Genomic DNA, 57,671 nt, shown 5'->3' with positions numbered 1-57,671 from the left:
CTATTAGAATCACAATTTGATAGGCAAATTGAAATGTCATATTCTTCTTTATGCTATCTGATTTCAATTTTTACCCCCTATTTAATTTTACCATATTACATGCTTATCCTTTAAGTGTTTACTAGCAAGTAAAGAACTATACTTACTTTAAATATTTTATTTCTTATTTATACGTATGTGTTTTCGTATGCTTATCAAATCGAAGTCTTGGATTAAAATTGCGATTTTTTCCTAAAATAGTAACCAAATCCTCTGCGTTTTCTTTCCATAGAACATATGGAAAGCTAATCTGATCACGCATAGAAAAAGTAACTATTTGCTTCCACCATTCATTCATGATATGTACACATTTATCATTATGATGTTGTCTGGCAATAATTGTGCATTCAAACATACCTCTATGTTTTGGGTAGCCTTCTTTCCTGTAATGTGAAATTTGTGATTTAATTACCTCGTTTTGTACTCTATTGTAATATACAAGAAAATTTGCCTCTGTATAAATACAATCATGAACCGGATTATCGAACATTCCGATTGGATTCTCCCTTAATCTATCAATAAATGGATATAAATCAGCTATAATTATTGTTGCTCCGTCAACCCAAATAGAATAGTCATAATCCTTGAAGAATAAGTTTGGAAAGATTTTTACAAATTTAGATAGATGATACGAATCCATTCCTTTCATCTCTTCAATATGATCATAATCAAGTTTTTTCCAAACGCTCTCACTAGGCACTTTACAATCCGTAAAAATATAATAATCACAACTAGGCGCAATGTATTCAGGCTCTTTTAGTGTATCATACTCCCCAAAAATAGCGGTATACACAGCTATTCTTTTGTCTCCACAATCTGAATTACAGCAATAATTAATTTCTGATAAATCATTAGTATCATATGTAATCTTTTTGTCGAAGATTTTTTCTTTATGAAGTCTACAGTCAATCTTAAATAAAGCTCTTTTAAGCCCTGTCTTTCTGATTGTTGTAACTATTTCCTTGACAGCTTTTCTGACTATCTGCCCCTTTGTATAAACATCCGGATGTTGAAATTCATAATCGATTCTTTTCTTATTCTCAATCATCTTCTGAATGCTTTCCTGACTTTCCTTGTACATACCTTTACTCTCCTTTTATTACTTCTGGTTTCGTTGCTTTTTTATATATGAAGCGTTCAATAATCATAGGCCAAGTAATAAAAGCCAAGATAGTTAACATATTTGTGAATGAAAGCATTAGAATCGTTCCATAAAAATAAAGATAGAGAACTTCAAATCTTAGCTGGCTATCATTATTAAATTTTTTATATAATGATTGTGAAAATGCTCCAAATATAAATGACAGCAAAATAATACCAATGTATCCACCATCACAATAGAACTGATAAAAACATGTTGTAAACGAGTTAAAACGTGTCCCAGGTGCAACATTTAAAACTACATACTTCATTCCATTCACAATCTCAGTTGCTTCTTGGTATGGAGCCACCGGAGTAATTCCAATAAGCTTTAGCACACCAAAAATCGGCACAAAGAGACCTCTGAACGTTGTAAATCCATATGTATAACCAAAAGAGTATTCCTCTATACATGCTCCTAAATATTGAACACATCCCGCATAATAGTTATAGAATGTGCCAAGGAAAGATGTTTCTTGACCAATGGTACCTGATCGGCTATTGGATACAAATATAAACATTAGAAGTATTGCAATCAAAAAAAACGGTATCCACTTTGCTATCTTTTTTAATCGTCTACGATTCTTTTCACTAAGAAAACCCGTTTTATCTTGATAAAGCATGAATGCTACAAGAATAAAAACAAAAAAAGAAATTAGATATGTTCTCCTAGAATCTAATAGGACTCTCATCATACATAGCGAAGTAGCAATCAACAAGTATTTTTTTTCGAATGTCCTAAAAAACTGAAGTATAGATGTTGGTACTAATAAGTATAAAATCGGATATCCAATAAACTGCATTAGCACCTCTTGTATACTTGATTGAGCTAACTCCTCAGATGCATCTCCAGCTGATCCTGCAAGCGTAACATAAACATCTCCAATTGAATTTCCCTGCAATAAATACAAACCAATTGTCACGAAACGCGGGATAATAATTAGCAAACAAAGAGCTAACATAAAATAATATGCTCTCTTATTAAATTCATAAAAATTTCCAACGCATTTTTTTCGAAAAACAAATGTTTTCTTTTCCATAAAAACTGATCCCAAAGCATAAAATAATACACCGCAAATGATAATTAAATATGCGCTATCGGGAGCTGCATAGAAATTGAACAAACGAATACTACTAAGAAATGTAATCAAAAAGTAGAGAAAAGAAAAACTCACCACTGGATGATATATTTTTCTATGTCTTACGTACGAAAACAGACATATTCCAAGGCATAAGATAGAGCAAACATATCCCATTTTATTTCCTCCTTTTTTATAATCTATTACATATAATACGAATTCTTCTTGATGCTTCCTTCCAGATATGCCCTGAGCTAATATAGCCAGTGAAAAGCAATTTAAATCTATACTTCAGATTTATTCTATAGTCAGCAATTGTTTTCAACATTTCTTTATCGCTTTCGTTTAGGCGATTTTCATAATTGTTAATCATCTCGCGCGCTATTGCCTCATAGTCACCATCCATGTCAAATAAGTGCTTAAATCTATTTAATTTATTCCAATACATAGAAACACCTTTTTTTATACTTCCACTTTGATTGTTACCATGTTGCCGATAAAGAATATAAGCATTTTCATCATAAATTATGTTTCCAAGAAAAGTAGCAAGCACCGCAATCCAAGCATCGTGAGGAATTCTATGATTCAAATTTGTTCTAACATATTCCTTCAATAATTTTTCATTAAATACGCAAGTACAACCTAAGACACATATTTCTGATAATATTTGTTTTTTTGTATTAAGGACATAATTTTTATCAAATCTATCATATAAATAGTTCAAATTGTTATCGGACACTTTCAAATTAGAATAATATAAAATTGGAAGTAACTCATCTTTATTTGATTCTTCTATTTTTTTTATGGCAGAAAGCAATTTTTGGGGCAACCATTCATCATCTTGATCTGCAAAACAATAATAGTCATATCTCTTTTTATTTTCTAAAACATATGCTGAACAAACTCTAAAGCTCTCAATTACTCCAACATTAATTCCTTTTATAAGATGCACATTATTACACTTTTGGCAATACTGCTCTACTATAGAAACTGTTCTATCATTTGATCCATCATCGCGTACAAATATATCGACAGTAACATCTGACTGATTTATAATTGTATCCAATTGATGAGAAATATACTTTTCTCCATTATAAGAAGATATTATCACGCAACAATTCTTCATCTTACTCCCTACTTATCAGTTACAAATTTAATTCCAATACTCGAAAGAAATTTTTTTAATTTTTTTCTCGATTTACTTGGAACCATCCCTTCAATCATACTTATTACTATTAATTTACATTGATCCCTTAATCCAAGCTTATCACGGTTTGAAAAAAATATTTCTGGGTTATTATGTTCTAAGGATTTCAATGCAAGTCTGTCCCATTTTCCCTTAACAATTGCCGGTATAATATGAAAAATATTTTTCACAACTACAAAGTGGTCAGGAAACACCCCATTATCCATAGAAGATGCTGCAATTTCTAAATATTTTTTTTCAAATTCAAAATCTGTTGTACCTATTAGTTCAGTTTCTACAAATATTCGAGTCGCAATAAAAGCCACAAACGTATGCGCATAAACATCTTTCTTCCTAATATTCCTAATATTGTTAGGATAATGATTATTAGAATCTTTTTTCATTGGAATAATTTTACAATAGTTTGCCTCTTTTTCTTTTATCTCATTCAACAAAGCAAACACTTGATCATTGCATACTCTTGAAGAAATAAACGCATCCCCTAAAAAACACATATAATAATCTGCCTCGTGTTCCTTCATAACGGCTTTAATACAGTCTGTCAACTTTTCATTAGTATCCACATATATTGTATCAATTCCTTGGATACATCTATTTTCACCAATAACTGCTCCAACAACTTTGAAAGGACAATCTGGCCAATTTTTATGTAATAGCGATACAAAATTATCGCAAATGTCAACATAGGAACTGTGTGTCATTAATACAATTACACATTCCATATAATTCACTTCTCACTTTCTTTTATATGATATAAAATATAACTTCCCTGATTCTAGTTTTAAGTACATCCTCAATATATGATAAACGCTATAAATAAATACGTTCAATTGAAACACATAAATAAAATTGAGTGCATGGAATATTATATTAAACTAAATCACGTATGAAAGTTGCTGGTACGCCTCCATACAATGCATTATCCTTATCCAGATTTCCCTTTACTACTGATCCAGCTGCAACAATACATCCTTTTGCAACACTTGCACCTGGAAGAATTATTACATTTGCAGCTATCCATGTCCCATCACCGATTCTTACTGAATTATAAACATGTTTTCTATGCTGATTTTTGCATTCGACTTGATAATGCATAGTATCTAATCCCTCAGTTAGTATTGTAGTTCCATAACTTAAAGTTACATTGTTGCCTATAGAAACGCCCCCCTTAGCTTGAATAAAAACTCTTTCGTTAATCGATACGTGCTTTCCTATTACCAATTTATCAGGAATTTGAATAACCGGAATTCCATTTATTTGAGCATCCATTTTCCACAAATATGGATGAAAGAATAACCATAACAAACGTTTAATTTTATATATTACTTTATATAGAATACTACTAATCCTTGATGTCTTCATATTCATTCCTCAGTTTTATTATCTAAAATTATTATACACCCATTGAATTAGCTTAGTAGGAGCTAACGCTATTGTATACTGCGTTACAGCTACAAACAAATAATCTTTAAGCCTACAATACTTATTTTTATAAAAATCTTCCCAGACCTTCACCATCAGTCTAATGTTTTTAATGTCCTTACGTCTCTGATAAGTATCATTGCCAAATCTGAAATATACAAGTGGTTCTGGAAGATTAGCTCCTTGTAATCCATTATTCAATGATCTAACCCACAACTCAACATCTTGGTTCGTTCTCATCTCACTGTAATTTCCAACAGACATTATTTTCTCCTTATCTAGCATTACCGTGGAATGATTAAATGGATTTCGACGTTTTGAGAATGACATAATGCTCGGCATATCTGTCGGAACTTCTTTTTCTCTAATTATATTGCTAATATCACCATCAAACTCAGTCACATACGTGCCTAAAATAGATGTTTCTGGATGTATTTCATAATACTTGAGTTCCTTCTCGCATCTATCCGGATACGCAATATCGTCATTATCCATTCGTGCAACCAGTCTATTTATACAAAGTGGAAGACCTTGTCTTAAAGCAGCTCCAAGCCCGATGTTCTTTTCTAGCCTTACAACATGAAAGAACTCCTTGTTATCAGTTTCATATTTATCTATAAGCGCGTCGAGTTCATCTGTCAGAGATCCATCACACACTAGTACAAAATCATTTGTTACAACAGTTTGTTCCAACATACTATCTATGCCTTGTTTCACAAAACTTGGATTATCTTTTTTATAGACTGTCATTAAGACACTATAGTTCTCCATCATAACTCCCTCTTAGTAAATCGGTGTTACCCAATCTTTAAATTCTTCTGATTTCCCCCTAACCGCATCAAGATATGCCAAATGCAAATCCTTCGTAATTACACCTGTATCTTCGGTTCCGATAATATATTTATCGATGCTTAATACAGGTGTTATTTCCATTGCAGACCCGCAAAGAAATGCTTCATCACATGTATAAAGTTCAGTTCTGTCGATTGTTCTCTCCACAACCTTATAGCCTTTATCCTTTGCAAGCAGAATAACAGTATCTCTGGTAATACTCTCAAGAACACTATCCGTGAGCATCGGTGTAATAACTGCGCCATCTTTAATTATAAAGAAGCAAGAGCCAGGACCTTCTGCAACTTTTCCAGCCTCGTTCAGGAAAAGGCAGGTGTCATAACCATTTCGAAGCGCTTCTCTCTGTCCTACACGGCTGTTAATATAGTTAGCTCCACACTTAATTCGCGGAGAAAGGTTTTCATCGCTAATTCTTCTCCATGAAGTAACACAAACATTCAGACCTTTTTTATTGTATTCAGTACTTGTTCTTCCTCTCGAAATCGGAGCAACAAACATTTCTACTGGTCCTTCAGAACCCCAAGACCCGAAACCATCAACAAACAGTGTCTGACGTACAGAGAGATTTTCATCGTATTCATTTGCTTTGATAACATCTATTAATGCCTTTTTGAAATCTTCCTTTGTATACTTACAATCAAGCTGAATAAGCTTTGCAGACCGAATAAGACGATTATAGTGATCTTCTAGTCTAAAGGCATAAAGCTGTTTTTCCTCATCATTCCAATAGCAAGGAATACCCTCAAAAACATTTAATCCAAATTGAGATGTTGGTGCTAGAATGTTAACTTTAGCATCATTCACATTCAGTATTTTACCCTTAAACCAAATTCTTCTATTTGCTACATCGTATTTCATTCTCTATTCTCCTTCGATATGAATCGTATTAATCAGCCAAATGAGCCAGTCTAATAATTTCTGCTTCTTCTGCTTTTGCAGCTTCCTCATCATTTAATGATTCATCGACTTTGTTTTCATAAATCTTTTCTTTCTTGAATGCTTTAAAGAGAGACATAAGACCTACTTTGATATCAATTAGAAAACCATATTTTCTAAATAAATCAACATATTCATTATCATATGTAACCTTTTTATCCCATGAAATGTCGTTTCTGCCTTTAATCTGCGCCCAGCCAGTTAGTCCTGCCTTAACCTCAAAGCGCTTTCTATATTTTTTATTTAGTGTTTCAAAATCGCCCAGTTCATATGTAACACAAGGTCTCGGACCAACTACTGACATATCGCCTTTAAAAATATTGAAAAGTTGTGGCAGCTCATCAAGACTACTGTCCCGAAGCATTCTTCCCACTTTGGTTACTCTTGGATCATTTTCATAATTGAATAATCCAGCTCCCATTTTTTCGGCATTTACGACCATTGAACGGAACTTATACATTTGAAATACCCTTCCTTCCTTGGTTCTTCTTTCTTGTTTAAATAATATAGGACCTTCTGAATCTTTTTTTATAGCAATTGAGATCCCAATCCAAAATGGTGTAAGAAGAACAATTAATATACCGGAAGACACAATATCAAATGCTCTTTTTATTCCTAGACTTATCTTTTCCATAGTCATCCTCCAACTTTAAAAATTAAATGTGTGGAAAATATCATCAAATGTTTCTCCACGCTTAATTAGCTCAACACCTTCTCCAGTCTCTATATTCATATTGCAAATATCTACAACTGGAAAATTCGGAAGAATAAATGGTGGTTTCATTACTAATGAATAAGATCCACAATTATTGATTATTATTACATCGCCAGCGGCAAGTTCTCCGCAGTAGTCCTTATTCAAAACATCCCCTTCAATACAAGTAAACCCAACCATATCTAGGTTTTCATATTGTTTTCCTTCATTCATATGGATTACCTCCATTGGAGGATTTATACCTGCCATACTGATATTTTTCTGACTACCAAGAACTGTAGCAATATACTTACCTCTGACATTCTTTATTGTCTTAACACTCCCAACAAATTTCATACAATCACCTACTAATGCAGAACCAGGTTCGATTACAAGTTCAGGCTTAATCTCTTTATCATTAAAGTATTCTGCGAATACTGCTGCAGCCACTTCGGCATATGCTTGATAGTCTGGAATATCTGCTGTGAATTGTGCTTTTAATGATTCTGGCATCTTACCAAACAAACCACCACCAATGTCAATTCTCTCAGGAATCACTCCAAATTGATCTAAGACATTAATCATTCCCTTTGCTCTTGCTGGCCAATACTCAATTTGTCTCTTAGCAAAATGACAGTGAAAGTTGATGAAATGAAGATTTTTTGATGTAGTTACAATTTCAAGTGCTCGCTTAAAATCATCACCAGTGATATCAAAACCAAACCTTGATACAACACCATCATGTACATCATAGTTACAACGAATGCCTACATTCAGTATAGTTTCCACTGAATTAGCAAAATCTCTAATCTCTTTAGTTTCATCGATTGAATCGCTATTTACAGTTCCCCCGGCAACAAGGAATTCTCTCATCTTCTCTGAATCTTTAATAGGCCCATTCCAAATAATACGCTTCGGCTCAACTCCACACTTTAAAGCGAGCTCCATCTCCATTTCAGAAACAACCTCTGCGTATCCCCCAAGCTCATTAACAATTTTACAGAACTTCGGAGTGTAATTCGTTTTATATGAATAAGCAATATTGAAATTCGGATAAATAGCAGAAAATATATTTTTCAGCTCTGTAAAATTATTTTTAAATTGCTCTGAATCCAATAAGTAAAAAGCCTCACCATACTGACTTCTCAATCTACTAATCACTTTAGAATTAATCTGCATTTCTTTTCCTCCGAATTATTTCAACAATTTTAGCTACTTCCTGCTGAACCACTATTCTATTTTTTTCATAGCTCTCAATATTTTCTGCCACTACTCCTTCGTAGTCACGTAGTTCCTTCATATTCTCCGTGAATACATGTTCAACCTCTTTAATATCAGTAATAATTGCATTGTCGCAGAAACTTCTGCTCAAAATTGCTCTTGTGGAACCCAATCGATAGTGTTCCATGATAACTTTTTTAGAAGGTAATAAACCTTCTCCTAGTCTTGCTATTCCCCCAAATCCATACGGTAAGCCAGCACCAGCTATTTTCTTAGTTAACTTCTCTACCGTGCCGTTCGCCAATAATTCAAACATAAATGTCAGACCATATGACAAATGGAGATCATTTAGCCCAATATGTATTTCATCCACACCATCATTTTTCAATACCTCATCTAAACACTCCACGGCTTCCTTTGTTTCGAGTAGTAATGTTGTTTTACACCGACCCCCAACAGAATTAATGAAGTTTGTCACTTCAGCAGCAGATTTCCACATCGGGAGCATGATAATATCTGCTCCTGCACTAACAACCTGATCAATCTCTTGGACAGAATTATCGTTCCAAGGATTAACTCTCACAAGCATTTCCGATTTAGTCAGGATGGGCTTTATTTTTTTGATGTCATCTACAGTATGCTGCGACTTTACTGTGTTCATGCCCTTTTGGCGTTCTTCTTTTCCGAATGTTTCCAAATCTATCCAGATTCGGTCTACACCACTCTTTTGTGCAATTTGTGCAACTTCAGGGCTATTTGTTATATACATCAAGATCAAACTCATTCCTTTTACTTCTCCTTTTACTTAATTTCTCAAAATCATAGAAAGCTTCTTTCTTTAAGTGCACATTAAAAATTCCAGTGCTCCTTCCTATTAATCTTTACGCATCAGTCAGATTGTCATCTAACTATTTTTATTATCAAGCATAGTAACCAGCAATATTCCGGTAGAATTGGCATAAATCAGAACTGTCAATATCACCATAAGTATTTCTTACTCTGTCATACTACCCATCACTTCGTTTTGGAGGCACTTTTCTTTATAACAGACACTAGAGCTTTTTATCTCTGATTATTCTTCCGGTTAAAAAATAATCATCAAAACTAAAAAAACGCTCTACAGCTAATAACTTGCTCTGTACAAAATACAGAGCTAATGTGCAAGCAAAAGAAGCTATGCACGCTGACAGTCCAACCGCATACTTCACTTCATCCTTTTCCTTTGCGATCTTTTCTAACTCATTTATGCTTTCCCCCACTGTACTTCATTCAGTTGATTTCGTAAGCCACCGTGACTTACCTAAGTTCATCTCCATGTATGAGAGAGGAAACGACTAAGCCACCAAACTTTTGCAGATAACAGTTTTTACTTGTTGTCCCTTTTATATAATTATTAATAATTTTTATTTAAAAACTATTCTAACTTTTATGCAAATATTTATATGCTCATGAAGAATAAAAAATGACCATTAGCCCTCCGTGATAGCATTTACACCGAGCCAGGTCAATTTGTTAATTTCCTCCATCCAGTTTTCCACTCTATATTGTGTGTCAATTTAGCGTACTCAAGAAGTTATCTTAGCCACTTTTATTCTCGAACCAAATGTACAATCCATAAAAAAATTTATAATCGGGGCATAACCCAGACTCTCGTACCCCGTATAAATTCAAGATTTTTCTTGATTGTGCCTGCTAATCTCTTCTGAATTGATCTCTTGTATAAACTTTTCCAATCACATCATCCAGACAAGGATCATAACGGTTCGCAAGGATGCAGGAACTTTTGGTTTTAAAATCCTCTAAATCATTGATTACAATGGAACCAAAGAAAGTTTCTCCATCTTTAAGAACCGGTTCATAAATTATTACAGTGGCGCCTTTTGCCTTAATACGCTTCATGATTCCCTGAATAGAACTCTGGCGAAAATTGTCTGAGTTACTTTTCATGGTCAGGCGATAAATGCCCACAATGACTTCTTTCTCTTTACCTCTGTTCCAATTGTCATTCGCTTCATAGGCTCCGGCGATCTCTAAAACCCGGTCTGCTATAAAATCTTTCCGGGTTCGATTGCTTTCTACAATTGCAGAGATCATGTTCTGCGGTACATCCTGATAGTTTGCGAGAAGCTGCTTTGTGTCTTTCGGCAGACAATAGCCACCGTATCCGAAAGATGGATTGTTATAATGTGTGCCAATTCGCGGGTCCAGGCAAATACCTTCAATAATCTTTTTGGTATCTAATCCCTTCATTTCTGCGTAGGTATCAAGCTCATTGAAATAGGAGACCCGTAAAGCCAGATAGGTATTGGCAAAGAGTTTGACTGCTTCCGCTTCCGTAAATCCCATGAATAATACATCAATATTATCTTTTATCGCACCTTCTGCTAACAGTTGGGCAAAGGACTCGGCTTTTTCTTTACTCTCATGATCGCAGCCTACAATAATGCGTGATGGGTAAAGATTATCGTATAGTGCCTTTGATTCCCTGAGGAACTCTGGGCTAAAGATGATATTTTTAGTTCTGTATTTATCTCGGATGCTTTCTGTATAACCAACAGGAATAGTGGACTTAATGACCATCATTGCCTCAGGGTTCACGCTCAAAACCATTTCAATCACTGCTTCGACAGCAGAAGTATCAAAAAAGTTCTTTTTGCTGTCATAATTCGTCGGAGCCGCAATCACCACAATTTCAGCATTTTTATAGGCGTTTTCTCCATCCAGTGTTGCTGTCAGATTAAGCTTTTCTTCTTTTAAAAATTTTTCAATATATTCATCATGAATTGGGCTTATGCCCGCATTAATCTGATCTACCTTTTCGGGAATAATATCTACGGCCGTAACTTCATTATGTTGTGCCAGCAGTGTGGCAATTGAGAGCCCTACATACCCTGTTCCAGCAACCGCAATTTTCTTTTTCATATTCTATCTGTTCCTTTTATTTCTTTGTTTGTTCGTCATACTTTATAAAAGACTTTGTACCATTCTGCGAATCTTCTCAGACCAGTACGCAAATCGGTATTCGGTTTGAATTCAAAAGTGCTCTCTAATTCACTCGTATCCGCGTATGTAACTGTCACATCACCGGGCTGCATTGCCACGAGCTCTTTATGATTTTCAAAGTTATAATCATCTGGTAATACTTCTGCTTTCACCAATTCTTCGGACAAAATTTGTACAAAATCTAAAAGATTTTCGGGTTTTGAATTTCCGATATTATAGACAGCATACGGCGGAATTGGCAGGCCATCTTCACCTGTCTTTTTGTCTGGCGCACCCTGAATCACTCTTTTTACACCTTCGACGATATCATCTATATATGTAAAATCCCTCAGGCAATTTCCATAGTTGAAGATCTTGATGGTTTCTCCTGCTCTCAGTTTATTTGTGAAGCTGAAATAAGCCATATCCGGTCTGCCGGCGGGGCCGTAAACGGTAAAAAACCGAAGTCCTGTAGACGGAATGTTATAGAGCTTTGAATATGCATGTGCCATCAACTCATTGGATTTCTTTGTTGCAGCATACAGAGAAACCGGATTATCTACCTTATCTTCAGTACTATAAGGGACTTTTTTATTTACACCATAAACGGATGAAGATGAAGCATAAACCAGATGTTCCACTGGATAGTGACGGCATGCCTCAAGAATGTTATAAAATCCAATCAGGTTACTCTCGATATATACATCTGGATTTGTAATGCTGTAGCGTACGCCCGCTTGGGCGGCAAGGTTTACCACAATTTCTGGTTTGTATTTTTCAAACAGATTAACAATTAGTTCCTTATCCGCAATATTTCCTCTTACAAAAGTCCAGCTGCCGCCTAATGCCTCAATCTGTTCCAATCGCCACGCTTTTATACTCACATCATAGTAATCATTCATATTGTCAATGCCGATAATGGATACAGACGGAACTGTACGAAGCAGCTCTATCACTAAATTTGAGCCGATAAAACCCGCAGCGCCTGTGATCAATATTGTTTTATGATCTAGATCAATGTAATTCATAGTTTTAACTCCCTATTTTTTAATCTTAGTTAAATCTATATTTTTATTTAAAACTCGTAGCACTCTTGACCAGACTGTGATCCTTTTATCCTTACTCTCTAGACATTACACATCGTTAGACAAGCGGTATTTATGTTAGAAAAGTAAAGATAGGTGGTGCTATACCCGTACTTTTGGCCCTATAGACGAAAAGCACACCTATGAATTTCTCCATAGGATTTGAGTGTATACTTAAATTCTGTTATATATTATCATTCATCTAAATTTATGTTTGAGCTACTTCTTTATAAAATGTCTGGTAAAAACTTTTTCCGATATTTCGGGCCGTGTTCAGTGCCGTGCTGCCACAGTGTTTATTGGGGCATTGAAAGTTTTTCCCACCTATAAAATTTAAGCTCGGCGTTTGATATTCTGTATTAAATCTATATATCGGTGCGCCGCATTGATAGCAAACTTTTTTAGCATTGCCTACACTGTTATGCTGAACAATGATTCCAGCTTGCCATGCTTTATAGGTTGTATAACGGATGATTCTTCGCCCGATAAATTCCATGCTGTTGGTTTTAAGATAATACAAGGAGCCTTTTTCAAAGGTATCTCCATAACTAGGCATTACAATAAGCTTGGCGCCTTCTTTGAGCGCATAATCCACAATTTTCCGGCTAACATCATGTGCAAAGTGATCTGTTAGACGTGTAATTTTTTCATAATATTTTGCATAGGCTTTTTCATTATTGCTATTCTGATGCTGACCTCCACGTTTTATATAACCTAAAAGCTGCTTCCTACGGTGTGCCAAAACTTTACCGCCCTTAATAAAATAAGGATGCATGGCTCTACCGTTAGCTTCAAAAGTTGTACAGACTGCTAATGCGTCAGACATGGTAAAAGCTACGGACACAAATTTTTCGTTTTGTTCCACTCGCTCTTTGGCTGTTCGAATATCTTCCACAGACACTTTTACCGGTACGTGCATCATAACTTTTTTTTTATTCATTACAATTCTTGGACTCATCAATTCAGCATCTTCTGGAAATGGCCTGACTGTGTAGGGATGTTTCACCCAAGCCCAGGAATTTCCTGTGAATAATTTAAGAATGATGCTTTTTTCATTAAACTCCTTGTACATGCCTTTATAATAGAGCATGGACATATGCAGTTGTTTAGGTGCGCTTGGTTTACTCCCCTTGATCTTTCCCTCTTCCCAAGCTTTTAATTTCCCTTGATAACTTCGGAACATGCTGATCGCAGAATTAATGGCCGCACGTCTAAAATACAACGGTACTTTTTCATAGGGTAAGGGAATCTCAGGTAGGTTACCATTACGCTGTTTTATGGTCTGAAGTTCCAGATGACGCAGCAAATTCTGATTTGACAGTCCCAGAAGCTCAGACTGCTCTTCAAGTAAGTGATAATAGAAAGCTAAAACGGCATCAAACAAAGACTGGGTCTGTTTAAACCAGTCTAAATGCTTGTAATTCAGCTGTATTTTGTACGTCGTAATGGCGTATCCGGCACTCATAATTTACCTCATTTTTATTCGCAGACCTTTGATAGTCTGCGAACTTTTTCAAAAAAATCCTTTAAGAAAATGATTTATCTTTCAACTGCGTTATCTATTATAACATTTCCTCATTAAAAATCCATCCCCTTTTTTAAAAATTTAAATAATTTTCTTTAAAATCATTTTATGTTTTTATTTTTACAATATTATTGTTTTTTTAAAGCATTGTTTTTAAAAAAATGATTTGGTCAAAATATGGTCGATTTTCTTTTGGAAAGTAAGTACTTATGAGCATTTCGGATCTTTTCAATTTTTATTTTTATTTTTCATTATGGTCAAAACTCTGGTCATAATTCATTCAAACACTTATGTTTTCAACACTCTGGCGATTCGTTCGCAGACTATCAAAGGTCTGCGAGCTTTTTTTACTTAATTTCAATAAAAAAGCGAGCTCATCTGAACTCGCTTTTTTGCTATTCTATCTAATTTTTTGAATAATATAATAATCCGATCAACCATGTCTAGTGAACGTTTTTCCACACCGAGTGACCATTTCAAATCTTTCCGAAGTACTGAAATCTGATCCGACAAACCTTTTTTCTGCTGACTTAAAGTCTCTTTTTCATCAAATGCAGCCCGCCGCATCTTGTTTGTAAGTTTCTTTCTTTGGCTGATTAAATCATCCATTTCTGCCTGTTTTTCCTTGAGCTGTTCATAGGTATCAATCTGATTTTCACATAGAAAGATGGTCTGCTGGGATATTTCTTCCATGCGACGTACTTCTTCTTTGATCAAGGGACACATTGAAACCTGTCTTTTGTTTTTGGGTAGATCCCTAATTGGTAGCAGAAAAACAGATAAAGGTTGCGGAGTTTTCGAAACTCCTCACCAACCCCCAATATGTCTTCAATCTGTAATTTCTTTGGTGTGGGTACAAAGAATAAAATGGGTTCTCTGCTTTTTTCCCGAACTTCCGGCCCTCTTTGTCTGTAAATCTGATCCTGAATTTGCAGCACAGAGTAGGCTTCTCCGAGTGTTTTAAAGCATGTGAAGCGTGGATGATATGGCAGCTTCAGCGCACAGGAATCAATTTTTCCTTTAATCCGATAGCCTTTTCGTCTCAGGTAGTCGTAGAATTCCTTCATCTTCATTGAACGTTCAATGGCTTCGTTGATATCAGAACGATAAAGCGCGTGGCGTATCAGCTCTCCTCGCTTTTCTGCTTGGTAAAGACCTTGACTCGGTTTGTGTTTCGCGGGGTTTTCAATCACGGATAGATGGTACTCTCGGCAGAGAGCGTCGGAGGTATTCCGCAGCCGCTGGTCTTCTGCTTTGCGTTCATTGTACTTCTTTCTATCAATAAAAGAGACGGAATTGATGACGAAATGGTTGTGCAGCCAGTGGGTATTAAGGTGGGTGCTCACGATCACTTCATACTTGTCGCCCTATATTTTTTGTGCAAGCTTGACACCGATTGCGTGACACGCTTTAGGGGGAAGCTCGTTGGGTTTGAAGTTCTGACAGGCGTGATGGGCAAGGGTTCCACCTGTTTTTCCAAACCTTTCTTTAGTAATTTGCATCTTCTGGTCAGCGGTTTCCACAGCGCAATTGATGCCAGTTACGTAGTATTGTCGCTCAAATTTGGTCTTGTTTTCATCGACTGCGTAGTGCAGCACCTGGTATAAATCAGAGTTTAGGAATTCGAGATTTTCGGTTTTATCAACGTTTTTGGCATGCTCAATGACGCGCTTCAAGCTGTCCTTGACGGGCCAGATTTTGGTGATGGCCATTGTCTTTTCTCCTTTCCGGGGCTAAGACAGCGTGCATTTCAAGCAGGGTTTCTTCTAAGACAGCGATGGCTTCTGGGGCGTCATAATCGCCTAAGGTATAGTGTATATCGTATAAAAGTTCCATCATTTCATTGTATTAGATGGAGGCAATGGCTTCGGTTCGTACCCTCTGGCCAGCATCCGCATGTATTCGGAAACGCTTAATCCACACTTTTGACTATTGGTAATGATCTGATTTTTTTCATCTTCTCGCACTCATCTCTCTATACAATTTTTAGATTTTGCTTGCATTTGCTTGTATTTGCCAACAATATTGAATATACTAAAGAAAAAAGGAGAGTGATACGAATGGCAAATACATCCGCAGTTTATGCCCGCATTGATACAAACCTAAAAGAAAACGCCGAGAGCATCCTCTCTCAGCTTGGCATTTCCCCGTCCAGTGCGATTCAGATGCTCTACAGCCAGATCGTCCTGGAAAAAGGGCTGCCTCTTGACCTGCATCTTCCACGCACAAAACCGACATCCATCGGCGCCATGAGCCGCGCCGAACTGGATGCTGAACTGACAAAAGGCGTGGAATCCTTAAAATCTGGCAGGATCTATACGGTAGATGAGGTCGATGCCGAATTTGAACGAGAGTTTGGAATATGAGCGATGCCTATTCCGTTTCCTATTCCCCGGAAGCAATGGATGACTTGAGGGAAATCTACGCTTACATCGCTTTCTCCCTTCTTGTTCCGGAGACTGCCAAAAAACAGGTGAACCGCATCCGGAAAGAAGTTCGTTCTCTTGACTTCATGCCGTCCCGCCATTCCCTCGTAGATTGGGAGCCGTGGAAAAGGAACGCACTTATCAATAAAATTGATGTCCTCAGAAAAAAGCAATTGCAAATGTCTCTCATGAACTTTGTGCCCCTTTATTTCTGATCACTGACTATAGCGAATGGTCAGAGAAAAACCCGGCAACTCAAAATCGAGTCGTCGGGTTTCATGTTTTATTTTTAAAATTATAGCGCCTGATCTTCCATCACTCCAAAAGCTGCTTATAGTCGCTTTTGGCATATACCACCCGGGCAATTGTAACCCTCTTTTTCTTTTCATCCACCCAATAAAACATAATATAATTCTGAACGAATTGTTTTCTATACTCATGCTTTAATGGGCGTACCGACGTATAAACTGGACTTGCATATGGAAAAGGCAACACACTTTCTGCCGCTACAATTAATTCCGTTGCCAATCGATCCGCAGCATCCGAATTGTTTAGCGTTTTACTGATATATCGTACAATTTCAAGCATATCCTTCTGAGCAACAGGCAAATACTCATTTATACAGTCTATTCTCCCCCAATAGCCCCTTTCATGGCCTTCAGCACCTCTTTTGAAGAGTAGCGCTGATCGGTCATCTCCGCTTCCTGTTCCGCCTCCTGCAATTTAAAATATACATCACTTTTAAATTGTAAATTTTCATAGGCTTCCATACTTAAAACCGCCATATTTCTCGTCCAACTGCGACAGCATATATTTTTTTATGCTTTATCAGCATTATTACAATACATCGCATTTTTTCATATCTTGAATTCAATTAAAAAACAAAATTTTCTTTATGCTCAACACTCGATTTATTGTTAAAAATTTCATCGATTTAATCTTATATTTTCCACTAAAAATCGTCAAACTTCATTTGGCGTACAGCTTTTTTCTTTTGGCGATAACTTTTTAATGCCTGGTCTGCATCTCCTTTTGACGCATATTTTTTATGAACGGCACCGGGATAACCGTTCACCTGGTCCTTACAAGTCTTCCAATCCCGAAAAACGCCCGTTTTTCGTCCCTCAAAGACCACATAGTAACCTTTTTTCTTACGTTTTTGGGCTTTAGGCTCCGGTATGCTGGCTTCTTGTGCTACTTCTTTGGGGGCATCAAACGCCTGAGGTTGGTAGTTTGGTTTATCCCAGGTTTTGATTTGGGATTTCTGACTAAAAATTCGATTTAAAATACTGGATGCCTGGGCTTTTGTCAATCCTTTCGTATCAAAAGCTGGGTAACTCTTTTGAATCCATTGGACTTGTTTCTCACTGGCCGGAGCTTTTCCCCAGGTATTCACTCTTTTCAAATTCCAGATGGCTTCATCTTTAGCATACTCATTGATGAGAAAAGTGTATAAGGAATCAATTGCTTCCTGGAAAGGCACTCTTTGATGTCCACATTCGACCTGGCCACATTCGTCAGGAGGAGGGATCAAGTACCTTTCTTCTGGCAATGTCAGCAATAGGCTGCCATCGGGCATTCGGAAAAAATTAATGTTTCGAAGATTAATTTGCTGCTGTTGTGCCCATAGATCAACCAATTCAGCATTGTGCCGCCACTGTAGGGGTGTGTCGGCAAGTGCCAAGGCCTTTTCTGGCAAATCCAGCAGATCCCCCTCCATCAGCATCCTTTGCTTTTCTGGAATTTCCTCAAGGTTTATCCCTAAAAGTGAAGGTGCTGAGCATAAGTTAAGCTCTCCCGAAACGCCGATCATATCAATAAGCGTCAGGGCTTCTTTACCAGGATACAAACGGGTTCCTCTCCCTACCATTTGAGTATATAAAGTTTCACTCTGTGTTGGCCTGGCAACAATGATCGTCTCGATATTAGGAATATCCGTTCCTTCTGTGAAGATCATGCAGTTTACCATGCAGTTACATTCTGGATCGGTTTGAAACTGATCAATAATTTTCTGCCGATTTTCGGTATTGCCAGTTACAGAAACCGCGCCTGGTATCGCTTCGGCAATGGCTTCAGCATGTTTAACGGAAACTGCGAAGATCAGCGTTTTTCCTTTCGCCATGTTGTGATACACGTCCGCAATTTCCTGGATGATTTTTTCTTTAGTCATAGCGGCTTCTAAATCGTTTATCTGAAAATCTCCCATACTGGTACGCAAATGACGTAAATCACAGGTCATTTTGGATCGGTAACAGTTAATGTCGCTCAAATAATGGTTCTCTATCCCCCATTTCAAGTCGCGATCAAACACAATCCGTTCATAAATGTCATCCAGCCGCTGATGGTCTCCCCGATTAGGTGTCGCGGTAACCCCCACGTGCAGACGTGGTTTAAAGTAATCAAAGATCTTCTTATAACTTAGTGCCGCGGCATGATGGGCTTCATCCGTTACAATCAAATCAAAAGCATCAGGGGCAAAATGTTCCAAGCGCCGAACTAAGGATTGAACGGAAGCGGAAATAACTTCCTCCCCATGGCTATGCCTGGAACCCTGCTCTATCCCAAAGGAGCAATTAAAATATTTTTGGGGTTGCTGTACGAGCTCTTTTCGATGGGAAAGAATCAACATGCGCCCTTGGCGTGGAATCTGCGAGAACATGACCGTCTTGCCCAACCCTGTTGCCATTCGGACTAAAACAGCTCCCGCTTCAGGCAGCGCTTCGATGCATTCCTTTTGGTATGGCCTTAGCGTATATTCTTCCATTTTTCCTCCTCTCCGCCTTTTCGGCGCCCTTTTTGCTCTACTTTCATTATAGCCTATTTCTCCCTACTGTAAAGACTTGTCCAACCTTTCCCTTCTTCTTTAAGGATTGTAACAATCCCTGTATATACTGTATATATATTCAAAAGCTTTCTTTTGGATAAAATTTTCGTTTCACTCAAATTTCTTTGATTAGATGTCCCAACGATGTTTTTTTCTTTTTAATCAAAAACATCCCCCCCAGATAAAGCAAAATATAAATTATAACTTTATTTTTAAATTGTTTTTTAACTAATTCTGATATTACATCAGAAATTATCGTATATTTTTTACTTATATCTGGTTAAATGTTTCTATTCTAACATCCGCCTTGCTTCATTGTAATAGCATCTCTCCACTATACTCCACATCAGCAACCCACTCGAGATCCCGCCCATACTTTTGAATCATTTCAGATTTGGATGCATTCTCCTACGTCATTCTTTGTTTAAAAAGAAAACTCATGTCAAAAGGATGATACGTACATAAAAAAGAGAAAACCAATGTACGGACTGAGTGACGGGCAATTCTCTGCATGGGCTTGCCAAACCCCGATGGCTGTTCTTTTTATCCCGGCAACAGCATTGCTCTGGAACCCGGGTTCGCCACACAGAAATGCCCGGTGCAAGCCGATTTTCTTAAAATCGGCTTGCACTCTATTGACAGATTTATACATACGCTATAATTACATGTAACTATAGCGTATTTGTTTTTTTCTGTGTGATAAAACAAATATTAAGTTGTCGCCGCTGTTCCAGCAGCGGCTTTCTTTTTTATATGGTTTTTCTAGTATTTCTAATTCCTATTTGTTCACCTCCATTATATTATTTCTTTCTTATTGCCTAACCTTTCTTTGATTAATCGAACAAACTTGAACACCTGCACATTCTAAGGCACCATTCCACGAACCAAACCGTCGAATAATTGTCCAATATCTTGCAACCTCTCGGCATTTTGGCGTTCGACCTAACTCTTCAGTTTTAAATCTCAAAATATTCAGCAAACATTCGTCACTATACTTTTTTTCTCTTCGCATATTAATCTTTTCCTTAATCAATATTTCATTAACAAGTATCTTATTCGTTTTTCTGCCCAATCTTCTGCCCAAATAATTTTTTTGCGCTCAAATTTATACTGCCTAAATATTGGCATAAAAAAGAAGGGCTTCAGAATTATTCTTCTAAAAACCCTTTTAAAACTGCGCTTTTTACACAGGTTACTTGTATTATAAAATAACATGTCAATTCAGGAAGGTTTACCAAATAACTCATGCCATCAGACATTTGTATTCCTCCTTGATAACTTATTTCTTTGACTTGTTATCAAGTATACCCATCTGCAACGAAAATGTATGTTGCATATGCAATGATTATACAAAAAAAGATTTCTTAAGGGGTTTTTTGATATTTAGTTTTCATTTTTTCTATATTTTAAAATCCATTAATCCGGGCTGAAAGTTTCATAGGCTGCACCCCGTTCAAACCATTATTTATCTTCATGATCATAATCTTTAGTTTTATTTTATCAATGTACGACCATCTCAATGGTGCTTTCGCTTTCCATAAAAAACATAGCAGATTTTATCTGCTGTGCAATAAAGTCTATCTTTTACAAGGTCACACCGTTCTCCCGTCTGAGCAATACCTGGCCCCTCTCCGAGATCAAAACCGTTCCGCTGTGGTGTGCCATCAATGATACAAGGGCAGCGCAGCAGTCTCCCCCAAGATCCTCCTCGGCATAGGGGCAGATACCAACGACTCTGTTGTCTTTTATGAGCTGGTTAAGACGGGCTTCAAAGGATATGGGGTCTCCCCGGGAATTACAACAGTTAATGGTCGGAGCGCCCGAAGCCCATAAGATTTTATCTGTCTTATGCGCGGCATTGTTCCAGAGATTTAGAGGGCCAGCAATCCCCTCTTTGGCATAAGCGCGGCTGAGATCGGCTATTTCAAGCAGACCTTCCTTTACAAGGCTCTCGGCGTCAAACCCCCAACGGGCATAAGCCTCTAACACCTCGTCCCGTTCCTGCCACCAACAGCCTTTAAAGAGAAAATTCCCCCTGGAAAAGGCATAGTTGAAAAACGAGGCCTCCAATTCAAAAACCAGTTTTCGCGATGAGGCGATCCCCAGTAAATGCTCCTTTTGCGACAATGCCTCCCAAACCTTCGGCGAGGCTTTTATATCCTCATTAAAATCAAATCCAAAACCGCACAACGCTACCCTCGAAATCCGCCATTCCTTGCCGATTTTTACTCCCTGAAGCTTCCCATTCTTTAGCCACCGGTATATGGTTGTTGAAGTTGTTCTTAGAAAATCTGCTACCTCCTGCACCGTTAATAATTCATTCATTATTTTATTCTCCTCATAATACAATGGCAGCGCATTTCTCTTATAGGCACAATGTCTACAAACAACCTAATTAATTAAAAGCTTAGTACTTTCCATATTTTCTGACAGCCGCTGTCATTGCCTTGACGTTTTCGATTTTCGCTGGACCAATACCATTGAAAGGCAGAGTATAAATGAATCCGCTGCTCTTTTTCATCTCTTCAAGCAGTTTCTTTACATACTCATCAATATCTTCAGGCTGCTTACTGATTAAAGCGGCAGCTGAAATTCCTCCTGCAATGCAGCAATGCTCTCCAATCACTTTCTTAGCCTCTATAGGGTCTGTTCTGTCAAACCATGCAATAAATTTTCCCTTCGGCAGCTCCAATAGCGTATCCAGTAAATGATCATACTCTCCCTGGAGGGAAAGCAGGGGTGTAAAGCCTTCCGCGATGAGTCCTTCCGCAATGGTCTTAATATAGGGCCACTGAAACTTAAGGTATTCTTTTTTCGATAAAAAGCTATTGTACCACACGGGCATAAATACTCTTTTAGAACCTGTAAGCGCATGGGACAACTGTCCCGTAGCCTTTCCGACAGCCATAAAAACCGGAGTCAGTTTTTCACAGATTGTCAGTATTTCATCTGGATTTCGGTGAATATCCATAAGTACCTTGTCAAAATTTCGTACAAAAGCTCCGATGAAATCCAATGGATTTGGCGCAAGCGCCAGATACCATGGTGGACAGTTTGCCTTTTTCATGGTTTCTGTAAAACCTGCAACCCTCTCCAAAATGTCGTTCAATTCAAATCCCAGTTTTAAAAAGGTCTCATTTGCAAGATTGCTCCCGGGTTTTTGCAGATTTTCATAAACTCTTGGTACAATTTTTTCGGACAGGAAACAAAATGGATCTTTGGCAAAGCTCTCATACTCACACGCATCCATAAATGTATCTTGAATAATAAAATGGGATTCATTGTTTTCAGGCAACTCCCTGCCTGGATGCGAAATGTAGCGATCCCTTAAAATATCATGGGTGCTGCCACCGCCCATAACCGATGCAATGGCAACATTGACTGCCATTTCAGCATCTACTGGTACCAAAGATAGTCCAAGGGGAATCGTTTCAAAGGAGCGAAGAAAGCACACCGCATCCCAATCAAAATCTTCAGCAAACTTTATCGCTGCTCGAGTGTATTTTTCATTGTCATAGTACATATCCTGGTAAGTAAATCCTGTGTATTTCGCTGGAAAATAAAGTTCCGCAACCCCAATAGGGACTCGGTCCACAGACTTCAGGTCTGCACAATCTTCAAGTCGTCTAAGTTTTTCTTCGTACATCATTATTCCTTCTTTCTGCCTCTACAGGCATTCTATGAATACGTACCATACGACGACAAACTGTTTTCTCCCTCCTTTATTTTTCGTAATTTTATTTCTTTTACTAAATTATAGCTTTATTCCGTTGTTTTGTCAATGAAAATGTATGTTATTATACGCTATTGTATGTTATTGTATAAAATCATAGTCTCTCCTGCCAATATCGCTGTTTATACCACTTTATGTCCTCATTTCTACGCGATACTGGTTTCTCCTGTTTTCTTTTTCAAAGCCTGAACCCACTATCGCACCCTTTATCGAGACATTCTGTACATTTAACCACATGCTCAAAAAAATTGTCAATGCTAAATATGGGTGTGGGTTACACCGTCAATTACAACAAAGTATTTGATCATAAAATTTTTTGTCGCTTTGTCAGAATTTAGGCATTATAATCGTATTGTAGGTAAGTAACGTTACTGACACGGCCAACCGGCCGATTTAAAGGAGTTGAAAAACCCATGAAATCATTTGACACGGACGAGGCCGAACGGATTGTAAATGCTTATTCCGATTTAATCCTCAGGCTTAGCTATACTTATCTTAAATCGACACATGACGCAGAGGATATCTGCCAGACCGTCTTACTAAAGTTTATGACAAACGAAAAAGCCTTTGACAGCCCTGAGCATGAACGCGCATGGATCATCCGGGTCACTGCCAATGCCTGTAAGGATCTGCTGCGGAGGCTTCAGCGCTGCCACACAGTCTGCCTTGAGGACGTCGCTGAAATTCCTGCGCCACAGGTGCCTGAAAGTGATGTGCTGGAGGCGGTAATGGCACTGCCGCTAAAATACCGTGAGGCCATCTATCTGTATTATTACGAAGACTATACAGCACGCGAAATCGGAAAGGCACTTGGCCAGAGTGTTGCCACTGTCAACGCACATCTGAGCCGGGGCCGTAAAAAATTACGCACCATATTAGGAGGCGAGTATTATGAAAAAACCATTTGAATATGAAAAAGAATACACCGAAGCTTTAAACGCGCTTCATTTTTCAAAAGAAATAAAGGAACGCCTGGCTGAAAAACTGATAAAAGAAGAAATATCAGGCGGTACCAAAAAACACAAACAACATACACATCGCCTTCCAAAGCTGGCAGTAGCTGGCCTGGCGGCAGCTCTGGTGCTGTTTGTCAGCGCCAGCGCCTACGGTATAATGGATGCCAGCGAGGCGTTGCGCGGTGTGTTTGGTCCAACTGCAGACACTGAAATCATCGACAAAATTGGCCGCCCCATCGGTGCATCTGCTACAGACAACGGGGTGACAATTACCGCCGACGCTGTTATGTGTGATGGGTATAATTTCGCAATCACCTACTCCATTGCCAGGGATGACGGAACCGCCTTTGACATTGCCCAAGTAGATGGCAACAGCGGTCTGCTGGATGTGTTCTTCGGGATGGAAAACACAAATTTTGGTACTTTCAGCGGTTCACACGGCAGCTCATATTTTTATGACGCAGATCCAGGCGACCACACTATCCAGTATGTTGAAAAGTGGTCTTATGACGAGCCGGTTAATCCTGGAAAAACCGTGAAGGTCACATTTAACGATCTTAAAACCTCTGCGGGCACAGGTGATAACAGCGACAGCTTCCGCACAATCGCCCAAGGCACCTGGACCCTGAAATTTGAGATGAATTTTGAAACCCTTTCGGCAGAACTACCGGCCGGACAATCCTTTGAACTGAATAGTATGGTCGGGACCATCAACTCCGTTATGGTCTCTCCCCTCGGCTATCGTTTTGAATACACCCTCAATGATAAAGCCCGTTTTGATGAAGCGCCAAACGGAAAATCGCCAGACCAGCACGGACAGGAGTGGGCAAAATTCGATGTGCCAAGATCTCTTAACCTGTCCGACGGCACCGTCTATGATTTATCTGAGGGCGGTGGTAGTATTGACACCACTGGCGATAAGACCATCTGTATCCGCAGCGGTGTATTTGACGAAATCATTCCCCTCGAAAAAATTGTATCCGTCAATATCGGTGGTGTGGATATCCCTGTACAATAATGATTATCAGACAGAAAAGACAGAAGAACTGTCTTTTCTGCTTTTAGCTTCCAAACGCCTTTTATATTTTTCCCGAAACCTTGACATAAGCCTTTTTAAGGGTTATCCTATTAAATTGTGATGCTTTAAAAATAATTGAGGAAAATGTATGATGTTAAGGAGGTTCTGAGTCCGGCTGTGCAGCGCCGGGCCAGTAAAAGCTATGGAAAAGAAAGAGGAACAGACAAAAAAATATGAAATGGATATGTGCAGCGGTTCCATCCTGAAAAAAATGCTGATTTTCGCAGTGCCTTTAATGTGCTCAGGGGTGTTACAGCTGCTTTTTAATGCTGCGGATATTGTAGTGGTTGGTCAGTTCGCCGGTAGCAACTCTCTGGCGGCAGTGGGGGCAAACACCTCGCTTATCAATCTTCTGACCAATCTATTTCTGGGTATGTCCATCGGGGCGAATGTACTGGTCGCCCGCTACTACGGGGCAAATCAGCAGAGCCAGCTGTCAAAAACCGTTCACACCGCCATTGTGCTCAGCATTGGAAGCGGTGTGATCCTGACCTTTCTGGGCATATTCGGGGCAAAACAAATTTTGATCTGGATGCAGACCCCGGCGGAGGTTCTCGATCTTGCGGTGCTTTATCTGCGGATTTACTTTATCGGCATGACCGGCACCATGCTCTATAACTTTGGCGCGGCCATTCTTCGGGCCGTTGGTGACACCAAACGGCCGTTATATTACCTTATGGGCGCTGGTGTTGTCAATGTTGTTTTAAATCTTATCTTTGTCATTGGTTTTAAAATGGATGTGGCAGGTGTCGCTGCGGCTACCGCCATCGCTGAGTGTATTGCTGCGACACTGGTAATCCGCTGCCTCATGCGTGAACAGAGCGGTATCCGCCTGATTCCGGGAAAACTTCGTATCGACCGCGGCAGCTTCATCAAGATTTTACAGATTGGCTTGCCTGCCGGGTTTCAGGGTGTGATCTTCTCGCTGTCCAATGTGGTTATCCAGTCCTCCATCAATCTGTTCGGGCCTGTGGTGGTCGCTGGCAACTCGGCCTCGGCCAATATCGAGGGCTTTATCTACATTGCCATGAACGCTCTGCACCAGGCTACCATCTCCTTTACCAGCCAAAATCTGGGCGCCGGACAGTACAAGCGGCTTGACCGTATCGTCATCACCGGAGAGGTCTGTGTTCTGGTGGTCGGGCTTGTTCTCGGCAACCTGGCTGTGTTCTTTGGAAACAGCCTTCTCGGCATTTATTCCTCCAGCCCTGAGGTCATTCAGGCAGGCATGCAGCGTCTCCTGGTCATTGGGACTGCCTACGCCATCTGCGGGATGATGGATGTCATGGTCGGAGCGCTCAGAGGGATCGGTTACTCGGTTGTTCCAATGGTGATCAGTCTCATCGGCGCCTGTGGCCTGCGGCTTCTGTGGATCGCCACAGTCTTTCAGATACCGCAGTATCACTCGCCGGCAGTTATTTACTACTCTTACCCCATCACCTGGATCATCACCCTCGCGGCGCTGATTGGCTGCTATGCCTATTTAAGGCGGAAGATGAATCAAAAGCTCGCCTGCACTGCCCACCAAAGCACAAAAGAGCCAGCGTTTTAACGATAAACGCTGGCTCTTTAAATTTATCTTATCCTTTTTTCTTTTCTTTTTTTACACGCTCATGCTTATCCTTGTAAAACAACAGCACCACAAGGGCAAAGGCTGAAGCGATGGCCGTGGTCATGTATACCTGCTTAAAGCCTGTTTCCATGGTTTTCTGGTAGATATTCTGAATCTGAGCCCCCATGGCCTTCACTTTACCCAGATAGTTCTGGAAGCCCTGGTTCACTGCGTCAGGAAGTGCGTTTTTCAGCGCTGTCATCTGTGTCACCATGGTGCTGACACCCTGTGTTACCTGAGCTGGAACCTCTGGCGAGGCTGTAATCCGGTTAAGACCGTCAATACCGCTCTGCACACCGGACTCTGCCTTTTCTGTGACCATGGGCTTCATGGTGTCTGCCATGTAGGACACCATGTTATCCACTGCATGGTCGATGTTCGTGACGTCGGCATCCGAAAGCTCTTTTGTCAGATTTGCGGGCAGCTTCATATCGCTGACGCCGCCATGTGCATCCAATGAGATTTTTTCCATAGCCTCGAAATCCGGAAATTGTACGGATGAGAGATAGGTCTTTCCAAAATCCGAATCCTTCAGGGCTGTGGTTTCCTCATCCAGCTGTGTGACATAGGGCAGAGAGGGCAATACCAGTTCCTTTGGCAGCTGGGCGGTGATATTGGCCTCTGCGGTTACACCTGCGTGGGCGATAAACCCGACCATAACTGCCGGGGCAATGGCTGTCCCCACCGAACGGATCAGGGAAAGTGTCGCCAGCGCTGAGTTGGAATCGGCTTTTTTCGTATTGTCGAGCATCATATAATTGAGCGGTGTCCCCATGGTAAAGCCCATGCCAAGGCCGATGAGAATCAGACAGATGGCCACTGTCAGCAGATTGGGATAGCTAGTAGTGATAAGCACCAGGAACAGCGAGCCGATGATGGAGAGTAAAAATCCCGCTCCCATAATCAGCTTCGGTCCATAGCGGTCGATGAGCCGCCCTGAAACCGGCGCGCCGACTCCTGCGAAAATCCCAAGCACCATAACAAAATATCCGCCGCTCCCCTGCTGCATGCGCAGCGCATTTTCGGCAAACTGCGGGACAAAGACCATCCCCATCATAATAACACCCGTAATAAAGGAAATGATCAGTGTGATAACAATGGGCGCTTCCCTGAAATAGTCAAGATTCATAATGGGATCGGCCGCCTTCTTTTCGGCAAAAATGAAAAAGGGCAGCAGCACAATAAAAATAATCAGGAAAGGATACACATCTGTGCTGGTAAAGGATTTGACAAAGTCAAAGAAATCAATATTGCGAAGCCCATACAAAAGGGATAAAATCATCATGACTAAAAATAATGTACCCCATTTGTCAATTGGTTTCACATCATCAATCTTGGTATTGGGCAAAAATATGAACCCGCAGATAATAATAAAGAGGGATATCGGTATATTGATAAAAAAGATAAAGCCCCAGTTCTGAAGCCCAAAGGCGCCTAATATGGCGCTGCCCAGAGAACCGCCGACAACAGTGGCGATCCCATAGACACCCCCGACCATGCCCAGGGCCATGCCCCGCTTATCCTCGGGAAAAGTCGTCCCAAACTCGGCTGAGGCAATAGGCATAATACCCCCGCCGCCGATGGCCTGTATGGCCCGGGCCATTAAAAAGAATCCAAAATGACCGATATACTGAGACAGGCCCGCCAGCAGTGAGCCGGTACCGAATAAAATAATACAGATCAGATAAATGGTTTTACGCCCCAGCCGGTCCGCCAGTTTACCCATAATAGGGATGCTGGAGGCGTAAGCCAGCGTATAAATAGTGATCATCCAAATGCCTGTCTGGTCGCCTACCCCCAGGCCGTTCTGGATAACGGTTCTTGCCGGGGTCACCACGCTGGTATCAATGGCCCCCATAAAAATACCGCACAGATAGATGACCATGATCAGCCCAAAATGCAAAGGCTTTGGATTAGTTGCTGTTTTAGCTTGCATTGTCTGCTCCTTTCATTGCAAAATACAACTTTCATTAAACTAGAAAAAGTTATACCCAAAACAGCCGCTTTCAAAGCAATAAAAAGGGAGATACGTCGTTTCCACGTATCTCCCTTTTCTTTATTTTGTATTATCAATGGCATACCTTACGCCATCCCAGTATACACGGTCTCGCACCACGGCCTTGTCTGGAAGGACGACATCCTTAAAGGCCCACTTTTTCCACTTTTCAAACCCGGTACGGTCGATGATGTAGCCGATGTGTTCCTTTCCGCCCGGCGCGTCCAGGTCAATGTATTCCTTCACGTAATCATAAGTGTTCAGGATGATCCTGATAATGCTTTCCTCATCGGCCCAGATAATAAAATCTTCGCCCAATCTTGGATTTTTCTTGCCTGTACGGCCCATGAGGGTCAGACGGTAATATTTCTTTTCGCTTCTGCGCCACGCGCCTACCGGGCAGGCCAGCACGCATTCGCCGCAGCCGATACACTTGCTCTCGTCGCGGACAATCTTATAATTTTCCATGCGCAGCGCGCCTGTGGATTTCCTGCTACATGCCTTGACACAGGCATTGCAGGACACACATTTATCCTTGTTGTACTGCGGCTCCGTCATGCCCATAATTCCAAAGTCGTGCATACGCACCTTCATACAGTCATTGGGACAGCCTGTCAGGGCAACTTTGAAATGCAGATCGTTCGGGAAAATGGCTTTTTCAATCTTTTTGGCAAAATTAGTGGTATTGTAGCAGGCGTAAGGGCAGACATTATTCCCGATGCAGGCCGACACATTGCGCGTACCGGATGCTGGATAACCTGTGCCCGGGTCGGTCTGGTTGATATCCAGCTTTTCAATGATCGGCTGGAGCAGGGTATTGACCTCTTCCATATCCTTCAGATCGATCCCTGGAATCTCAAAGCCCTGGCGGGTGGTCAGATGGACGGTTCCATTACCGTAGGTTTGTGCAATCTCCTGAATTTGCGAAAGAAGCTCAGCATTCAGGTAACCGCCTGGCACACGCACACGTGATGCGGTTTCACCGCGGTGCTTTGACACACGAAAAGCGTTCTTTTTTAGTTTTTTAGTGTTGATATCCATGAAAGCCTCCTAATCCACAAGATTTTTTCCAAAACTGTAATTGAAAACCGGACCGTCCAGACAGACGTAGGTGGAGTCGATCTTACAGTGTCCGCATTTTCCCAAACCGCAGCACATTTTACGTTCCTGGGATATCCAGATTTTATCCTCAGAGACTTCCCGTTTCAGGAATTCCGCCACTGTAAATTTCATCATAATCGGCGGCCCTACCGCGATAACCGCCAGATTATCCTTATCACCGAGTACAAGTCCTGGAATGTACTCTGTAACCAGACCCACATTGCACACATAGTCATCACTGTCACAGTCTACGGTCAACACGACGTTAATGGTCTTTTTCCAGCGTTCGATATCATCTTTAAAAAGCACATCCGACGGCGTTTTAAAGCCCGCGATCAGCGTCACAGAGGCGGCTTCCTCAGGGTGTGCGGCAAAATAATCGACCACACCGCGTACTGGTGAAAGGCCAGTACCGCCCGCGACCACGATGATATCCTTGCCGCGGTATTCATCAAGATCAAAACCATTGCCGTAGGGGCCTCTTAAAAAGAGTTTTGAGCCCACATAGTTTTTGAAAATCTCACCTGTGACTTTCCCAACCTTACGGATGGTCAGATCCACAGTGTCCTCACCAATGCCGCTGACAGAAATAGGCGCTTCACCAAATTTAGGCAGAGATACCTCAAAAAACTGTCCTGGCTTTACATCGCCGGTATAACGCATCCGAAAGGTATACTCGATTTCGGTGTGTTTAATCACCTCTACAATTTCCGATAAAAACGGGATATACTCATTCTTCATTGTCATCGGTCTCCTTCTCTTTTATTGCATTGTTCAGCTTGTTAATACAGCCCGAAAAAGAAATATATTCCGGGCAGATATCATCACAGCGTCCGCAGCCGACACACATGTGATAACCAAACCGTTTTTTATAATCATTCACCTTATGCATGACCTTAAAGCGCATTCGTTCCGCTTTGCTGTTTCTGAAGCAGTGCCCGCCCGCCATATCGGTATAGCCGTCCACATGACAGGAAGCCCATACGCGGCGGCGCTCACCGACCTTGCCGTTTTCCTGATAGAAGATATCCTGCATGGTAAAGCAGGTGCAGGTTGGGCAGACAAAATTACAGCGCCCGCAGGCAATGCAGCGGTTGTTGTATTCTTCCCACATAGGCAGTCCCAGCACATCCTTTAGCTCGATGCCTTCCGGGATTTCAACATGCACAGGATTTTCCTGAACGAACTCCGGAGTAACCGAAACCACTTTGGATTTGCCCTCCAGTTTTTCAGTAAGCGCTTCCCAGCCGCTGTCCACAAACACAAAATCTTCGTCTGCTTTGACATAGGCGTCATAGGCGTCGCAGGTATTGGTGCCCATATCCACACAGAAGCAGTTTTCAAAGCTCTTTGGGCAGCCCATGAGTATAAATTTTGTCTTATTACGCAGTCTTGCGTAGTATAAATCCTCAAAGTCATTTTTTAAATAGATTTCGTCAAACCGGCGCACGGCGTGCAGATCGCAGCTTCTCAGGAAAATAATATTTCCCTTTGGCTCCTCGCTGGCTGTTTTCACCTCATCCTCTGTAAAGTAAAACAACACCTCTGACTGAGGAAACAGTACCTCCTTAAATGAAAAATCGCTCTTTTTGTCAAATTCAATGTCCCCAATACTGCCAATCTCACCGTACTCCACGCGGTCTGTGTCCGAAAAAGCCCCGGCTCCCGCATACAGGCGCGGCGCAAAAATCCGGTAATTCTGAGACAGGTCTTTTAAAACCGCATCAAAATCTTCTGTTTTGATCTGATAACCCATAGCAACCTCCTTTGGATCAACTCGTTCTTTACGTTAATTTTATAACGAAATCAAAAAAGACACCGTGACAATTATCACGATGCCTTAAATTTATACCCCTATTTTCGCTTTCCATTCTCGTCAAAGGTATCTTTCAACGCTTTTTCTACGGGAAAAAACGATAAAATCAGCAATACATCCTGTGAAATCTGGATATAGAGCGATGCTTCTGCGTACTGTTCCCTAAAAAGCAACAGGGCCAGTCCGAGCACCGCCAGCATGACCAGGCCCATGATCAGCCAGATTTTGCCGCAGACCGCGTGGGCAAAGGCCCAGGTGTCCTCATTCTTCATGGAGCGGGAAGTGCGGTAGCCATACAGGCCATTGATGTCTTTAGGCGGATGCCACAGAAAGAGCGCGCCAAAGACAATACAGACTGCGGGAATTAAAAAGGTGAAAGGTGTCAGATCCATGAAATTCTCCTTTGCTACTTGATGAAAAAATTGTCAATTTTCATGTTTTGATCAAAACCGATGGTAAACTGGGCTTTGCCATTTTCGTACTCCGCAACAGCTACCACCAAAGCGCTTTTGTTATTCGGCGCTGTTTCTGTCTGTTTGATGCTTCTGAATTCCCCCAGCTTAGGCATGGTTTGATTCCAGGCGTCCTTCAAGACATTGGCATTTAGTTTATCTTTAAAATTCTCGGACACTTCAGCCGCTATGGCATCAAACTCCTGGCTGTTCCACTCGTCAATAACCTTTTCTGCCGACTGCTTCAAGGTATCCTCACTGAAGGCAGGGTCGAGCTTCTGATTGGAGGCTGACCCGCCTGAACAGGCCGACAACACGGTCAAAAGCATTAATACAGCCAAACCGATAGCAATTATCTTCTTTTTCATCATAAATTCTCCTCTCCATTTATAAACACCGGACGTATTTTTACTGTCCAGATCATTAACCCTGCCGCCGCAAAGAATAGCACCACTTCTATCCAGACGCTCGATAAGCCAAAGGCGCCTGGTAGAATGACAATGGCGGCGTCTACAACGGTATGTATGACCAGAGCATACACAAGATAACGCCATTCTTTCGACCGCACAGAGTAAAATACCAGCATTGAAAGGCCGACCTGCAGAGCCATGGCACAGACACGCTCAAAGACCGCTGTAAAAACAGCCGCATAGCTCAGCTGTGCAGCAATGACTGGCGCTAAAAACGATTGGCCATCCAGCAAAACAATCAAATTCGCAATATTATTCACACCGATGAGCAGCATTGCCTCTATACCGCCATGCCCCAGCCCATAGGCAATGCCGTCTGCATAGCGCCGGTTCTTTTTTAATAAAAACCGAACAGCAATATAACGCCCGAATTCCTCCGCAATGGCCGCTGTACCGCCCATAAAAAGGCCGTAAAGCCAGGGATTGTGGCTCATGGATAAAAACCATGCTGTCTGCGGCAGTACAATCTGTATAATCGGCAGACGGATCACCATCTGAAAAATAAAGAACACCAGCATACCGATAAAGAAAGGCTTAGCGACACGCTTTTTCTTGACACTTAGATAAATAAATCCTCCGACAGGAATGGCAAAGCATAAAAAAATCAATACGATCAGACTGGCAATAATCCCTGAATCAACCATCATTTTTCACCTCTGTTTGAACTGGAATGAACAGGCTTACTTTAAAGGTATTCTCGCCTGTCTCGATACGCAAATGTCCATTGTACTTTTCCAGGGCGCGTTTTACATTTTCAAGGCCATAGCCCTGATGCCCCTCCTTGTTTGAGTTCAGCCAGCTTTCGTTTAAAGCCGGGCTTTTTTTCATACTGTTCTCGACAGAAATCACAATAAAATCCCGCACATTATCGGCCTTCAGCTTTGTCCAGGGCTCTCTGGCCTCACAGGCCGCCTCAATGGCATTATCTAACAGGTTAGCAAAAATCGTTGTGATATCCATCTCTTTCATAAACGACAGATCGATCTGGTTCAGGGCACAGTCTACCGGGACAGATGACATTTTGCCGCGCTTTGCCTTGTCGTTGATCACAATATTCAGAACGCGGTTGTCCGTATAATAATCCTGGCTGAAGCTGTTTAAAAGCTGTCTTAAATCATCGCCGTATTGTCTGCCTTTTTCCGCCTCGCCGGTCTGGTACAGCCGCTCCATGGCCTGGAGGTGGTTTTTCATATCGTGCACTGTTTTTCTGGAATCCGCCAGCTTTTGCTCCATTTCCTGATAGTAACGGTACTGGAGGCCCGACGCCTGATCATACAGGGCCAGCTGCTTTTTCATCTCGTTATTTTGAACCACCTTGTTAAAAAGATAGAATAAATACAGGTTTAAAAACGGCACCATAAAGATATCACAAATCAGGAAAAAGGTGATCAGCGGCGGCAAGAGATAGGCTGCCAGAAAGTACATCAACACAATGTTCATCACACTGAATACTGGCAAGATGATAAAGCCAAATATTTTGATACTACCATTTACCAGGATTTTTTCCTTGTGGAAACGCGTGACAAACATGCGGTAAAGGAGAAAGATTATCACCTGATTCAGAAGTATTCCCAATCCGTTCTGCCATGGATTAAATGGAATGAACGTGATAAACATACTCAATAAAATGGGCATGACAATACACAACAGAAAGTCAAACAAACCTAAAAAGCAGCTGAAGGCAAATATATAATAGAGCTTTACTTTTTTTCGATTCTGATACAGGGCTGCTCCAAGCAGGACACTGAAAACAGGCATGGCTGCAATCTTGACAAAAGGATAAATAAAATAGCTGGCAGCAGTCAGAACAATTTCATAGGCGGCGGCCAGCGCTATCTGAACACTCTGGGAACGGTCAAAGGGGCCCAGGAGCCAGCGCATAAAATCGAAGGTCATATAAACCGTAAAAAAATTAATAACGACCGCAAAGCACATAAAAATAAATGCATCCGTTTCTGACATTTTGAATTCTCCTCCTATCCGATCAAATGCTCCAGATAAACATTGAGCTGCTCCCTAAACACCGCAGACTTCTTTTGCGACAGCGGTACCACATCGCTGTTTGTCATCTGGATATCATAGCCCTTGATGGCTTTGACGTGGAAAAGATTCACACAGAAGCTTTTGTGGGGCTGGCAGAAAGCATAAGGCTTCATCATTTCTGCAACCTCACCCATTTTACGGCGCAGATAAAAGGTGCCCCTCTGGGTGCACATGCGTACCCTGCGTTCTGTGTACTCGAAATAAAAAATATCCCTTGTATCGAACCGCACAATTCCTTCCTCTGTCTTAAACTCAAGAAATAAAGGCTGCTCGGTTTCCTGCTTGTACGCCTCCACCTCCTGGAGAATGGTTTTAATATCACTTTGAGTCACAGGCTTTTCAAGATAGCCAAAAGCATGCACACTCATGGCATATTTCTGGTAATCGGGCAGATGCGTCACATAGACAATATACACCTGCTTATCCCATTTTCGGATTCTGCGGCCAGTCTCGAGCCCGTCCATGCCGCTCATATCAATGTCTAAAAACACCAGATCATAATGACCCCGCTTCTGAAGAAAGGCTTCTCCGCATTCAAAGCAATCGATGGCTTCCACCTTGGGGTAATTTTTTAAAAACCCACAGATTATTTCCCGCATTTCTTTTTCATCGTCACAAACCGCTATCCTCAGCATGATGCATTCTTCTCCCTTCGATGTAATTTCATTATAAGTCATTTTATCTGTGAAAGCAATAAGGTTTGCCTGACAGACGGATTTTCAGTCTGAAAGACAGAAAAGGCAGGCTAAAGCCTGCCTTTTACTGCTTAAAATAATCGGATAGAATGTCCATATCCACAATTGTAATCCGGCCTTTATCCTGCCGGATAAGCTTTTGTGTATTCAAAAGCTTTAAGGCTCTTGAGATTGTTTCTCTGGGCGAGCCCATTAAATCGGCCAGATAAGTGATGCTGATATCCAGGTCAATTGTACGGCCCTGCGGGGTATCCACGCCGTAGTCATTGGCTAGCTTCCACAGCTTTGCGGCTACACGTCTCTCCATTTTCAGTACACCGGTTGTGTTTTTCAACTGGCGGTACAGCCGCCGGATCTTTCGGTTGCCCGCGTTCAGTATGATCTCTGTCAGTCCAAAATCCCGCTTCATCCACTCTTTCAGCTCTGTTTTTTCAATGCACAGAACCTCCAGGTTCTCAAAAGCCTCACAGCTCACAGAGGAGGTGGTCTCGGGGTGGATATCCTCATTGATGAGCTCACCCGGCCCCAAAATAAAAGCAACCTTTTTCTGCCCGCTCTCTCCAATTTTATAAAGGGACGCCTTGCCCGATAAAATCACAAACACAAAGGGCGTTGCCTCACGGTCTCTGAAAAGATGCTCCCCCTTTCGGTAGCAGCGCACCTTTCCAGGCTGCATCAGGGATCTAAGCGTATCACTGCATACTCCCTCAAAGGTTTTGGCAATCATTTTATCCATCCGTTTTCTCCCCTCAGCGGCTCTAAAATCACACGATAGGCCTGCTTTAGATCTTCATATTTTAAGCGGCAGTTGGCCGGGCTGGTGGATGGCAGCAAAATGGAAGGCACACCCGTTGTGGGATAGCAATATTTTTTATAGAGCGACGTTGCCTTTGCCCCGGTTGTAAAAACAGCTTTTATCTTTCCCCTGCCCAATACCTCTGTAAAATCATTGGGAACAGGATTTTTAATGCTGCTGTCACTGGCTCCGTCGATATTACAGGAAGCCAGCACATCCCAGAGGGCGATGTTATTTCGCTTCAGAAAATCCTTCTTTTCTTCGTTGGTCTCTGGCCTGGGCTGGTTTAGAATATCGGACAGCACCCGCCAGAAACGGTTTTGGGGATGTCCGTAATAAAAACCAAACTCTCTGGATTTAGGCGAAGGTATGGTGCCTAAAATCAATATCCGCGCGTCTGGCTGGCAAAAGGGCTCGATGGTATGCGTCACTAAATTATTCATTGGGGATCACCTTGTTTCTTTAGCATATTGCTATTATACCAAATTTCCATTTCAACGGTCAAAAAAAGAGCTGTTTAAAACAACTCTTTTCAGGCTTCACGGCAGCACTGCTTCGACGCAGAGCCTGCCTTTTGTGCCTCTTCTCCATCTTTGTTCAGATGAATGTATTTATTTTCCCTGAGCGTTTCAAGAAAACGGATCAGCCGTTCATAGAGAGGCTCTGCATTTTGCCCAAAGCGCTCTTTCATTACACAGGCCAGGGCCTGCACATCCCTCTTGCCGTCTATCTGCTCCCAGACATAACTGCCATAGGTGTCCAGGCGAATAGTACTGACTTCCGGCATACCAAAGAACCGCTGCGCCACCCGGTTAATCCATCCGGTATTTGGCACACGAATGGTTATGAGTCCACGCTTGTTTTTAGTATAGGTATATGCGGCATTGTGTACTGGAATATAATCCAGATAATTTGCTTTTTTATGTAAATGTCTGCGTTTTATTTCAAACACCTCCAATTTATTTTTATTGTACTGCTTTTTTATCCTTATTCCAGATTGAGAACTTAAAAACAGATAAAATCAGGAGGATAAAAAAGGCAATGGAGCCTGCGCTCCCCAGCGAGAAGCGGCCAGAAATGTTTAAAACATCGCCAAGGTAGCCGGCGCCAAAGGGAACCACAGCAAAAACAGCCAGCAAAATCCCCACAAGGCCTTCCCCCGCGATCATGCCTGAGGTGTAAAGCAGACCTTTGTTTAAGAATTCTTTTCGCTGATCCTCGGTCACCTTTTTTTTCTTTTCAAAAAACAGGCGCACCAGCCCACCGATCATAATGGCTGTGTTTAAGTGTACCGGCAGGTACAGCCCAACAGCAAAAGGCAGTACAGGAATACCAAGGATTTCAACCACCACTGCGATACCCGCGCCGATAAAGACAAGGGTCCACGGAAGATTCCCATCCATAACACCCTCAACCACCATTTTCATTAAAACAGCCTGCGGCGCGGGAAGCTCGGCAGAACCGTAGCCCCAGGCCGCGTTGAGCAGATAAAGAATCCCACCGATGGCCAAGGCTGAAATGATCACGCCCAGCAGCTCGCCGATCTGCTGCTTCTGAGGCGTCGACCCCACAATATAGCCGGTTTTTAAATCCTGCGAGGTGTCACCGGAAATCGCTGCGATAATGGCAATAATCGAGCCCACGGCAATAGCGCCAGTCATTCCAGACTGTCCGGTCATCCCAATGGCTTTAAAGATAACCGTCGCGATAAGCAGTGTGGCAATGGTCATCCCAGAAACCGGATTGTTGCTGCTGCCCACCAGACCTACGATTCGAGAGGCAACCGTTGCAAAGAAAAAGCCGAAAACGGTAATGATCAGCGCGCCAAAAATATCGACTGGAATCACAGGCACCAGCCAGATAACTAAAATAATGACTAAAACCATGGCTGCAACCAGCTTCATATTCAAATCACGATCTGTCCGGATCTGTACCTCTGGACCGTTGTTGCCCGAATAGCTTTTCATAGCCTGCTTAAAAGTGCTGACAATGAGGGGCAGCGATTTCACCAGGCTGATTATCCCACCGGCTGCCACCGCACCAGCGCCAATGTAACGGACATAGTTACTCCAGATTCCAAAGGAATCCAGTGTTGAAATGGGCACTGTCCCCGGGAAAATCACCGCATCACCGGCAAACATACTGATAAGGGGCATAATGACCAGCCAGCTTAAAACGCCGCCGGAAAACATATAGGATGCGATCTTCGGGCCACAGATATAGCCCACGCCCAAAAGCGCCGGCAGCACATCACATCCAAAGGCTGCACCCTTGTAGCCCTTAATCTCCCATGAGATTTCAGATGGAAACAGCTTCAGTCCATCTGTGATAAATTTATAGACACCCGCGATGCCAAGACCAGCAAAGACGATGGACGCTTTGGAGCCTCCCTCCTCACCGGCAAGTAAAACCTCGGCGCAGGCAGTGCCTTCCGGATATGGTAAAACACCGTGCTCTTTGACGATCAAAGCCCTGCGCAGCGGAATCATGAACAATATCCCAAGGAAGCCGCCGCAGACAGCAATGAGGGCGATCTCAAGCAGCGAGGGGCTGGCGGTTCCCCATTCCTGGCTCCACATAAACAGGGCAGGCAGCGTGAAGATCGCCCCCGAAGCCACCGATTCGCCCGCCGATCCAATGGTCTGCACAATGTTATTCTCCAGAATAGAATCCTTTTTAAGAATGAGACGGATAACCCCCATTGAGATAACAGCTGCCGGAATTGACGCCGAAATGGTCAGTCCAACGCGCAGGCCAAGGTATGCATTGGCTGCTCCAAAGACCACTGCCAGTATCAAACCGAGGATAATGGAGGTCGCTGTAAACTCTGGCATGATCCGGTCCGCTGAAATAAAAGGCTTAAATGATGATTCCTCCTTCATTACAGGCCTCTTTTCGATACACCCAGAGCCGCCAGAGCACCCGCAATAATCTGAAGATTTATCATCATATCCTCTATGCTCCAGTATTCATCCACCTGATGACACATATCCGGTTCACCTGGGAACAGTACACCAAAGGCCACAGCATTATCAAAGGCCCGGGCATAGGTGCCGCCTCCAATGGCGATGGGCTCTGTCCTGTCACCGGTAATATCCCGGTACACCCCCAGCAGTGTCTGTACCAGCGGGCTGTCCTTCTTAACGTAGAGCGGCGGAACCATCTGCATTGTATCCACCTCGTATCCGACAGGGTCTACAGACTGTCGGATACGCCTGATAATATCATCAGCATCTGCGGTTACCGGATAGCGGATGTCACACTCCAGCCTTGAGCCCTGCGCATCGACCCTTCCAATGGCCGGGTTAATGGTCAGCTCACCGGAGACCTCGTCTGAAACAGCAATATTAAAGCCCTCCACATTTGCTTTATCCAGCAAATCTAAAAATGGATGCACAATTCCAGCATCTTTAAGCTCACACCCCAGCTTTAAAAGAGCATTGACGCCATTTTGCGGTTCCATGGCGTGTGCAGGCCTGCCCTTTGCTGTAAACCTTCGCCCTTGGACTTCTGCCTCTGCGAAGTCTGGTACAATATTAATCTGTTTTCCGGCTTTTAAGGTCATATCCTCTCCTGTAACATCAGTCTTGTTATGAATCTGAACCTTGAGAATGCCCTTTTCGGCAAAAATAACCGGATAGGACGCATCTGGTGAAAAGGCGTAATCCGGTATAATCTCGGTTTCTTTATAACGATCCATACAGCGCCAGGTTCCGCTTTCCTCGTCACCGCCAATGATCAGGCGAATACGCTTATTTACCGGCACACCACTGTCCTTCAACGCCTTCATAGCATACAGCGCCACCATGGCTGGCCCTTTGTCATCATTGGTTCCTCTGCCATAAACCTTGCCATCAATCACCGTTCCGTCGAAGGGGTCAACACGCCAGCCTTCACCGACAGGAACTGTATCAATGTGCACAAGAACGCCAACCATTTCCTCTCCTTCTCCCATATCAATAATGCCGCAGCAGCCGTCCAGATTCTGGGTTTCAAAACCAAAACGCTTTCCAACAGCCAGCATATAATCAATGGCGTCGTTAATATTTTTGCCGAGCGGTGTCATTTCATCGATGGCGCCGGCATCTCCGTTTGTACTTGCGATGCTTAGCAGCCCCTTGAGATCACGCAGCATTTGTTTCTGATCCACCTTAAAATTCATCGTGAATACTCCTTTCCACGTATCATTTTTATCCTACTTTTTAAAAAGTCCTTAAACTAAATAAAACACCGTTTTGATATACCCAAAAACGGTGTTTAAAAAACATGGTGATGACAGAAACGCCCTCATTCCATTATATATTTTCTTTAATTGCTGCTATTCTGCCAGCACACTGCTCAATGGTCCGCTCATCAATAGACGCGAGAGGATGACCGCTTCCCTGTGACTGGCGGGCTACGGTTGCCGCAATCATGCGGTCCGAGCCTGTTAACCGCGCAAGATCCATTTCACCGCCGAAGTTAAAACAGCCCAGCGTACGCTTCCTGAGCTTTTCAGAAATATTATCCTTATAATATTTTTCCCTGTTTCCCGGAAAAGCGCAGTTGATGAAATAGATCACCTTTTTCCGTTCCAGAACATCTTCATACTTCTTGAGAGCCTTTCGCACCGGACGCGTATACATTCCCATGCGGATGGAGCCGCCAATAACAATAAGATCATAGGACTCAAAATCAGGTGTCTTTTTCTTAAGATCGGCCAGGTCTGCAGCCCCCACCTGCTTTAATAAAAGCTGGGCGCATTTCTCAGAGGTTCCGTTTTTGCTGTGATATGCGATCAATATTTTCATCTTAAGCTCCTTTATCCATATTTAAAAGCATCGCTTTACCCATAACCCGAACCATTATAACATAAGTTCAGCTTTAAAAATATGCTTTCTCTGTAAAATTTATTTTCTTCCTGCGTAAAAAAGATGCGGCATAACGCCGCACCTTTCTGCTCTGTGTCTAAATCTTTTCGTTCATTAATGCATTGAGCGCTGTATCCGGCTGTACCTTTCCAAGAAGCCTGTTGTCCAGCAGGCTCAATCCCTTGGTCACCAGCGTAACCAGGCCGATCAAGGCCGGCGCCACAAGAAGCCAGTACCAGGGATAGGGAATCTGGTCGATCACCGGGACACCATGTGCTCCCAGCATCAGAAGATAATTTTCGTTCAAAGCATGTGACATGATAAAAGCGATAACCGCAATGATGCCAAGTCCGATCATCGGCTTCCATGCCCTCCGCACTTCCGGCCTGTAATCCGCCGCAAAAGGCATGGTCAGGGCAATTAAAACCATGAGGCCATGAGACACCATGCTCTGTACTGCCATAGTGTGAATACCGCCATAATCATAGAAAACCCACAATGGGTAGATAAGTACCATGAGCCCGCCCATCACAGCCAAAACGTCAATGTAAGGGTAAGCCTTCTCCCGCTTAAACAATACGATCAGCGGCAGGGCGATACACACCTGGTTACACCAGTCAAAGCGGATATTCCTGAGGTCAAAACCAAAATAGCAGGTTCTCCAGCTGATTCTGAAAATCTCCAGGGCCAGCATAACGGCGGCGAGAACCCGGATCAGCTTCTGGCTGAAGCGCCGGTCATGTTTTTTGGTCTGTATGACCATAACGGTCACGATAAAAATCATCAGCAATGATGACAGGATAAGATGCTCCGGTGAAAAAATGCGATTGTGCGGCTCAACGTTCTGTGGTGCAAAGTAATGTTCGTAAAAATAATCCATGCTGCTTCCTTCTCTATTACATAATGTGCACAGTATAACATACCCCAAAAATTAATTCATTAAAATTTTAAAAAGCATGCGACAGAAAAGCCCCCGGCACCTTGGTACCGAAGGCTTTTCTGGTTAAGATCTCCTACTCAATCCCATATGTATGGGCAAGCACATCAGCCATGCTCTTCTTACGGCAGCTCTCACAAAGGGAATTGGTCTCCACACCTGCCCTTTCTCCCGCAAAACGAAGCTCAGCTTCTGTACTTATAATACTGCCACAAGATTCGCATTTTGCCAATGCAAAATTTTTTCCCCAAATCGTCCTTGTTTCGCCATCTTCAGACCATTCAATTGCGCCGGTAGGGCAAACCTGAGCACAGCTTGTGCAGCCTATGCAATCAACTGAAGGATTTTCGTAGGGTGTCGCAACTTTTTTAGTGACTCCACGGTTAATGGTTGAGATCGCGCCAGTGCCAAGGGCATCACAGGCTTTTGTACAAAGCCCGCATAAAATACACTTTTCACCATCCACAGGTTTCAGTCTTGATGTTTCAAAGGCCCCGTACTTGTCACACATGGCCTGTATTTCAGAGCTGGCAGGCGCCCTTGTTTTGAGCAGCATCAGAATTACTGAGCGTTCCTCTTTTATCCTTTCACTGTCAGTGTAAACCTCACAGGGACGCTCTAACGGGTAAACACAGGAGACAACCACCTTGCTTCTTCCATTTTCCACTACTTCTACAATACAGACCCTGCAGCACCCCTGTTCCGCAAGACCAGGGTGATGGCACAGCGTTGGAATATCAAATCCATTACGTTTCGCAACTTCTAACAGAAATTCACCCTTTTCGCAGGTACACTCTTTACCATTGATGCTGATTTCCATTATGCTTCACCCCTTTTCACTGCAACCACCGCATCAAAATTACAGGCCTCACGGCAGCTGCCGCAAGCAATACATTTAACCGGATCAATGTGATGCGGCTTTTTGACCTCGCCGCTCACCGCTCCAGCAGGACAGGCTTTAGAGCAACGCATACATCCTCTGCAGGCTTCCTCATCGATCACGAAGGCTGTCAGTTTTGGACAGACACCAGCAGGGCATCGTTTTTCATGGATATGCGCCTCATACTCGTCCCGGAAATATTTTATGGTTGTCAAAACTGGATTCGCAGCGCTTTTTCCCAAACTGCACAGGGATGCGTCCTGCATGGTATGGCAGATTTTTTCCATCAGCTCAATATCGCCTTCCTGTCCTCTGCCTTCACAGATATCGGTCAGTATGGTTAAGAGATGACGCAGTCCTTCACGGCACGGCGTACACTTACCACAGGATTCATCACACAGGAATTCAATATAATAGCGGGCAACCTCGACCATATAGCTTCGGTCATCCATGACAATCACACCGCCTGACCCCATCATAGCGCCATAGCTGGTGAGGGTATCAAAATCCATGGGCAGGTCTAAAAGCTCGGCAGGGATACAGCCGCCCGACGGGCCGCCAGTCTGCACCGCTTTAAAGGGCCGGTCTCCCGGAATCCCTCCGCCAATGTCATAGATCAAATGCCTCAGGGTACTCCCCATTGGTATTTCAACCAGGCCGGTACGCTTGACCTTGCCAACCAGGGCAAAGACCTTTGTACCGCTGCTCTTTTCTGTTCCTAATTCCTTAAATTTCGCGCCGCCGTCCTGGATAATTCTCGGAATATTCGCCAGGGTTTCAACATTATTCAATACGGTCGGCTTGTTCCACAGCCCTCTCTGAACAGAACGGATATATTTTGCTCTCGGCTCACCTACCCGGCCCTCTACCGACGCCATCAGCGCAGTGGATTCGCCGCAGACAAAGGCACCGCCGCCCCGAACGATCTGAATATCAAAGGATTTGCCTGTTCCCATGACAGAATCTCCCAGGAATCCTTTTTCTCTGGCCTGCTGCAGCGCGATTTTACAGTTTTCTACTGCCAGGCCGTACTCATCACGGATATACATATAGCCTTCCTGCGCATCAATGGCGCAGGCACAGATAATCATGCCTTCAATAACAGAGTGCGGGTCGCCCTCCAGTATTGACCGGTCCATAAAGGCCCCAGGATCACCCTCATCGCCATTACATGCCACATATTTTACATCCGAATCATATTTTAACGCCTGGCGCCATTTGGTTCCAGTCGGGAACCCTGCACCGCCGCGGCCCCGGATACCGGAGGCTTCTACCTCCCCAATGATCCTGTCCGCATCCATGGATAAGGCTTTTTTTAAAGCACTGTAGCCTCCTCTGGCGATATAATCGTCGATATTGGTCGGGTCAATCTCCCCGATGTTATGCAGTACCCACTTTTTCTGTGGCGCGTAGAATGGATTTTCATGCTGCGAGCGCACGCGTTTTCCATCATTTCCTTTATACAAAAGCTTCTCAATGATCTTTCCGCCAAGCACTGTATCCTTTATGATGCTGTCCGCGTCCTCTGGTTTAACCTTATAATAGGAGATATCCGCCGGCTCAATTTTAACGATGGGGCCATTTTCACAAAAGCCGTTGCAGCCCGTGGACTTGATCAGAGGGGATACCTCAATATCGGATTTATGCTTTCTGGCAGCTTTTTGAAGCGCCTCTAAAACCAGCAGACTCCCATTGGCCCGGCAGCCGGTACCGCAGCAGACTAAAACGTTTTGCTTCATGCTTCTGCGCCCCCTTCCGAAAGCTCCCTGTACTGGTTCAATATCTCGGGCAGCTTTTCAAGCGTTACCTTTCCGTAATATACACCGTCGATCACCATTACCGGCGCCAGCGCACAGGAACCGAGACAATTCACGGTTTCCAGCGAGAAAAGCCCATCCCCCGAGGTTTCACCCGGACTGATGTCCAGCTCACGCTTAATGCCGGTGATCAGATTGACAGACCCACGAATATGGCATGCGGTTCCGTCACAGAGCTTAATGATATGTTTTCCTTTTGGCTTTAAGCTCAATGCCCGGTAAAAGGTTGCCATTGAATATAATGACGATAACGGGCAATCCAGATATTCGGCCAACGCTTTCATTCCCTGCTCTGGAATATAGTTAAAATGATGCTGCATATCCTGCATCATTGCCAGAGAATGCCGTCTATCCCTGGGATACGCTGATAAGATTTTGTCGATTGATTCTTTTGTTATTTCCTGCATGGGCTCACTCCCCTTCCTCATCCTCCCGCAACAACGGGAAAAATTGCCACAGCACTGTTTTCGTTCAGAGGTGTCTTAAGCCCCTGCAAATGCTCGATATGGCGTCCGTCGACCATCAGGATAATCTCTGCTCCGGGCGCCTCTCCATCTGGACTTAAAACGTGATTCCTGAAAGCATCGCCATAGGTTTCAGAGAGGATATGCAAAAGCGTGTACATATCCTTACAGACCGGTACATCTGCCTGACGGCAGCCTGTATAATTCCGGATGGTAGCGAAAAATTTTACTTTCATCTTAATCTCCTCTTTGCGTTATGATGCATGAAAGGAGACAGGGCTGTGCCCCATCTCCGATATCTGTCGTTTAAAGTCCAAGCTCCTGAACTTTTTCCTCGGTTGGCACACCTTCTGTGCTCCAGCCGCGCACTTCATAGTATTCTTTCAGCATGACGTCAAGCTCAGCCACTTTGCCCTTTGCCGGGCCTTCCGGCAGGGCTTCGCGCAGTAGTCTTGGCGGCAGAGTATCTTTCTCAACACCTGCTGCAATATTAAACTGCTTTTCAATGTTCCAGATCCGTTCTCCCTTTAACAGGAATTCCTCATCCGTCTCATCTGAGCCTACAGCCTCGCGGTACTGCGCCGCAATCTCAGGCAGGCCGATGCCAAAGGTTGTGAACAGGCAGATGCCGCTGGAATCTACCGCTGCTGTGAGATCCTGGAAGGTCTTGAGAAGCGGCGCCTTGCCTTCAGTCACAAGCGGATCGGTCTTTAACGGAATCCCCAGAACCTCAGGTGAGGTCAGGTAACCACGGACATGGCAGCCTCCACGGTTGGAGGTCGCATATTCAAGGGCCATCCCCTGGACAGCGCGTCCATCATAAGCGGGCATTTCCTGTTTTTTAACGGACATGGACAACTCTGGCGCACCGTGTTTTTCTGCCAGGCGGTACGAGCCCTGAGCCAGCTCAACACCAAAGCCTTCCATTTTTCCTGTGAGCTCTGTCAGATCAACCATGGCCTGTGCGTCGCCAAAGGGCAGCGGACGGCCAATTTCTTCCTCACTCAGAAGCCCCTTTTCGTAAAGCTCCATGGCACAGGCAATGGTAGAACCAAGTGTGATCGGGTCCATGCCATACTGGTTACAGAGGAAATTGGCTTTGCAGATAGCAGCCAGATCATTGACACCACAGTCTGCACCATAGGACCAGCCGGCCTCGTATTCTGGGCCTTCACCCATGGACTTAAACGGCCCGTCCGGGATTCTGGTCACGCGGCCGCAGCCAATGGAGCAGCCAAAGCAGCCCTTGTTTTTAACCAGATAAGAATCGACCAGCGCTTCACCAGAGGTATCATCTGCCTTATCATAGACACCGCCGTCACGCCAGTTGCGAAGCGGCAGGCCACCGACTTCGTTGATCATATTGACCAGAACCTCAGTGCCATAGGTCGGCAGTCCTCCACCCGTAACGGGGTGTTCCTTGAGCTTGGTACGGGCATCGGTCATCGCTGCCATAAAACCTTCAGGCCGCGCCACTGTTACCCCGCCGCTTCCGCGAACCACTACAGCCTTTAGCTTTTTGCTGCCCATCACAGCGCCCATACCACCACGGCCTGCTGCGCGGTGCTTGTCATTCATGATGGCAGAATACAGGCAGCCCTGTTCACCGGTCGGGCCAATACAGGCGACACGCGCGCCTTCTCCGCAAGCTTCCTCCAGTGCTTCGGTCGTTTCATAAACGTCCTTCCCCCAGAGGTCTGAGGCATCTCTGAGCTCCACTGTGTCGTCATTGATATACAGGTAAACCGGACGGTCACTCTGGTTTTCAAAAATAATTCCGTCATAGCCTGCAAATTTCAGTTCGGGGCCAAAATGACCGCCGGAGTTTGAAGCGCCGATGGTTCCTGTCAAAGGCGCCTTTGCCACGACCTCATACCGCCCGCTGCAGGAAGCAGCCGTACCGGTCAACGGTCCTGTCATAAAAATCATTTTATTATCCGGACCAAGCGGGTCTACCTGCGGGTCTACCTCGTCACAGAAATATTTTGTTCCCAGGCCACGCGCGCCAATAAAATCATGGGCGGCCTGCATGTTAAGCGGTTCCTTTTTGATGGTTCCTGCTTCCAGATCAACGCGGATTAATTGTCCCATCCATCCATTCATCGTTATCCCTCCAATCCATAAACGTCTTTCAGCTGATCCGCAATGGCCTTTTTACGTTCCATTTCAACCGCTTCGCCATAGACAATGGCGCCAGACGGACAAAACTTGGCACATTTTGGATCGCCGTCACACAGATCGCATTTAAACACTTTTCTCTTAACCGGATTAAAGCTGATGTTGCCGAGCGGGCAGGCGTTCATACACATTTTACACACGATACATTTTGCTTCATCCATAACAAATGCACCGTTTTCATTCCTTGAGATCGCGCCCACCGGACACACCTTCATGCAAGCTGGTTCCTCACATTGCATACACATCACAGGAATGGTTACGGCTGCTTTTTCATAATCCATCACTGTTACATTTGACAATGATGGATTAAATTCCTGATAGTGTCCAAAAGAACAGACCAGTTCGCAGGTTCTGCAGCTTATGCACTTTTCAGGTTTAATCATGAGTTGTTTGCTCATACGCTTCTGGATACTGCCGACGCAGTACCCTCACACCTCCTTTGTGGTAAGTTTACAAAATGAGAATCGCTTTGTGTCCTGGAATTCAGGAAAACACAAAGCCCGCAGAAATAGCTTTATACATAGTAAAAGCAGTTTCTACGGGCTCCTTTGCAAAGATGGCAGACAACAGGGTTGCCCCTGTTACCCATTGGCTGGAAAGGCCCCGGAAGGGTCTTTCCAGCTTCAGAGCAATTCTATTGTTATCATTATCATAGCACATTTTTAAATTCTTGTAAACGTCTTAAAATTTTCTAAAGATTTATTTTTTCTTTTTTATCAAATTTTTGTTTGACAAATATTTTTGTCAATGTTAAACTATTTTTGACAAGAATATTTGTCAAGATGACAAAAATCATATACAAAGGAGGCCTGAGCATGCCCCTCAAAAACCGATTAAAAGAGTTCCGGGCCCGAGATAAAATCAATCAGTCAGAGCTTGGTAAGCTGGCCGGTGTATCCAGGCAAACCATCAGTTTAATTGAACGCGGAGATTATTCTCCTTCCGTAACGCTGGCGCTTAAAATTGCCCGGATTTTTAATACCTCCGTTGAGGACATTTTTACCTATTCAGATGAGGAGGACTCAGAATGAACACGCACAAAAACCACCTGAAAGATTACAGAATCAAACAAAAGCTTACGCCCGCACAGCTTGGCGAGCTGGCTGGCGTATCCAGGCAAACCATCTTTTTGATCGAGGAAAACCTTTATTCTCCCTCTGTCCGGCTTGCCGCAAAATTCGCAGATATTTTCAATACTACCATCGATTCCCTTTTTACCCATACCCTCGAGGAGGAAAAATGACATGAAAGCAAAAGAAAGCAAACACATTTACCTGAAATTTTTTACCCTGATCATCATATGCGGCTTTTTAGGCGGGCTGGCTGGCTTCCTGCTGAACTATCCAGGCTTTGACATTGTCGATAGCGTACAGCTGCTTCAAAACAACATTCTGGACTACGGCCTATATATATCTTCTGCCGGTTCTGTTGTTTTAATGCTCATCACCGCTCTGTTTTACCTTTCCGCAAGAAATACCTACAGACAGCTGGAAACAAACGATTCGGATGCACTTTATGAAAAAGCCGACCACCTCTGTGATACAGGGATAATCTTTGGCAACATCACGCTGATTTTCACCTTTGCTTTTTACGGTATCAATGTCAGCGGCATACACAATAACAGCTCCACTTCCCTTTTATGGGCACTCGCGGCATTTTTACTGCCAGTTATCTTCTGCGTTATCTTCCAGATTCTCTTTGTGAATCTGACCAAAAAGATGAATCCGGAAAAACAGGGAAACCCGCTGGATTTAAATTTTAAAAAGATCTGGATGAACAGCAATGATGAGGCGGAAAAATTCATTCTCTACAAGGCTGCCTATAAAACCTTTCAAATTATGCAGATGGCCTTTCTCATTGTCATGGTGCTGCTCATGTTTGCGGCCCTGACCACCCCCATTGGCGCGTTTCCTTTTATGATCATTGGTATTTTATGGGGACTGCAGAGCACACTGTGCTGCATCTTTTCCATGAATCTTCAAAAAAGCAAAAAAATAGACAGTGATGACTGTTAAACCAAAAAGGAGGTGCGCCGAAACGGCGTACCTCCTTTTTATCAGGCCTTCACTGCGTTCTTAATGCTTAAATCCATCCATTTCCTGCGTTTCCAACGGACTAAAAACATGGCAGCTCTCAGGATTTCATCACAGGCCATGGCGATCCATATCCCGATCAGTCCCCACCCCAGTATAATGCCTAAAACATAACACAGAACCACCGATACAAACCATTGTGAGCCAATACCAAGGGCGATGGGAAACAGAATGTCATTGGCCGCCTGAAGTGAGCGGACCATCACCATATTTACCGCACGGCCAAGCTCCAGAAAAATATCAATGAACATCACCTGCTTACCGAGGGCAATAACTTCCGGGTCAGAGGTGAAAAAACCAAAAATCTGATCACTGAACACAAAGAGCAGAAGCGCCACGCAGAAGGATACCAGCACAGATGACCGGAGTGTGGCCTTTACACGCCTGTCCGCATTGTCATACTCCCTCGCTCCAATCATATAGCCCACTAAAACCTGGGAGGACTGGGAAATTGCATTGCTGTACAGATAAGTGATCATGGCAAACATCACCGCATACACACGAGTTGTAATGACCACCGCGCCGCAGAGATTCACAAATCCCATTGTCACTGTCTGGCTCAGCGTCCAGGAAAGTGTCTCACCACCCGAAGGGATCCCGATAAACAGAAGCCTTTTAAGCATGGCGGACGGGAAAGGCCGCAATGTTTTTAAGGACATTCCCGGTTTGATTTTTTTAACGAACAGGCAGACAACAATCACCACCCCAACAAGCTTGGCGATGTTGCTTGAGATGGCGGCTCCAGTTACACCAAGAGGTGCCGGCAGGCCAATGCCGTTGATCAGAATGTAGTTCCCCCCAATGTTGAGCACATTCATAATAATGGAGACAAACATGGTTTCTTTCATCAGACGATTACTCCTGAAAATAGCCGAAAAGGTCAGAAATACAGCCTGCAGAAAAAGGCCCGCGCCAATAATCCGCGTGTAGGCAACCGTTTCGGGCATAATGGCGTCTGGCACCTGCAGCATATGATAGATGGACTCTGTAAAAAACAGCAGAATCGCGCTGATGATCACTGAGAAAACCAGGTTGACGATCAATGCCAATGTATAGATTGTCGACACATTTTTATAATTTTTTGCGCCCATGTTCTGAGAAACCAGAATCGTGGTCGCAAGGGAGATGATACTGAAGGAAATCAACAGGACATTGATAATCTGGTTAGCGTTCCCGATGGCGCCCACACCGGTCTGCGACACCTGTCCTACCATCATCTGGTCCGTATTCCCCACCAGCATCTGCAGAAAAAGCTCCACAAAAATGGGCCATGTCAGCTTGAATAAGGATTCTTTTTTTGTATTTTCCGGAAAAGTTGTGGTCATTTTTACTCCTGTCATATAATAAATTGCTTTGTTATTATAGCATAAACAAGGGTCGGATAAAGCTTTCGGTTTGAATTTGTGCACGTTTACGGTCATTAAATTATCAATTTTTAACGACCCTGATTTTTCTTTCTGTTTTTCTTTCATTTGAGAACAAAATATTTTCCTTTATTGTCTTTTGTAAAAACACCTTTCTTCTGTTGATGAAAACGTTAATAAATATTTGCATCAAATGAACATTAATCTATCTTGAGAATTTTACGAAAATTGAATAAAATAATATTAATTTTATTAGTTAAGGGAGATTACTATTATGGCAAATCGATTCGTTCTAAATGAAACATCATATCACGGCAGCGGCGCAATCAATGAAATTGCAACCGAAGCAAAGGCGCGCGGCTTTAAAAAGGCCTTTGTCTGTTCTGACCCTGATTTGGTGAAATTTAATGTGACAAAAAAGGTAACGGATATTCTTGACGAAGCAGGACTTGATTATGAAGTTTACTCTGAAATCAAGCCGAATCCCACCATCGAAAACGTACAGACTGGTGTTGCAGCCTTTAAGGCTTCCGGCGCAGACTATCTGATCGCCATCGGTGGCGGCTCCTCCATGGATACCGCAAAAGCCATTGGTATTATCATTACCAATCCTGAATTTGAAGATGTCCGCAGTCTGGAAGGTGTTGCCCCGACAAAGAATCCCTGTGTTCCGATTTTTGCCGTTCCAACCACTGCCGGTACCGCAGCAGAAGTCACCATTAACTACGTTATTACCGATGTCGAAAAGAAACGTAAATTTGTCTGTGTCGACGTACATGACATCCCGGTCGTTGCCTTTGTAGATCCGGACATGATGTCCAGTATGCCAAAGGGTTTGACCGCTTCCACAGGTATGGACGCCCTCACACACGCCATCGAAGGCTATACAACCTTGGGTGCCTGGGAGCTTTCAGATATGTTCCACTTAAAAGCCATTGAGATCATCGCACGTTCCTTAAGGGGTGCTGTCGAAAACACTCCTGAAGGACGCGAAGACATGGCACTCGGCCAGTACGTCGCGGGAATGGGCTTTTCCAATGTTGGTCTCGGCATTGTCCACTCCATGGCCCATGCCTTGGGCGCTGTTTATGACACGCCACACGGTGTTGCCAACGCGATCCTTTTACCCTCCATCATGGAATATAACGCGCCTGAAACCGGCGAAAAATACAGATACATCGCGCAGGCCATGGGTGTTGAAGGCACTGAGAGCATGTCCCAGGAAGAATACCGAAAAGCTGCTGTGGATGCGGTTCGCCAGTTGTCAATCGACGTCGGTATTCCTCAGGATTTAAAGGAAATCGTCAAGGAAGAAGATATTCCTTTCCTCGCACAGTCCGCATTTGATGATGCCTGTAAACCTGGCAATCCAAAAGATGCCAGCCTGGAAGACATTGTTGAACTGTACAAAGCTCTGATGTAAATCCTTTTTTACCATTCATTCTCCAACAATACCTCATCAAAAAAGAACCCACCAGATCATCCCTCCAGTGGGTTCTTTTAATATTTATTAACTTTCCTTTTTAAAACGTGCAAGACCAAGCCGCAGGGTAAGGCTTCCCCATTTAAAAAGCTTTTCTCTCAGTGTTACCGGTACCTTTCCATTGAAAAAAGACATGTCTCTGGAAATAAACCGATCATAAAATAGCTCCCGCTGCTCACATCCTTGACAGAGCTGTGAGCACTGCGCCAAGAGCTCGTAGCATTTATGCCTTTTCGCTTCAACTTCATCTACCCCCAGTGCTCGCAGTAATGCTGTATTACAATAGATAATGTCGTAAGTCTCCGCATTGATGATATAAACAAAGCTGTCTAATTCGTCCAGGATAGCTGTGTCCATATTAAAATAAGCATGCTGCTTTTGAAACTGCAACGCATGATAAACTGCATAGGTGTTTTTACCTCTGCATTTCGCCACATACAGAGCCGCATCTGCGTTTTGGTAAAGCGTTTTAAAGTCCCTTATCGCTTCCTCTACAAAAGCAATCCCCACAGATACCGTAATCTTTTTATCCTGAACCTCCAGCTCGCTAAGACGATCGCAAAACTTTTGCGTCAGACTGCAGATATCACTTTCATAATCCTCGCCCGTCACAAAAACAAGGAATTCATCACCACCAAGGCGCCCTGTAAGTGCCTTGTCACCAAAAACCTCTGGGATTATCCGTCCAATTTCCTTTAAAACGTGATCCCCCTCTGTATGTCCGTAAAAATCATTAATCTGTTTAAAATTATCAATATCCGCTATGAGTATAGCCGACACACCCTTGTCCAAAACGCTGATCTCTAAGCTCTGCTTTACCATTTCTTCAATGGTTTCTCTGTTATAAAGCCCTGTCAAAAAATCCTTCTGTGCTTTGAGTAAAAGTTTGTCAATACGTTTTTGTTTTCGTTTTTCCTCCTCAATATTTTCGGAGGTACCGATGGCTTTCATGGGCTGTCCGTCCTCGTCCAGCACCACCGTATAGGTAATGCGGTACCAGCAGTACTTGCCGTCTGGTTCCTGAATCTGTACCTCCGCCGAGGTTTTGAGCTTGCCCCCGCTGATATCCTCATAAAGCCGCAGATACTCACCGAGGGATTCAGGGGACACATAGCCCTTTGTCACGCTTTCGTCAGGCATATTGGGATACACCAGGCGCCGGCTTCCTTCTTTGTTCCACTTAGTTTCCTTTATCAGGCACTTTGTCTTTATATCATATTCCCAAATGCTTATATCCAGATGCTCAATGGCGGCTTTAAAGCGTTCTTCAGAAAGCTTCAGCTTTTCTTCTTTTTTCTTGAGCTCAGAAATATCAGTAAAAATACCATGGTAGACCATACAGCCTTCATCGGTTCCGTAAAACTCAGCCGAAAAATTGATCCAGCCAAATCCACCGCCTCTATTTACTGATCTGAAATCAATGTTGATGGGCAGCCGCTCCGCTGCGCTTTTATAAACTGCGTTAAAATAGTACGCCCTGTCCTTGGCATATATCAGTTTCAAACCGTCCTCACAGGTCAGCAGCCTCTGGTACTCCTTTTCCTCATAGCCCAGAACCTTTGCGAGTCCAAAGCTCATGTACTTTGTTTCAATATTTTCCCCATTAATTTTTAAGACGACAACATCACCTGGCGTACTGTTCAGCACAGTTTCAAACTCATTCTGAAGCTCAACCTGCTCGGTAATGTCGATACAGGCGCTCACGATAGCCAGCCGGCCATCCTCCGCGCGCACCACCCGCCCCCGGTCAATAACCCAGAAATAACTGCCGTCCTTGCGCAGCGTGCGGTAGCGGACAGTATACTCGTCGCCTTCCTTATCTTTTGGCCCGACTATCTGTGCAACATACTCGTGATCATCGGGATGAATCGTATTGTTGACAAAGCCGCCAGTACCCTCTATAAAATCATCATAGGAATCATAGCCCATGATCTCAAGCATTTCCTTATTGATGAAGTAGAGCGGAAAGCCAGGCTCACAATAGCCGCCGATAAGTCCATTTGGTGATGACTCGCCCAACAAAGAGAGAACAGCCTGCTGATTTTCCTTTTTTAAATTTGAAAGGGATTTTTCTTTTTGAAGAATTTGGTTTTCCATTTCCTTTTCTCTGGAAATATCCTCAACCAGGCCAACTGCCCTCACTGGCTTTTGCGTTGAATCATAGATATTGGTCAGCGTGATCCTGTTCCAGAGATAACTGCTGTCATATAGTTTAACCCGCACCTCGCAGCTTGCTTTGGGAGCGCCTTTAAATATCTTACGGTACATCTCCAAAAAGCACACTTTTGAATCCGGATGGATCACACCTTCATCGACCAGGCTGTTCGGCACATTGACAAGGTGTGGCTTCAACCCGTATTTTTTCGCAAAATAATCTGAATAATCAATGGTTCTTTTCTCAATATCAAAATCAAAAATCGTATTGTTGGTCGCCTCCATGGCGATCCGGAACCGCTGCTCCGAAAGGCGGAGCGCCTCCTCAGACTGCTTCTGCTTTGTCACATCAATAATCGACGCATAAAAGAGCTGGCGATCTCCCCGATCCGCCAGGAAAAAGAGGCGCATGTACATCCACATGTATTCACCGTTCAGCCGTTTCCGCCTGAACTGAATATCTATTCCCTTTTCAGGCGTTTTTGGCGCTCTCTGCAGCGCGTCGAGGACAATGGGCTTATCCTCATCAGGTACGCGGTCCAGAATGTGACGTCCGTTCGTTTTTAAAGCCTCCGCATTACAGCCCGTCGCCTGGTAATACCCCTCATTGACTCTTAAAACCTCAAGATTGCCCTGGAAGTACTCATAAAAAGCCACACCGCCTATCAGATTATTTAAAAGCGATCGGGTCATACTGTCCGAATGCACCAGCTCATCATAGCTGATCGTATTGCTCTTTTCACGTTCCATTCCCGAAAAATCAAGTTTATCGGCATCCTGTAATAACAGCGCTTCAAATTCATCTGTGGGCATGGGCTTATAGTAGTAATATCCCTGGGCATAGTGACAGCCAATATCCAAAAGAAAATCAACCTGCTCTTTTGTCTCTACCCCTTCTGCAATCACACTGAGGTCAAGCCATTTTGTCATCCGGACCACCGATTCCAGAATATTGCCGGCACGGCCCTTTAAATGTTCCATGTCGGAGAGAAAGCGCATGTCGATCTTCAGCACATCGACATTGATATCCTTCAAAATGTTGAGTGAAGAATAACCGCTGCCAAAATCATCCATCAAAATGGTAAAGCCCAGGTCGCGAAGCCTGTTCACAAGGCTCAGCAGCTGATCCAGATTTTTGGTGTAAGCACTTTCGGTAATCTCCAGCTCCAGCAGATATGGAGGCAGATTATACTTCTTCACCATATTTGCCAGCAGGTCGCTCAGCCCCTGATGGTACAGATTAACCCTCGAAACATTTACCGAGGTTGGTATGGGCTGGTGTCCATTATCAATCCAGTTTCTCATTAAACGGCAGACTTCTTCCCATACATAAGCATCGAGCTTTAAAATAAAACCATTCCGTTCAAAAACAGGAATAAAGGCCGCAGGACTGATAATGCCCTTTTCCGGATGAATCCACCGGACGAGGGCTTCACAGCCGACAATTTTATTGGTGCGCATATCGCATTTTGGCTGTATGTACACCTGAAACTGGCGTTCTGCCAGAGCATGAGCCATCTCGTTAACAATTTCCTGTTCCTCAATCAGCGAGCTTCTCAGATGATTGTCATAAACGGCCGCACGTTTCAGGTAGTTTCCCTTTACAGAGTTGAGCGCAAGGATCGCCCGGTCACACATCCTGCTGACTGGGAGGTTCACATCATCAATATGATATAGGCCTGCAGCTATGGATATCTCCATATCCAATGGGTATTGCTCCAGACTATCCGTCAGCCTCTGCGCAGTACTGTCTGCATCACCCTCCATATCCGGCAGCAGGATAGCAAATACATCTGCCACAATGCGCCCGGCACAGCCTGCCTTTTCCGCTGCCCAGGTATTCAGCTCATCGCCAATATACTGGAGCAGACGATCCCCCTCCTCTGCACCGAACAGGTCATTGATAACCTTGAAACGCTCAATGTCAAAACAGATAATGCTGTATGCTTTTTCAGGAAAACCCATTAAAATTTCATGGACATTTTTGTAAAAGGTATCTTTGTTCAACAGCCCTGTCAGAGAATCATATTCTTCCAGAGTTTTTAAATTACTTTGAAGCGAGGTATTTCGGACACGCTGCCTGATCATACGCGGATCAAGGGGCCTGGGCAAAATATCCGTCGCGCCAAGTTTGAGGGCCTGCTCCTCCATGATGGGATTGTCCGCATCTGTCAGCACTAAAACACCTGTCCCCCGCGATGCCTGTATGTCCCATAGAACAGTCCGAAGCGCCGTCGGCATTTCATTAAACAAAGCATAACTAAAAATAATCACTGCCACCGTTGACTTATTCTGTTGGAGAAACCTCAAAGCGGCATCGTTTTCTTTTGAGACAACAACTTGGTAGCTCTTGTTTAAAACATTGTCCAGCAAAGTGTTTTCAGCAGGATTTTCATCGACAACTAAAACTGTCTTACCAATCATTACTTTACCCCCGGCGTCCATCATGCCAATAAATTTCAAATATTAATTATATTATAGTATAAATAACCCTCAAAATAAAGTTAAAACGATTCTGATGCTTTGTATGTCTTAATTTTTGCTGTTATTCCATCATCGGCTGTGTTAAAATAGTGTACAAGTCTAAATTTGAAATTATTGACAGGAGCCTTTTAAATGAAGTCTTTTAAAGCATCTGTATCGAACGATCTCCAGGATCTGTTACTGCTCAATAAGAAATATAACCGTTTCAGCATGGGGCCTTCCGAGCCGCTGCGCATTGTGAGCTATTTTGTTCTTATCTATACTGTCTATGCCCTCTTTATGGTCTATCTGCAGATCAAGCTTTTTGCAGGCGGTTATTTTGTCTATCTCGGCCTGTTTGCTTTTCGCCTGATCAGCGGTGTGCTTGGCGCTTTGTTCTTCCTCGGAAAATTCAACCCGCTGCTCATCAGGCTCTTGGCTCATTTCTGGCCAGACCGTTACTTTTCAGTAAGAACCTTTACCTTTACACCCAAAAAGCTTGAAATTCTCTTTCGCGATAAAAAGGTGATCTTTGCCTATGGCGAAATCATTAAATGCGACATGACCGAAAGCCTTATCACACTGCAGACAAAATACCAGAACTTTGTGATCCATGAAAATGACATGACCCAGGGCACCTGGGCCGAATTCAAGAGCTTTCTGAAAGGCAAAAAGGATCAGTTCAACAAAGACCCAAAACTGTTCCGGAAAGAGGCTTTAAAGGATTTATAGAAAAGCCGCCGGCAATTTAATATGACCCCTTCAAAACTTTACTTCGTAAGTACCCGCATCTTATTCTTAAGAGCAA

56 protein-coding genes, 1 pseudogene and 1 riboswitch (1 of these 58 cut by a window edge) are annotated in these 57,671 nt (G+C 43.1%); of the genes and pseudogenes, 10 read left to right on the top strand and 47 right to left on the bottom strand.

The window, feature by feature from the left end:
* The 17 genes and pseudogenes from FYJ53_RS08275 to FYJ53_RS21805 all read right to left on the bottom strand — a co-directional run.
* A protein-coding gene (locus FYJ53_RS08275; protein ID WP_013380116.1) for an oligosaccharide flippase family protein crosses the window boundary here: on the bottom strand, positions 1–67 show its 5' portion. It extends 1,409 nt beyond the left edge of the window; only the first 67 of its 1,476 coding nucleotides appear in the window; the start codon lies at positions 65–67; its stop codon lies off the left edge, out of view.
* 96 nt (positions 68–163) lie between these two features.
* A complete protein-coding gene (locus tag FYJ53_RS08270; protein WP_013380115.1) occupies positions 164–1,120 on the bottom strand; it encodes a glycosyltransferase domain-containing protein in 957 nt (318 codons plus the stop codon).
* Between the two features lie 4 nt (positions 1,121–1,124).
* Positions 1,125–2,435 carry an O-antigen polymerase gene (locus tag FYJ53_RS08265; RefSeq protein ID WP_070081165.1) on the bottom strand — a complete coding sequence of 437 codons (1,311 nt, stop codon included), beginning with the start codon at positions 2,433–2,435 and terminating at the stop codon, positions 1,125–1,127.
* A gap of 16 nt (positions 2,436–2,451) precedes the next feature.
* Positions 2,452–3,384, bottom strand: coding sequence for a glycosyltransferase (locus tag FYJ53_RS08260; protein WP_070081166.1), 933 nt, complete (start codon positions 3,382–3,384; stop codon positions 2,452–2,454).
* 8 nt (positions 3,385–3,392) lie between these two features.
* Positions 3,393–4,187 carry a hypothetical protein gene (locus tag FYJ53_RS08255; protein WP_013380109.1) on the bottom strand — a complete coding sequence of 265 codons (795 nt, stop codon included), beginning with the start codon at positions 4,185–4,187 and terminating at the stop codon, positions 3,393–3,395.
* A 148-nt stretch (positions 4,188–4,335) separates the two neighbouring features.
* Positions 4,336–4,827 carry an acyltransferase gene (locus tag FYJ53_RS08250; RefSeq protein ID WP_013380108.1) on the bottom strand — a complete coding sequence of 164 codons (492 nt, stop codon included), beginning with the start codon at positions 4,825–4,827 and terminating at the stop codon, positions 4,336–4,338.
* Between the two features lie 18 nt (positions 4,828–4,845).
* The gene (locus tag FYJ53_RS08245; RefSeq protein WP_013380107.1) at positions 4,846–5,661 is read right to left on the bottom strand and encodes a glycosyltransferase; all 816 of its coding nucleotides are present in this window, start codon (positions 5,659–5,661) and stop codon (positions 4,846–4,848) included.
* Between the two features lie 9 nt (positions 5,662–5,670).
* A complete protein-coding gene (locus tag FYJ53_RS08240) occupies positions 5,671–6,597 on the bottom strand; it encodes a branched-chain amino acid transaminase (RefSeq protein WP_013380106.1) in 927 nt (308 codons plus the stop codon).
* 28 nt (positions 6,598–6,625) lie between these two features.
* On the bottom strand, positions 6,626–7,309 hold the full coding sequence (locus FYJ53_RS08235) for a sugar transferase (protein ID WP_013380105.1): 684 nt from the start codon (positions 7,307–7,309) through the stop codon (positions 6,626–6,628).
* Positions 7,310–7,324: 15 nt separating this feature from the next.
* Positions 7,325–8,548: a pyridoxal-dependent decarboxylase gene (locus tag FYJ53_RS08230; protein ID WP_013380104.1), complete on the bottom strand. Its 1,224-nt coding sequence runs from the start codon at positions 8,546–8,548 to the stop codon at positions 7,325–7,327.
* Positions 8,538–9,374, bottom strand: a complete 837-nt coding sequence (locus tag FYJ53_RS08225; RefSeq protein ID WP_013380103.1) for an aldolase/citrate lyase family protein — start codon at positions 9,372–9,374, stop codon at positions 8,538–8,540. Before FYJ53_RS08225 ends, FYJ53_RS08230 begins: the two co-directional genes overlap by 11 nt.
* Before the next feature lie 908 nt (positions 9,375–10,282).
* Complete coding sequence (locus FYJ53_RS08220) at positions 10,283–11,512, bottom strand: nucleotide sugar dehydrogenase (protein ID WP_013380101.1); 1,230 nt, start codon at positions 11,510–11,512, stop codon at positions 10,283–10,285.
* A 35-nt stretch (positions 11,513–11,547) separates the two neighbouring features.
* Positions 11,548–12,600, bottom strand: a complete 1,053-nt coding sequence (locus FYJ53_RS08215; protein WP_013380100.1) for an NAD-dependent epimerase/dehydratase family protein — start codon at positions 12,598–12,600, stop codon at positions 11,548–11,550.
* A gap of 265 nt (positions 12,601–12,865) precedes the next feature.
* The gene (locus tag FYJ53_RS08210; protein ID WP_013380099.1) at positions 12,866–14,122 is read right to left on the bottom strand and encodes a hypothetical protein; all 1,257 of its coding nucleotides are present in this window, start codon (positions 14,120–14,122) and stop codon (positions 12,866–12,868) included.
* A gap of 417 nt (positions 14,123–14,539) precedes the next feature.
* A complete protein-coding gene (locus FYJ53_RS08205) occupies positions 14,540–14,875 on the bottom strand; it encodes a hypothetical protein (protein WP_050814050.1) in 336 nt (111 codons plus the stop codon).
* Positions 14,876–14,895: 20 nt separating this feature from the next.
* Positions 14,896–15,894 (bottom strand): annotated as a pseudogene (locus FYJ53_RS21430) (relaxase/mobilization nuclease domain-containing protein).
* Positions 15,895–16,017: 123 nt separating this feature from the next.
* Entirely contained in the window at positions 16,018–16,149 is a 132-nt protein-coding gene (locus tag FYJ53_RS21805; RefSeq protein WP_371720634.1) for a hypothetical protein, read from the bottom strand.
* Positions 16,150–16,242: 93 nt separating this feature from the next.
* On the opposite strand from FYJ53_RS21805, the gene FYJ53_RS08190 reads away from it, so the two are divergent.
* Positions 16,243–16,548, top strand: coding sequence for a type II toxin-antitoxin system RelB/DinJ family antitoxin (locus FYJ53_RS08190; protein ID WP_013380096.1), 306 nt, complete (start codon positions 16,243–16,245; stop codon positions 16,546–16,548).
* Positions 16,545–16,823, top strand: coding sequence for a type II toxin-antitoxin system RelE/ParE family toxin (locus FYJ53_RS08185; protein WP_013380095.1), 279 nt, complete (start codon positions 16,545–16,547; stop codon positions 16,821–16,823). The genes FYJ53_RS08190 and FYJ53_RS08185 overlap by 4 nt, the downstream gene beginning before the upstream one ends.
* A 100-nt stretch (positions 16,824–16,923) precedes the next feature.
* Here FYJ53_RS08185 and FYJ53_RS08180 read toward each other — a convergent pair whose 3' ends face one another.
* The 6 genes from FYJ53_RS08180 to FYJ53_RS08160 form a co-directional block, all read right to left on the bottom strand.
* Positions 16,924–17,217: a type II toxin-antitoxin system RelE/ParE family toxin gene (locus FYJ53_RS08180; RefSeq protein ID WP_013380094.1), complete on the bottom strand. Its 294-nt coding sequence runs from the start codon at positions 17,215–17,217 to the stop codon at positions 16,924–16,926.
* Between the two features lie 17 nt (positions 17,218–17,234).
* On the bottom strand, positions 17,235–17,378 hold the full coding sequence (locus tag FYJ53_RS08175; RefSeq protein ID WP_176731162.1) for a hypothetical protein: 144 nt from the start codon (positions 17,376–17,378) through the stop codon (positions 17,235–17,237).
* Positions 17,379–17,560: 182 nt separating this feature from the next.
* The gene (locus FYJ53_RS08170) at positions 17,561–19,372 is read right to left on the bottom strand and encodes a viroplasmin family protein (protein ID WP_013380092.1); all 1,812 of its coding nucleotides are present in this window, start codon (positions 19,370–19,372) and stop codon (positions 17,561–17,563) included.
* Between the two features lie 871 nt (positions 19,373–20,243).
* Entirely contained in the window at positions 20,244–20,444 is a 201-nt protein-coding gene (locus FYJ53_RS21800; protein WP_227162772.1) for a homing endonuclease associated repeat-containing protein, read from the bottom strand.
* 572 nt (positions 20,445–21,016) lie between these two features.
* Positions 21,017–21,757, bottom strand: a complete 741-nt coding sequence (locus FYJ53_RS08165) for a helix-turn-helix domain-containing protein (RefSeq protein ID WP_154557248.1) — start codon at positions 21,755–21,757, stop codon at positions 21,017–21,019.
* An 82-nt stretch (positions 21,758–21,839) separates the two neighbouring features.
* Positions 21,840–23,081, bottom strand: coding sequence for a uroporphyrinogen decarboxylase family protein (locus tag FYJ53_RS08160; RefSeq protein WP_083591103.1), 1,242 nt, complete (start codon positions 23,079–23,081; stop codon positions 21,840–21,842).
* 497 nt (positions 23,082–23,578) lie between these two features.
* Here FYJ53_RS08160 and FYJ53_RS08155 point away from each other — a divergent pair, with 497 nt between their 5' ends.
* The 3 genes from FYJ53_RS08155 (at position 23,579) to FYJ53_RS08145 (ending at position 26,751) form a co-directional block, all read left to right on the top strand.
* Complete coding sequence (locus tag FYJ53_RS08155) at positions 23,579–24,073, top strand: RNA polymerase sigma factor (RefSeq protein ID WP_013380083.1); 495 nt, start codon at positions 23,579–23,581, stop codon at positions 24,071–24,073.
* Positions 24,057–25,139 (top strand): DUF4179 domain-containing protein, encoded by a 1,083-nt coding sequence (locus tag FYJ53_RS08150; protein ID WP_013380082.1) that lies wholly within the window; start codon positions 24,057–24,059, stop codon positions 25,137–25,139. The genes FYJ53_RS08155 and FYJ53_RS08150 overlap by 17 nt, the downstream gene beginning before the upstream one ends.
* A 202-nt stretch (positions 25,140–25,341) precedes the next feature.
* Positions 25,342–26,751, top strand: a complete 1,410-nt coding sequence (locus tag FYJ53_RS08145) for an MATE family efflux transporter (RefSeq protein ID WP_013380080.1) — start codon at positions 25,342–25,344, stop codon at positions 26,749–26,751.
* 28 nt (positions 26,752–26,779) lie between these two features.
* Here the strand turns inward: FYJ53_RS08145 and FYJ53_RS08140 are convergent, their stop codons facing one another.
* The 22 genes from FYJ53_RS08140 to FYJ53_RS08035 all read right to left on the bottom strand — a co-directional run bounded on the left by FYJ53_RS08140 (position 26,780) and on the right by FYJ53_RS08035 (position 47,689).
* The gene (locus FYJ53_RS08140; RefSeq protein WP_013380079.1) at positions 26,780–28,747 is read right to left on the bottom strand and encodes an MFS transporter; all 1,968 of its coding nucleotides are present in this window, start codon (positions 28,745–28,747) and stop codon (positions 26,780–26,782) included.
* A 120-nt stretch (positions 28,748–28,867) separates the two neighbouring features.
* Entirely contained in the window at positions 28,868–29,848 is a 981-nt protein-coding gene (gene asrC, locus FYJ53_RS08135; protein WP_013380078.1) for a sulfite reductase subunit C, read from the bottom strand.
* Between the two features lie 9 nt (positions 29,849–29,857).
* Complete coding sequence (gene asrB / locus FYJ53_RS08130; RefSeq protein ID WP_013380077.1) at positions 29,858–30,649, bottom strand: anaerobic sulfite reductase subunit AsrB; 792 nt, start codon at positions 30,647–30,649, stop codon at positions 29,858–29,860.
* Positions 30,639–31,664, bottom strand: coding sequence for an anaerobic sulfite reductase subunit AsrA (asrA, locus tag FYJ53_RS08125; protein WP_013380076.1), 1,026 nt, complete (start codon positions 31,662–31,664; stop codon positions 30,639–30,641). Before asrA ends, asrB begins: the two co-directional genes overlap by 11 nt.
* Before the next feature lie 98 nt (positions 31,665–31,762).
* Positions 31,763–32,116 (bottom strand): SdpI family protein, encoded by a 354-nt coding sequence (locus FYJ53_RS08120; protein WP_013380075.1) that lies wholly within the window; start codon positions 32,114–32,116, stop codon positions 31,763–31,765.
* 14 nt (positions 32,117–32,130) lie between these two features.
* Complete coding sequence (locus tag FYJ53_RS08115; RefSeq protein ID WP_038353791.1) at positions 32,131–32,544, bottom strand: DUF3887 domain-containing protein; 414 nt, start codon at positions 32,542–32,544, stop codon at positions 32,131–32,133.
* Positions 32,544–33,293, bottom strand: a complete 750-nt coding sequence (locus tag FYJ53_RS08110) for a YhfC family intramembrane metalloprotease (RefSeq protein WP_013380073.1) — start codon at positions 33,291–33,293, stop codon at positions 32,544–32,546. The genes FYJ53_RS08115 and FYJ53_RS08110 overlap by 1 nt, the downstream gene beginning before the upstream one ends.
* On the bottom strand, positions 33,283–34,608 hold the full coding sequence (locus tag FYJ53_RS08105) for a sensor histidine kinase (RefSeq protein WP_013380072.1): 1,326 nt from the start codon (positions 34,606–34,608) through the stop codon (positions 33,283–33,285). The genes FYJ53_RS08110 and FYJ53_RS08105 overlap by 11 nt, the downstream gene beginning before the upstream one ends.
* A gap of 14 nt (positions 34,609–34,622) precedes the next feature.
* Positions 34,623–35,324, bottom strand: a complete 702-nt coding sequence (locus FYJ53_RS08100) for a LytTR family DNA-binding domain-containing protein (RefSeq protein WP_013380071.1) — start codon at positions 35,322–35,324, stop codon at positions 34,623–34,625.
* 124 nt (positions 35,325–35,448) lie between these two features.
* The gene (locus tag FYJ53_RS08095; protein ID WP_013380070.1) at positions 35,449–36,120 is read right to left on the bottom strand and encodes a Crp/Fnr family transcriptional regulator; all 672 of its coding nucleotides are present in this window, start codon (positions 36,118–36,120) and stop codon (positions 35,449–35,451) included.
* Positions 36,108–36,623 carry a DNA-deoxyinosine glycosylase gene (locus FYJ53_RS08090; protein WP_013380069.1) on the bottom strand — a complete coding sequence of 172 codons (516 nt, stop codon included), beginning with the start codon at positions 36,621–36,623 and terminating at the stop codon, positions 36,108–36,110. The genes FYJ53_RS08095 and FYJ53_RS08090 overlap by 13 nt, the downstream gene beginning before the upstream one ends.
* Before the next feature lie 89 nt (positions 36,624–36,712).
* Positions 36,713–37,132 (bottom strand): PqqD family protein, encoded by a 420-nt coding sequence (locus tag FYJ53_RS21795; protein ID WP_143074394.1) that lies wholly within the window; start codon positions 37,130–37,132, stop codon positions 36,713–36,715.
* 13 nt (positions 37,133–37,145) lie between these two features.
* Complete coding sequence (locus FYJ53_RS08080; protein WP_013380067.1) at positions 37,146–39,062, bottom strand: OPT family oligopeptide transporter; 1,917 nt, start codon at positions 39,060–39,062, stop codon at positions 37,146–37,148.
* The gene (locus tag FYJ53_RS08075; RefSeq protein ID WP_013380066.1) at positions 39,062–40,342 is read right to left on the bottom strand and encodes a Sapep family Mn(2+)-dependent dipeptidase; all 1,281 of its coding nucleotides are present in this window, start codon (positions 40,340–40,342) and stop codon (positions 39,062–39,064) included. The genes FYJ53_RS08080 and FYJ53_RS08075 overlap by 1 nt, the downstream gene beginning before the upstream one ends.
* A gap of 133 nt (positions 40,343–40,475) precedes the next feature.
* Positions 40,476–40,970, bottom strand: a complete 495-nt coding sequence (locus FYJ53_RS08070) for a flavodoxin domain-containing protein (protein WP_154557247.1) — start codon at positions 40,968–40,970, stop codon at positions 40,476–40,478.
* A 157-nt stretch (positions 40,971–41,127) separates the two neighbouring features.
* A complete protein-coding gene (locus FYJ53_RS08065) occupies positions 41,128–41,910 on the bottom strand; it encodes a YwaF family protein (RefSeq protein ID WP_013380064.1) in 783 nt (260 codons plus the stop codon).
* 133 nt (positions 41,911–42,043) lie between these two features.
* Positions 42,044–42,787, bottom strand: coding sequence for a 4Fe-4S dicluster domain-containing protein (locus FYJ53_RS08060; protein ID WP_013380063.1), 744 nt, complete (start codon positions 42,785–42,787; stop codon positions 42,044–42,046).
* Entirely contained in the window at positions 42,787–44,586 is a 1,800-nt protein-coding gene (locus FYJ53_RS08055) for an NADH-quinone oxidoreductase subunit NuoF (protein ID WP_154557246.1), read from the bottom strand. Before FYJ53_RS08055 ends, FYJ53_RS08060 begins: the two co-directional genes overlap by 1 nt.
* Positions 44,583–45,071: an NADH-quinone oxidoreductase subunit NuoE gene (nuoE, locus tag FYJ53_RS08050; protein ID WP_013380061.1), complete on the bottom strand. Its 489-nt coding sequence runs from the start codon at positions 45,069–45,071 to the stop codon at positions 44,583–44,585. Before nuoE ends, FYJ53_RS08055 begins: the two co-directional genes overlap by 4 nt.
* Positions 45,072–45,088: 17 nt before the next feature.
* Positions 45,089–45,364 (bottom strand): MoaD family protein, encoded by a 276-nt coding sequence (locus tag FYJ53_RS08045; RefSeq protein ID WP_013380060.1) that lies wholly within the window; start codon positions 45,362–45,364, stop codon positions 45,089–45,091.
* 70 nt (positions 45,365–45,434) lie between these two features.
* On the bottom strand, positions 45,435–47,231 hold the full coding sequence (locus tag FYJ53_RS08040; protein WP_013380059.1) for an aldehyde ferredoxin oxidoreductase family protein: 1,797 nt from the start codon (positions 47,229–47,231) through the stop codon (positions 45,435–45,437).
* A 2-nt stretch (positions 47,232–47,233) separates the two neighbouring features.
* Positions 47,234–47,689, bottom strand: a complete 456-nt coding sequence (locus FYJ53_RS08035) for a 4Fe-4S dicluster domain-containing protein (RefSeq protein WP_013380058.1) — start codon at positions 47,687–47,689, stop codon at positions 47,234–47,236.
* A gap of 144 nt (positions 47,690–47,833) precedes the next feature.
* Positions 47,834–47,947, bottom strand: a riboswitch (molybdenum cofactor riboswitch).
* A 174-nt stretch (positions 47,948–48,121) separates the two neighbouring features.
* Here FYJ53_RS08035 and FYJ53_RS08030 point away from each other — a divergent pair.
* Genes FYJ53_RS08030 through FYJ53_RS08020 form a run of 3 tightly spaced genes read left to right on the top strand, consistent with a single transcriptional unit; the run spans position 48,122 to position 49,321 of the window.
* Positions 48,122–48,337, top strand: a complete 216-nt coding sequence (locus tag FYJ53_RS08030; protein WP_013380055.1) for a helix-turn-helix transcriptional regulator — start codon at positions 48,122–48,124, stop codon at positions 48,335–48,337.
* Positions 48,334–48,549, top strand: a complete 216-nt coding sequence (locus FYJ53_RS08025; RefSeq protein WP_013380054.1) for a helix-turn-helix transcriptional regulator — start codon at positions 48,334–48,336, stop codon at positions 48,547–48,549. Before FYJ53_RS08030 ends, FYJ53_RS08025 begins: the two co-directional genes overlap by 4 nt.
* Before the next feature lies 1 nt (position 48,550).
* Positions 48,551–49,321 carry a DUF3169 family protein gene (locus FYJ53_RS08020; protein WP_013380053.1) on the top strand — a complete coding sequence of 257 codons (771 nt, stop codon included), beginning with the start codon at positions 48,551–48,553 and terminating at the stop codon, positions 49,319–49,321.
* 41 nt (positions 49,322–49,362) lie between these two features.
* On the opposite strand, the gene FYJ53_RS08015 is transcribed toward FYJ53_RS08020, so the two are convergent.
* Complete coding sequence (locus FYJ53_RS08015) at positions 49,363–50,724, bottom strand: MATE family efflux transporter (protein WP_041690170.1); 1,362 nt, start codon at positions 50,722–50,724, stop codon at positions 49,363–49,365.
* Positions 50,725–51,037: 313 nt separating this feature from the next.
* On the opposite strand from FYJ53_RS08015, the gene fucO reads away from it, so the two are divergent.
* Positions 51,038–52,186 (top strand): lactaldehyde reductase, encoded by a 1,149-nt coding sequence (gene fucO, locus FYJ53_RS08010; protein WP_013380050.1) that lies wholly within the window; start codon positions 51,038–51,040, stop codon positions 52,184–52,186.
* A gap of 87 nt (positions 52,187–52,273) precedes the next feature.
* Here fucO and FYJ53_RS08005 read toward each other — a convergent pair whose 3' ends face one another.
* Entirely contained in the window at positions 52,274–56,824 is a 4,551-nt protein-coding gene (locus FYJ53_RS08005) for an EAL domain-containing protein (protein WP_070081168.1), read from the bottom strand.
* Positions 56,825–57,016: 192 nt separating this feature from the next.
* On the opposite strand from FYJ53_RS08005, the gene FYJ53_RS08000 reads away from it, so the two are divergent.
* Positions 57,017–57,595 (top strand): hypothetical protein, encoded by a 579-nt coding sequence (locus FYJ53_RS08000; RefSeq protein ID WP_013380047.1) that lies wholly within the window; start codon positions 57,017–57,019, stop codon positions 57,593–57,595.
* The last annotated feature ends 76 nt before the right edge of the window (positions 57,596–57,671 follow it).

Origin of the sequence: Eubacterium sp. BL-380-WT-2B, assembly GCF_009696115.1 — a bacterium.
Lineage (GTDB): Bacteria > Bacillota > Clostridia > Eubacteriales > Eubacteriaceae > Eubacterium > Eubacterium callanderi.
Note: the sequence above shows the minus strand (reverse complement) of the source record. Positions and strands in the feature narration are given on the sequence as shown.

Coding starts and splice junctions, on each gene's coding strand:
- FYJ53_RS08270 (WP_013380115.1), bottom strand. CDS start 1,120: ATGTACAAGGAAAGTCAGGAAAGCATTCAGAAGATGATTGAGAATAAG.
- FYJ53_RS08265 (WP_070081165.1), bottom strand. CDS start 2,435: ATGGGATATGTTTGCTCTATCTTATGCCTTGGAATATGTCTGTTTTCG.
- FYJ53_RS08260 (WP_070081166.1), bottom strand. CDS start 3,384: ATGAAGAATTGTTGCGTGATAATATCTTCTTATAATGGAGAAAAGTAT.
- FYJ53_RS08255 (WP_013380109.1), bottom strand. CDS start 4,187: ATGGAATGTGTAATTGTATTAATGACACACAGTTCCTATGTTGACATT.
- FYJ53_RS08250 (WP_013380108.1), bottom strand. CDS start 4,827: ATGAAGACATCAAGGATTAGTAGTATTCTATATAAAGTAATATATAAA.
- FYJ53_RS08245 (WP_013380107.1), bottom strand. CDS start 5,661: ATGATGGAGAACTATAGTGTCTTAATGACAGTCTATAAAAAAGATAAT.
- FYJ53_RS08240 (WP_013380106.1), bottom strand. CDS start 6,597: ATGAAATACGATGTAGCAAATAGAAGAATTTGGTTTAAGGGTAAAATA.
- FYJ53_RS08235 (WP_013380105.1), bottom strand. CDS start 7,309: ATGGAAAAGATAAGTCTAGGAATAAAAAGAGCATTTGATATTGTGTCT.
- FYJ53_RS08230 (WP_013380104.1), bottom strand. CDS start 8,548: ATGCAGATTAATTCTAAAGTGATTAGTAGATTGAGAAGTCAGTATGGT.
- FYJ53_RS08225 (WP_013380103.1), bottom strand. CDS start 9,374: ATGAGTTTGATCTTGATGTATATAACAAATAGCCCTGAAGTTGCACAA.
- FYJ53_RS08220 (WP_013380101.1), bottom strand. CDS start 11,512: ATGAAAAAGAAAATTGCGGTTGCTGGAACAGGGTATGTAGGGCTCTCA.
- FYJ53_RS08215 (WP_013380100.1), bottom strand. CDS start 12,600: ATGAATTACATTGATCTAGATCATAAAACAATATTGATCACAGGCGCT.
- FYJ53_RS08210 (WP_013380099.1), bottom strand. CDS start 14,122: ATGAGTGCCGGATACGCCATTACGACGTACAAAATACAGCTGAATTAC.
- FYJ53_RS08205 (WP_050814050.1), bottom strand. CDS start 14,875: ATGGAAGAAATATCCCAGCAGACCATCTTTCTATGTGAAAATCAGATT.
- FYJ53_RS08190 (WP_013380096.1), top strand. CDS start 16,243: ATGGCAAATACATCCGCAGTTTATGCCCGCATTGATACAAACCTAAAA.
- FYJ53_RS08185 (WP_013380095.1), top strand. CDS start 16,545: ATGAGCGATGCCTATTCCGTTTCCTATTCCCCGGAAGCAATGGATGAC.
- FYJ53_RS08175 (WP_176731162.1), bottom strand. CDS start 17,378: ATGGAAGCCTATGAAAATTTACAATTTAAAAGTGATGTATATTTTAAA.
- FYJ53_RS08170 (WP_013380092.1), bottom strand. CDS start 19,372: ATGGAAGAATATACGCTAAGGCCATACCAAAAGGAATGCATCGAAGCG.
- FYJ53_RS21800 (WP_227162772.1), bottom strand. CDS start 20,444: ATGCGAAGAGAAAAAAAGTATAGTGACGAATGTTTGCTGAATATTTTG.
- FYJ53_RS08165 (WP_154557248.1), bottom strand. CDS start 21,757: ATGAATGAATTATTAACGGTGCAGGAGGTAGCAGATTTTCTAAGAACA.
- FYJ53_RS08160 (WP_083591103.1), bottom strand. CDS start 23,081: ATGATGTACGAAGAAAAACTTAGACGACTTGAAGATTGTGCAGACCTG.
- FYJ53_RS08155 (WP_013380083.1), top strand. CDS start 23,579: ATGAAATCATTTGACACGGACGAGGCCGAACGGATTGTAAATGCTTAT.
- FYJ53_RS08150 (WP_013380082.1), top strand. CDS start 24,057: ATGAAAAAACCATTTGAATATGAAAAAGAATACACCGAAGCTTTAAAC.
- FYJ53_RS08145 (WP_013380080.1), top strand. CDS start 25,342: ATGGAAAAGAAAGAGGAACAGACAAAAAAATATGAAATGGATATGTGC.
- FYJ53_RS08140 (WP_013380079.1), bottom strand. CDS start 28,747: ATGCAAGCTAAAACAGCAACTAATCCAAAGCCTTTGCATTTTGGGCTG.
- asrC (WP_013380078.1), bottom strand. CDS start 29,848: ATGGATATCAACACTAAAAAACTAAAAAAGAACGCTTTTCGTGTGTCA.
- asrB (WP_013380077.1), bottom strand. CDS start 30,649: ATGAAGAATGAGTATATCCCGTTTTTATCGGAAATTGTAGAGGTGATT.
- asrA (WP_013380076.1), bottom strand. CDS start 31,664: ATGGGTTATCAGATCAAAACAGAAGATTTTGATGCGGTTTTAAAAGAC.
- FYJ53_RS08120 (WP_013380075.1), bottom strand. CDS start 32,116: ATGGATCTGACACCTTTCACCTTTTTAATTCCCGCAGTCTGTATTGTC.
- FYJ53_RS08115 (WP_038353791.1), bottom strand. CDS start 32,544: ATGAAAAAGAAGATAATTGCTATCGGTTTGGCTGTATTAATGCTTTTG.
- FYJ53_RS08110 (WP_013380073.1), bottom strand. CDS start 33,293: ATGATGGTTGATTCAGGGATTATTGCCAGTCTGATCGTATTGATTTTT.
- FYJ53_RS08105 (WP_013380072.1), bottom strand. CDS start 34,608: ATGTCAGAAACGGATGCATTTATTTTTATGTGCTTTGCGGTCGTTATT.
- FYJ53_RS08100 (WP_013380071.1), bottom strand. CDS start 35,324: ATGCTGAGGATAGCGGTTTGTGACGATGAAAAAGAAATGCGGGAAATA.
- FYJ53_RS08095 (WP_013380070.1), bottom strand. CDS start 36,120: ATGGATAAAATGATTGCCAAAACCTTTGAGGGAGTATGCAGTGATACG.
- FYJ53_RS08090 (WP_013380069.1), bottom strand. CDS start 36,623: ATGAATAATTTAGTGACGCATACCATCGAGCCCTTTTGCCAGCCAGAC.
- FYJ53_RS08080 (WP_013380067.1), bottom strand. CDS start 39,062: ATGAAGGAGGAATCATCATTTAAGCCTTTTATTTCAGCGGACCGGATC.
- FYJ53_RS08075 (WP_013380066.1), bottom strand. CDS start 40,342: ATGAATTTTAAGGTGGATCAGAAACAAATGCTGCGTGATCTCAAGGGG.
- FYJ53_RS08070 (WP_154557247.1), bottom strand. CDS start 40,970: ATGAAAATATTGATCGCATATCACAGCAAAAACGGAACCTCTGAGAAA.
- FYJ53_RS08065 (WP_013380064.1), bottom strand. CDS start 41,910: ATGGATTATTTTTACGAACATTACTTTGCACCACAGAACGTTGAGCCG.
- FYJ53_RS08060 (WP_013380063.1), bottom strand. CDS start 42,787: ATGGAAATCAGCATCAATGGTAAAGAGTGTACCTGCGAAAAGGGTGAA.
- FYJ53_RS08055 (WP_154557246.1), bottom strand. CDS start 44,586: ATGAAGCAAAACGTTTTAGTCTGCTGCGGTACCGGCTGCCGGGCCAAT.
- nuoE (WP_013380061.1), bottom strand. CDS start 45,071: ATGCAGGAAATAACAAAAGAATCAATCGACAAAATCTTATCAGCGTAT.
- FYJ53_RS08045 (WP_013380060.1), bottom strand. CDS start 45,364: ATGAAAGTAAAATTTTTCGCTACCATCCGGAATTATACAGGCTGCCGT.
- FYJ53_RS08040 (WP_013380059.1), bottom strand. CDS start 47,231: ATGAATGGATGGATGGGACAATTAATCCGCGTTGATCTGGAAGCAGGA.
- FYJ53_RS08035 (WP_013380058.1), bottom strand. CDS start 47,689: ATGATTAAACCTGAAAAGTGCATAAGCTGCAGAACCTGCGAACTGGTC.
- FYJ53_RS08030 (WP_013380055.1), top strand. CDS start 48,122: ATGCCCCTCAAAAACCGATTAAAAGAGTTCCGGGCCCGAGATAAAATC.
- FYJ53_RS08025 (WP_013380054.1), top strand. CDS start 48,334: ATGAACACGCACAAAAACCACCTGAAAGATTACAGAATCAAACAAAAG.
- FYJ53_RS08020 (WP_013380053.1), top strand. CDS start 48,551: ATGAAAGCAAAAGAAAGCAAACACATTTACCTGAAATTTTTTACCCTG.
- FYJ53_RS08015 (WP_041690170.1), bottom strand. CDS start 50,724: ATGACCACAACTTTTCCGGAAAATACAAAAAAAGAATCCTTATTCAAG.
- fucO (WP_013380050.1), top strand. CDS start 51,038: ATGGCAAATCGATTCGTTCTAAATGAAACATCATATCACGGCAGCGGC.
- FYJ53_RS08005 (WP_070081168.1), bottom strand. CDS start 56,824: ATGATTGGTAAGACAGTTTTAGTTGTCGATGAAAATCCTGCTGAAAAC.
- FYJ53_RS08000 (WP_013380047.1), top strand. CDS start 57,017: ATGAAGTCTTTTAAAGCATCTGTATCGAACGATCTCCAGGATCTGTTA.